General features: G+C 69.7%; 49 protein-coding genes (1 of these 49 running past the window's edge). 15 read left to right on the top strand and 34 right to left on the bottom strand.

Annotated elements, in window-relative coordinates; translation table 11 throughout:
• The 4 genes from ABZ027_RS24430 to ABZ027_RS24415 form a co-directional block, all read right to left on the bottom strand.
• Positions 1-315 carry the 5' portion of a DUF742 domain-containing protein gene (locus tag ABZ027_RS24430; RefSeq protein ID WP_356771755.1) on the bottom strand. Its footprint begins 174 nt before the window's first position, so the window shows 315 of its 489 coding nt (coding positions 1-315); its start codon is at positions 313-315; the stop codon falls past the left edge of the window.
• Positions 312-719, bottom strand: coding sequence for a roadblock/LC7 domain-containing protein (locus tag ABZ027_RS24425; RefSeq protein ID WP_356771753.1), 408 nt, complete (start codon positions 717-719; stop codon positions 312-314). Before ABZ027_RS24425 ends, ABZ027_RS24430 begins: the two co-directional genes overlap by 4 nt.
• Positions 716-2311: an ATP-binding protein gene (locus tag ABZ027_RS24420; RefSeq protein ID WP_356771751.1), complete on the bottom strand. Its 1596-nt coding sequence runs from the start codon at positions 2309-2311 to the stop codon at positions 716-718. The genes ABZ027_RS24425 and ABZ027_RS24420 overlap by 4 nt, the downstream gene beginning before the upstream one ends.
• A 318-nt stretch (positions 2312-2629) precedes the next feature.
• On the bottom strand, positions 2630-3265 hold the full coding sequence (locus tag ABZ027_RS24415; RefSeq protein ID WP_356771749.1) for a TetR/AcrR family transcriptional regulator: 636 nt from the start codon (positions 3263-3265) through the stop codon (positions 2630-2632).
• A gap of 163 nt (positions 3266-3428) precedes the next feature.
• Between ABZ027_RS24415 and ABZ027_RS24410 the strand changes: the two genes are divergently transcribed.
• From ABZ027_RS24410 to atzF, 4 genes are read left to right on the top strand one after another with little or no spacing between them, the layout of a single operon-like run.
• A complete protein-coding gene (locus ABZ027_RS24410) occupies positions 3429-4253 on the top strand; it encodes an urea amidolyase associated protein UAAP1 (RefSeq protein ID WP_356771747.1) in 825 nt (274 codons plus the stop codon).
• Positions 4250-4885, top strand: a complete 636-nt coding sequence (locus tag ABZ027_RS24405; RefSeq protein WP_356771745.1) for an urea amidolyase associated protein UAAP2 — start codon at positions 4250-4252, stop codon at positions 4883-4885. The genes ABZ027_RS24410 and ABZ027_RS24405 overlap by 4 nt, the downstream gene beginning before the upstream one ends.
• Positions 4882-8415, top strand: a complete 3534-nt coding sequence (locus ABZ027_RS24400) for a 5-oxoprolinase/urea amidolyase family protein (RefSeq protein ID WP_356771743.1) — start codon at positions 4882-4884, stop codon at positions 8413-8415. Before ABZ027_RS24405 ends, ABZ027_RS24400 begins: the two co-directional genes overlap by 4 nt.
• A gap of 14 nt (positions 8416-8429) precedes the next feature.
• Complete coding sequence (gene atzF / locus ABZ027_RS24395) at positions 8430-10082, top strand: allophanate hydrolase (RefSeq protein ID WP_356771741.1); 1653 nt, start codon at positions 8430-8432, stop codon at positions 10080-10082.
• A gap of 107 nt (positions 10083-10189) precedes the next feature.
• Here atzF and ABZ027_RS24390 read toward each other — a convergent pair whose 3' ends face one another.
• The 11 genes from ABZ027_RS24390 to ABZ027_RS24340 all read right to left on the bottom strand — a co-directional run bounded on the left by ABZ027_RS24390 (position 10190) and on the right by ABZ027_RS24340 (position 21788).
• Positions 10190-12997: a DEAD/DEAH box helicase gene (locus tag ABZ027_RS24390; RefSeq protein WP_356771739.1), complete on the bottom strand. Its 2808-nt coding sequence runs from the start codon at positions 12995-12997 to the stop codon at positions 10190-10192.
• A gap of 182 nt (positions 12998-13179) precedes the next feature.
• Positions 13180-14079: a twin-arginine translocase subunit TatC gene (tatC, locus tag ABZ027_RS24385; protein WP_356771860.1), complete on the bottom strand. Its 900-nt coding sequence runs from the start codon at positions 14077-14079 to the stop codon at positions 13180-13182.
• Positions 14080-14171: 92 nt separating this feature from the next.
• On the bottom strand, positions 14172-14459 hold the full coding sequence (tatA, locus tag ABZ027_RS24380; protein ID WP_356771737.1) for a Sec-independent protein translocase subunit TatA: 288 nt from the start codon (positions 14457-14459) through the stop codon (positions 14172-14174).
• A gap of 232 nt (positions 14460-14691) precedes the next feature.
• Positions 14692-14886, bottom strand: coding sequence for a hypothetical protein (locus tag ABZ027_RS24375; protein WP_356771735.1), 195 nt, complete (start codon positions 14884-14886; stop codon positions 14692-14694).
• 71 nt (positions 14887-14957) lie between these two features.
• On the bottom strand, positions 14958-15245 hold the full coding sequence (locus tag ABZ027_RS24370; protein ID WP_356771733.1) for a hypothetical protein: 288 nt from the start codon (positions 15243-15245) through the stop codon (positions 14958-14960).
• A gap of 154 nt (positions 15246-15399) precedes the next feature.
• Positions 15400-16395 carry a WYL domain-containing protein gene (locus tag ABZ027_RS24365; protein ID WP_356771731.1) on the bottom strand — a complete coding sequence of 332 codons (996 nt, stop codon included), beginning with the start codon at positions 16393-16395 and terminating at the stop codon, positions 15400-15402.
• Positions 16396-16409: 14 nt separating this feature from the next.
• Entirely contained in the window at positions 16410-17363 is a 954-nt protein-coding gene (locus ABZ027_RS24360) for a WYL domain-containing protein (protein ID WP_356771729.1), read from the bottom strand.
• Positions 17364-17492: 129 nt separating this feature from the next.
• Entirely contained in the window at positions 17493-17864 is a 372-nt protein-coding gene (locus ABZ027_RS24355) for an FKBP-type peptidyl-prolyl cis-trans isomerase (protein ID WP_356771727.1), read from the bottom strand.
• Between the two features lie 154 nt (positions 17865-18018).
• A complete protein-coding gene (locus ABZ027_RS24350) occupies positions 18019-19029 on the bottom strand; it encodes an FKBP-type peptidyl-prolyl cis-trans isomerase (RefSeq protein WP_356771725.1) in 1011 nt (336 codons plus the stop codon).
• 128 nt (positions 19030-19157) lie between these two features.
• The gene (gene pafA, locus ABZ027_RS24345; RefSeq protein ID WP_356771723.1) at positions 19158-20519 is read right to left on the bottom strand and encodes a Pup--protein ligase; all 1362 of its coding nucleotides are present in this window, start codon (positions 20517-20519) and stop codon (positions 19158-19160) included.
• A gap of 9 nt (positions 20520-20528) precedes the next feature.
• Positions 20529-21788 (bottom strand): MFS transporter, encoded by a 1260-nt coding sequence (locus ABZ027_RS24340; protein WP_356771721.1) that lies wholly within the window; start codon positions 21786-21788, stop codon positions 20529-20531.
• 74 nt (positions 21789-21862) lie between these two features.
• Here ABZ027_RS24340 and ABZ027_RS24335 point away from each other — a divergent pair, with 74 nt between their 5' ends.
• A complete protein-coding gene (locus tag ABZ027_RS24335) occupies positions 21863-22921 on the top strand; it encodes a LacI family DNA-binding transcriptional regulator (RefSeq protein WP_356771719.1) in 1059 nt (352 codons plus the stop codon).
• 72 nt (positions 22922-22993) lie between these two features.
• Here the strand turns inward: ABZ027_RS24335 and prcA are convergent, their stop codons facing one another.
• The 6 genes from prcA to arc form a co-directional block, all read right to left on the bottom strand.
• Complete coding sequence (gene prcA / locus ABZ027_RS24330; RefSeq protein WP_356771717.1) at positions 22994-23731, bottom strand: proteasome subunit alpha; 738 nt, start codon at positions 23729-23731, stop codon at positions 22994-22996.
• A 63-nt stretch (positions 23732-23794) separates the two neighbouring features.
• Entirely contained in the window at positions 23795-24640 is an 846-nt protein-coding gene (prcB, locus tag ABZ027_RS24325; RefSeq protein ID WP_356771715.1) for a proteasome subunit beta, read from the bottom strand.
• Complete coding sequence (locus ABZ027_RS24320; protein ID WP_356771713.1) at positions 24592-25185, bottom strand: endonuclease VII domain-containing protein; 594 nt, start codon at positions 25183-25185, stop codon at positions 24592-24594. Before ABZ027_RS24320 ends, prcB begins: the two co-directional genes overlap by 49 nt.
• A gap of 32 nt (positions 25186-25217) precedes the next feature.
• On the bottom strand, positions 25218-25433 hold the full coding sequence (locus ABZ027_RS24315) for a ubiquitin-like protein Pup (RefSeq protein WP_030932625.1): 216 nt from the start codon (positions 25431-25433) through the stop codon (positions 25218-25220).
• A gap of 156 nt (positions 25434-25589) precedes the next feature.
• Entirely contained in the window at positions 25590-27101 is a 1512-nt protein-coding gene (gene dop / locus ABZ027_RS24310; RefSeq protein WP_356771710.1) for a depupylase/deamidase Dop, read from the bottom strand.
• Between the two features lie 245 nt (positions 27102-27346).
• Complete coding sequence (gene arc, locus ABZ027_RS24305; RefSeq protein WP_356771709.1) at positions 27347-29113, bottom strand: proteasome ATPase; 1767 nt, start codon at positions 29111-29113, stop codon at positions 27347-27349.
• A gap of 244 nt (positions 29114-29357) precedes the next feature.
• Here arc and ABZ027_RS24300 point away from each other — a divergent pair, with 244 nt between their 5' ends.
• Positions 29358-29663: a ferredoxin gene (locus tag ABZ027_RS24300; protein ID WP_356771707.1), complete on the top strand. Its 306-nt coding sequence runs from the start codon at positions 29358-29360 to the stop codon at positions 29661-29663.
• Positions 29664-29721: 58 nt separating this feature from the next.
• On the opposite strand, the gene ABZ027_RS24295 is transcribed toward ABZ027_RS24300, so the two are convergent.
• The 3 genes from ABZ027_RS24295 to ABZ027_RS24285 form a co-directional block, all read right to left on the bottom strand.
• Complete coding sequence (locus ABZ027_RS24295; protein ID WP_356771705.1) at positions 29722-30300, bottom strand: hypothetical protein; 579 nt, start codon at positions 30298-30300, stop codon at positions 29722-29724.
• Between the two features lie 208 nt (positions 30301-30508).
• Positions 30509-31411, bottom strand: coding sequence for a tRNA (adenine-N1)-methyltransferase (locus ABZ027_RS24290; protein ID WP_356771703.1), 903 nt, complete (start codon positions 31409-31411; stop codon positions 30509-30511).
• Positions 31412-31460: 49 nt separating this feature from the next.
• Complete coding sequence (locus tag ABZ027_RS24285) at positions 31461-33131, bottom strand: site-2 protease family protein (RefSeq protein WP_356771701.1); 1671 nt, start codon at positions 33129-33131, stop codon at positions 31461-31463.
• Positions 33132-33305: 174 nt separating this feature from the next.
• Between ABZ027_RS24285 and ABZ027_RS24280 the strand changes: the two genes are divergently transcribed.
• Both ABZ027_RS24280 and ABZ027_RS24275 read left to right on the top strand, forming a co-directional pair.
• Positions 33306-34406, top strand: a complete 1101-nt coding sequence (locus ABZ027_RS24280) for a RecB family exonuclease (RefSeq protein WP_356771699.1) — start codon at positions 33306-33308, stop codon at positions 34404-34406.
• Positions 34407-34420: 14 nt separating this feature from the next.
• Positions 34421-35092, top strand: coding sequence for a response regulator transcription factor (locus ABZ027_RS24275; protein ID WP_030606450.1), 672 nt, complete (start codon positions 34421-34423; stop codon positions 35090-35092).
• 100 nt (positions 35093-35192) lie between these two features.
• Here the strand turns inward: ABZ027_RS24275 and ABZ027_RS24270 are convergent, their stop codons facing one another.
• The 4 genes from ABZ027_RS24270 to metH all read right to left on the bottom strand — a co-directional run bounded on the left by ABZ027_RS24270 (position 35193) and on the right by metH (position 43249).
• Positions 35193-36770, bottom strand: a complete 1578-nt coding sequence (locus ABZ027_RS24270) for an ABC transporter substrate-binding protein (protein ID WP_356771697.1) — start codon at positions 36768-36770, stop codon at positions 35193-35195.
• A 68-nt stretch (positions 36771-36838) separates the two neighbouring features.
• Positions 36839-38443 carry an ABC transporter substrate-binding protein gene (locus ABZ027_RS24265; protein WP_356771695.1) on the bottom strand — a complete coding sequence of 535 codons (1605 nt, stop codon included), beginning with the start codon at positions 38441-38443 and terminating at the stop codon, positions 36839-36841.
• Between the two features lie 447 nt (positions 38444-38890).
• Positions 38891-39586 carry an HAD family phosphatase gene (locus tag ABZ027_RS24260; RefSeq protein WP_356771693.1) on the bottom strand — a complete coding sequence of 232 codons (696 nt, stop codon included), beginning with the start codon at positions 39584-39586 and terminating at the stop codon, positions 38891-38893.
• 147 nt (positions 39587-39733) lie between these two features.
• Positions 39734-43249: a methionine synthase gene (gene metH, locus ABZ027_RS24255; protein WP_356771691.1), complete on the bottom strand. Its 3516-nt coding sequence runs from the start codon at positions 43247-43249 to the stop codon at positions 39734-39736.
• 285 nt (positions 43250-43534) lie between these two features.
• On the opposite strand from metH, the gene ABZ027_RS24250 reads away from it, so the two are divergent.
• The 6 genes from ABZ027_RS24250 to ABZ027_RS24225 all read left to right on the top strand — a co-directional run bounded on the left by ABZ027_RS24250 (position 43535) and on the right by ABZ027_RS24225 (position 50630).
• Positions 43535-44299: an IclR family transcriptional regulator gene (locus ABZ027_RS24250; RefSeq protein WP_356771689.1), complete on the top strand. Its 765-nt coding sequence runs from the start codon at positions 43535-43537 to the stop codon at positions 44297-44299.
• 280 nt (positions 44300-44579) lie between these two features.
• A complete protein-coding gene (locus tag ABZ027_RS24245) occupies positions 44580-45374 on the top strand; it encodes an MIP/aquaporin family protein (RefSeq protein ID WP_356771687.1) in 795 nt (264 codons plus the stop codon).
• Between the two features lie 70 nt (positions 45375-45444).
• Positions 45445-46983, top strand: a complete 1539-nt coding sequence (gene glpK, locus ABZ027_RS24240; RefSeq protein WP_356771685.1) for a glycerol kinase GlpK — start codon at positions 45445-45447, stop codon at positions 46981-46983.
• Between the two features lie 18 nt (positions 46984-47001).
• Positions 47002-48618, top strand: a complete 1617-nt coding sequence (locus ABZ027_RS24235) for a glycerol-3-phosphate dehydrogenase/oxidase (protein WP_356771683.1) — start codon at positions 47002-47004, stop codon at positions 48616-48618.
• A gap of 213 nt (positions 48619-48831) precedes the next feature.
• On the top strand, positions 48832-49503 hold the full coding sequence (locus ABZ027_RS24230; protein WP_356771681.1) for a FadR/GntR family transcriptional regulator: 672 nt from the start codon (positions 48832-48834) through the stop codon (positions 49501-49503).
• Between the two features lie 140 nt (positions 49504-49643).
• Entirely contained in the window at positions 49644-50630 is a 987-nt protein-coding gene (locus tag ABZ027_RS24225) for a PAC2 family protein (protein WP_356771679.1), read from the top strand.
• A 131-nt stretch (positions 50631-50761) separates the two neighbouring features.
• Here ABZ027_RS24225 and mshC read toward each other — a convergent pair whose 3' ends face one another.
• From mshC to ABZ027_RS24205, 4 genes are all read right to left on the bottom strand, one after another.
• Positions 50762-51991 carry a cysteine--1-D-myo-inosityl 2-amino-2-deoxy-alpha-D-glucopyranoside ligase gene (gene mshC / locus ABZ027_RS24220; RefSeq protein WP_356771677.1) on the bottom strand — a complete coding sequence of 410 codons (1230 nt, stop codon included), beginning with the start codon at positions 51989-51991 and terminating at the stop codon, positions 50762-50764.
• Between the two features lie 147 nt (positions 51992-52138).
• Positions 52139-52969 carry an SCO1664 family protein gene (locus ABZ027_RS24215; protein WP_356771675.1) on the bottom strand — a complete coding sequence of 277 codons (831 nt, stop codon included), beginning with the start codon at positions 52967-52969 and terminating at the stop codon, positions 52139-52141.
• Positions 52933-53523 (bottom strand): DUF3090 domain-containing protein, encoded by a 591-nt coding sequence (locus tag ABZ027_RS24210; protein ID WP_356771673.1) that lies wholly within the window; start codon positions 53521-53523, stop codon positions 52933-52935. The genes ABZ027_RS24215 and ABZ027_RS24210 overlap by 37 nt, the downstream gene beginning before the upstream one ends.
• A 139-nt stretch (positions 53524-53662) precedes the next feature.
• Positions 53663-54349, bottom strand: coding sequence for a histidine phosphatase family protein (locus tag ABZ027_RS24205; protein WP_356771671.1), 687 nt, complete (start codon positions 54347-54349; stop codon positions 53663-53665).
• A 62-nt stretch (positions 54350-54411) separates the two neighbouring features.
• On the opposite strand from ABZ027_RS24205, the gene corA reads away from it, so the two are divergent.
• Positions 54412-55407 carry a magnesium/cobalt transporter CorA gene (gene corA, locus ABZ027_RS24200; RefSeq protein WP_356771669.1) on the top strand — a complete coding sequence of 332 codons (996 nt, stop codon included), beginning with the start codon at positions 54412-54414 and terminating at the stop codon, positions 55405-55407.
• 35 nt (positions 55408-55442) lie between these two features.
• On the opposite strand, the gene ABZ027_RS24195 is transcribed toward corA, so the two are convergent.
• Together ABZ027_RS24195 and ABZ027_RS24190 are read right to left on the bottom strand one after the other, a co-directional pair.
• Positions 55443-56231 carry a ferritin-like domain-containing protein gene (locus ABZ027_RS24195; RefSeq protein ID WP_356771667.1) on the bottom strand — a complete coding sequence of 263 codons (789 nt, stop codon included), beginning with the start codon at positions 56229-56231 and terminating at the stop codon, positions 55443-55445.
• 157 nt (positions 56232-56388) lie between these two features.
• Positions 56389-57444, bottom strand: a complete 1056-nt coding sequence (locus ABZ027_RS24190; RefSeq protein WP_356771665.1) for an LLM class F420-dependent oxidoreductase — start codon at positions 57442-57444, stop codon at positions 56389-56391.
• Positions 57445-57671: the final 227 nt, after the last annotated feature.

The raw sequence follows: 57671 nt of genomic DNA, 5'->3' as shown, positions 1-57671 counted from the left end.
CGGGGCCGTGCACAGCCTCAGCAGCGCCGCCTGCTCCGGCGTGGCGGAGGGCGGTGGGTCGGCGCCGGCCACGATCAACGTGACCAGGTCGAGGTCGGTGCGGACGACGCCGTCCGGTCCGGTGATCACGTAGAGCCGCTCGGGGTTCTTCTTCTCCCCCTCGGGCGCCTGCTCCTCGTCCGGCGGGTGGGTCGGCTCGGGGTCCGGCCCGGCGTACGGCACGGGGTCCGGCCGGGAGTGCGGCTCGGGGCGCGGCCCGGCGTGCGGCTCGGGTTCCTGCGTGGGGTGTCGCCGTCGGCGTTGCGGAGGAATCATACGGTCTGCCCGTTGCGCCGCGGCGGGCTGGTGAGATGCGCGCCGATCCGGACGACCAGGTCACTCATGCGGGCACTCATGTAGCCGGGTTCGGCGCGTACGTCGGACAGCACGGCGAGATAGGCGTTGGGGCCCGCGGCCATCAGGTAGAAGTAGCCGCCGTTGATCTCGATGAGGACCATCTTCATCTCGCCCTCGCTGCCCGGGATCTCCTGGGCGACGGCGCCTGCCAGGCTCTGCAGGCCCGCGCAGGCCGCGGCGACGCGGTCGGCTGTGTCGGGGTCGCCGCCGTGGCGGGCGATGCGCAGGCCGTCGGCGGAGAGCACCACGATCATCTGGATGCCCGGCACGCCTTGGGCGAGGTCCTGGAGCATCCAGTCGAAGTTGCCTCGCTGCTGGATCACGTGAGATCCCCCTCGTCGTCGGCCTCGACGCGGGCCGGTTCATCGGTCGGCTGGGTGAATGCGGTGGAGGCCGGGCGCTTGAGTCCGTCGAAGAACGCCTGGACCCACAGGCCGGGCGGGGGCTCGGGCGCCTTCTCCTCGGGTTCGGGTTCGGGCTCACGCCCGGCGGTCGACCAGATGGTCGGCCGGCCCTCCCGTTCGGCCTGCTCGATGGCGGCCTGCTCGGCGTACCGCTGGGTGAGGGAGGTCTTGACCCGGCTGCGGCGCTGCGGCAGTCCGCCCGCGGTCCACTCGGTGACCTCGGGGACGTCGTCCTCCAGGGAGACCGGAGTGACGAACTTCGGACTGGTGGGACGGCGCGTCTTGACCGTGCGCTTGGGACCGGGGAGGGCGCCGAGTTCGGGCTGGGGTACGGCCGTGGCGCCGATGCCGTGGGCGAGTCCGACGCCGGGCTCGGTGGTGAGCATGTCGCTCGGCACGACGAGGATGGCCCGGACCCCGCCGTACGCGGAGGCGCGCAGCGAGACCTGCATGTCGTACGTCCGGCAGAGTCGGCCCACCACGGCGAGGCCCAGGCGGGGGGCCTCGCCGAGGTCCTGCAGGTCGACGCCCGCCATGGCCCGCTCCAGCATGCCCTCGGCACGGGCGCGGGCCTCCTCGCTCAGGCTGACGCCGGCGTCCTCGATCTCGATGCAGACTCCGGTCTGCACCTCGGTGGCGGTGACGTGCACCTTGGTCTGCGGCGGCGAGTAGCGGGTGGCGTTGTCGAGGAGTTCGGCCGCCGCGTGGATGACGGGTTCGACGGCGGTGCCCTTGACGTTGACCTTGGCGATGGAGGACAGGTCGATGCGCCCGTACTCCAGGATCCGGGACATGGCGCCGCGCAGCACGCTGTACAGCGCCACGGGTTCGGGCCACTGGCGTCCGGGGCGACCGCCGCCGAGGACCGAGATGGAGTCGGCGAGCCGGCCGATCAGCGCGGTGCCGTGGTCGAGGCGCAGCAGGTCGTTGAAGACCTCGGGGTTGCGGCCGTGGTCCTCCTCCATCTCGCGGAGTTCGTTGGCCTGCTGGTGGACGATCGCCTGGACGCGACGGGCGATGTTGACGAAGGAGCGCTGCGCGGCGTCGCGCATGACGTCCTCGGTGTCGATGACGTTGAGCAGCTTCTTGAGCAACAGCAGTTGCGCTTCGGGCAGTTCGCGCCACGCGGGTTCGTAGTCACCGAGGTGGCGAATCACCTCTGCGGGGGAATTCCCGCCGCGCAGCAGCTTGAGCGCGGTCGGCAGGACCTCCTTGCCGAGGCGGGTCATCTCCTCGTCGTGGGCGGCGACCCGTCCTTCCAGATACGCACTGTGACGGGCGTGGTCCGCGCGCTGGGCGCGCAGGTTGCGGCCACGGCGGGTCGCTTCGGCCGCCGTGGCGAGCACCAGCAGCGTGGCGACGGCACCGCACCAGCCGACCGCCGCCCTGGCCTGCGCCGTCACCAGTGCGACGGCGGCCCCGGTCGCCGCGGCCATCGCTATGGCGGGCAGCAACAACGCGCGCGTGTAGGGGAGTTCACGGCTTCCTGGAGGAGTTGGAACACTCACCATGTGGGCCCTCTGAAACAAGTCGGCGGGGTGTCGGGGGAGCTTGCGTGCGGGTACGGCACGGGCATGCCGGGATCTTCGATGCGTTTGGGAACAAGCGCACGATTACACCGCAACTCGGTGCGCTGCGAGCGAGCTTAGTCCGACCGGATCATCGTCGTGTCATATTCATCGAGCACCTGAAACGGGGCGCGCGAGGGGAGTACGCTCGAACCCATTTGCACGCTGAGCTTGCATTCACACACGGTGCGTCACGACGTACAGGCGTACGGAAACACTCACCGTGACGAGTGACGTGTCCGTGAGCCGCGGCTCGCCGACTCAGACCCCGACGATGCGCAGGGCCGCGTCCGCCGTCGCCTCCGCGAACACCGAGACGGGCCGCTCGGGGTCGGAGCGGTGGACCAGGATGACGCCCTCGATGAGCCCGAACACCAGGTCCGTGCGGAGGTCGAGCGCGTCCTCGGCGAGCGCGCCGCCGACCGCCGTCGCGGCGATCAACTGCCGGTAGGCGTCCTTGAGTTCGGCGCGCACGGCATGGAAACCGGCGAACCGCTCGGCGCGCACCTCGGGCAGCAGGTACAGGCCGCCGAGGTTGTGCGGCCCCCCGCAGAGCACGTCCACGTCCCCCCGGCACAGCTCCCACAGCCGGTCCTCGGCCGGGACGGAGGCGTCGGCGAGGAGCTCGCGGGCGTAGGCCAGCGAGGGCGCGACGGTGGACTCCAGGAGCCGGGCGAGCAGCTCCTCCTTGCCGGAGACGTAGTGGTACATGGACGCCTGACGCATGCCGGCGCGCTCGGCGACAGCCCGGGTGGAGGTGGCCCCGTAGCCGAGGGTGGTGAACAACTCCGCGGCGGCCGCGAGGAGTTCGGCACGCGGTTCCAGCCCGCTGTCCGGCCGCTGCGCGGCTCGCGGACGGCCGACCCGTCGGCCCCGGTGTGCACCCGCTGTCGCCATACGGTCGATCCTCGCACACCACCCTGCTCGGCGATCTTCGTGAGCGCCCGGTAACCGAGCGGCAACGCGGCGGCAACGCCGGTGACGCGCCTCACGCCTAATTTCTGTCGAGCGACAGAAATAGGGCCAGGCCCCACAAGCCCCCTCAGCCGGAGGTCCCGCGATGGCGACACAGACCACTTACGGAGCCCGAGCCCATGCGCGCGCCCAGGAGGGCACCCGCACCGAGGCGATGCCCGTCGTCCCGGCCGGGGACTGGCCGTCCCCGCCCTGCGAGGCCGGCCACCTGGTGTGGGCCGAGACCGTCGCGGGCGGCAACTACACGCACCGGGTCCTGGCCCGGGGCACCGAGCTGCGGCTGACCGACCTGCGCGGCGACGCCTGCGCCCACCTGCTCCTGTACGCCGCCGACCGGCCCTGGGAGCGGCTGAACGTCGCCGACACGGTGAAGGTCCAGTGGAACGCCTACCTGGGCGAAGGGCAGCTGCTGCTGTCCGACCAGGGCCGGGTCCTCGCCTCGGTTCTCGCCGACACCTCCGGCCGGCACGACACGCTGTGCGGTACCTCCACACTCGTCCGCAACACCGAGCGGTACGGCGACGGCACCCCGCAGGGCCCCTCCCCCGCGGGCCGCGAGCTGTTCAAGCTGGCGGCCGCCAAGAACGGCCTGGAGCCCCGCGACCTGCCACCGTCGCTCTCCTTCTTCCAGGGTGTGCGGGTACGCGAGGACGGCACCCTCGACTTCACCGGTTCGGCAGGTCCCGGCGCGAGCGTGACCCTGCGCGCCGAGCAGGACGTCACCGTACTGATCGCGAACGTGCCGCATCCGGCCGATCCGCGCCCCGAGTACGTCAGCACCCCGCTGGAGGTGCTGGCCTGGCGCGCCGAGCCGACCGGGCCGGGCGATCCCCTGTGGGACGCCGGTCCCGAGGGCCGTCGCGCGTTCCTCAACACCACCGATTTCCTCGCCGCGAGGGGGCTCGCATGAGCACGCAGACGCACCCGCAGTTGAAGACGCGCACCGCCGTGGTCGCCGCGCGTGCCGCGTGGTCGTCCGTCATCCGTGCCGGTGAGACGCTCACCATCACCGACCTGCACGGCAACCAGGCCGTCGACTTCCTCGTCTACGACGCGCACGACACCTCGGTCCGCTACAGCGCGCCCGACACCATCCACGCCCAGGGCGGCATCTTCCTGACCGCGGGCAGCGTGCTGATGTCCAACGAACACACCCCGCTGATGACGGTGGTCGCCGACGACGTGGGCCGCCACGACACGGTCGGCGGCGCCTGCTCCAAGGAGTCGAACACCCTGCGCTACGGCCACCACACCTGGTCGCAGCACGCCTGCGTGGACAACTTCCTCGCCGAGGGCGCCAGGTACGGGCTCGGCAAGCGCGACCTCGTCTCCAACATCAACTGGTACATGAACGTGCCGGTCGAGCCGGACGGCACGCTCGGCATCGTGGACGGCATCTCGGCGCCGGGACTGACCCTGACCCTGCGCGCCGAACGGGACGTCCTGGTGCTGGTGTCCAACTGCCCCCAGATCAACAACCCCTGCAACGGCTTCGATCCGACGGCGGTGCAGATGACGATCACCGAGGCGGGCGCGGCATGACCTTCGAGACGCTGCTGGTCGCCAACCGGGGAGAGATAGCGGTCCGCATCCTGCGCACGGCCCGCGAACTCGGCCTGCGCACGGTCGCCGTGTACTCCGACCCGGACCGCGGCGCGCCCCACGTCCGGCTCGCCGACGAGGCGGTGCGGCTCGGTCCGGCGCCCGCGAAGGAGTCGTACCTCGACGCCGACCTGGTGCTGCGGGCGGCCAAGGACACCGGGGCGGGCGCGATCCACCCGGGTTACGGGTTCCTGTCCGAGGACGCGTCCTTCGCGCGCCGCTGCGAGGACGCCGGGATCGTGTTCGTCGGCCCGACGCCGGAGCAGTTGGAACTGTTCGGCGCCAAGCACACGGCCCGGGCCGCCGCCGAGGCCGCCGGGGTGCCGCTCGCTCCCGGGACCGGGCTGCTGGGCTCACTCGACGAGGCCCTCGACCGGGCCGCGGTCATCGGCTACCCGGTGATGCTCAAGGCGACCGGCGGGGGCGGCGGCATCGGCATGTCGGCCTGTCGATCCGCCGAGGAACTCGCCGACGCCTGGGAGCGGGTGCAGCGCGTCGCCGCCGCCTCCTTCTCGTCCGCCGGGGTCTTCCTGGAACGCCTGGTCGAGCACGCCCGCCATGTCGAGGTGCAGGTCTTCGGCGACGGCAACGGCCGGGTGGTCACCTTCGGCGACCGCGACTGCTCCCTCCAGCGCCGCAACCAGAAGGTCCTGGAGGAGGCCCCGGCCCCAGGGCTGCCGTCGCACCTCCGTGAACGGCTCGCCGCATCCGCGCGCGACCTGTGCGCGTCGATCGGCTACCGCTCCGCCGGCACCGTCGAGTTCGTCTACGACGCCGCCCGCGAGGAGGCGTACTTCCTGGAGGTCAACACCCGCCTCCAGGTGGAACATCCGGTCACCGAGGAGATCTACGGCGTCGATCTGGTCGCCTGGATGCTCCGCCTGGCACGCGGCGAGAAGGACGTCGTGTGCGAGCCGGGCCCGCCCCGCGGCCACGCCGTCGAGGCCCGCCTGTACGCCGAGGACCCGTCCCGTGAACACCGTCCCGGGGCCGGTCTGCTGACCCGGGTGGAGTTCCCGCCGGGCGTCCGCGTCGACGGCTGGGTGGAGACGGGCACCGAGGTGACGACGTCGTACGATCCGATGCTCGCCAAGGTCATCGCGTACGGCCCCGACCGGGCGCACGCGGTGCGACGGCTGGACGAGGCACTGGCCCGCACCCGCGTGGACGGCATCGAGACGAACCTGGGCCTGGTCCGGGCGGCTCTCACGGACCCGGACTTCCGGGAGGCCACCCACTCCACGGCGACCCTGGCCCAGGTGAGCGACCCGACCCCGCGCATCGAGGTCGTCTCCGGCGGCACCCTGACCACCGTGCAGGACTGGCCGGGCCGCACCGGCTACTGGCAGGTCGGCGTTCCGCCGTGCGGTCCGATGGACGAGCGGTCCTTCCGGCTCGGCAACCGGGCCCTGGGCAACGACGAGGGGGCACCGGGACTCGAATGCACCCTCCAGGGGCCGGTGTTGAGGTTCACCCACCCCACCACCGTGTGTGTGACGGGCGCGCCCGCCACGGTCACCGTGGACGGTACGCCGGTCGCGCGCTGGGAGCCGCTGACGGTGCCCGCGGGGGCCGTACTCGAGGTCGGCGCGCCCCTCGAGCACGGCCTGCGGACGTATGTGCTGTTCGCCGGGGGTCTCGACGTACCCGCCTTCCTCGGCAGCGCGAGCACCTTCACCCTGGGCCGCTTCGGCGGACACGGCGGCCGGGCACTGCGCACGGGTGACGTCCTGCACGCCGGTGCGGTGACCACGGGCGCCGACCAGACGGCCGAGGCCGGCCCGGTGCCCCTCGAAGACCGCCCGGAGTTCACCGCCGTATGGCATGTGGGCGCCGTCGAGGGCCCGCACGCCGCGCCGGAGTTCTTCACCGAGGACGACATCCACGACTTCTACGCCGCCGACTGGAAGGTCCACTTCAACTCGGCCCGTACCGGTGTCCGCCTGGTCGGCCCGAAGCCGCGCTGGGCCCGCGCCGACGGCGGCGAGGCGGGCCTGCACCCGTCCAACATCCACGACACCCCCTACTCCGTCGGTGCCGTCGACTACACGGGCGACATGCCGGTGCTGCTCGGCCCGGACGGCCCGTCGCTCGGCGGCTTCGTCTGTCCGGCGACGGTGCTCAGCACCGAGCGCTGGAAGCTGGGCCAGCTGCGCCCGGGCGACACGGTGCGCTTCGTGCCGGTGGACGTGTCGGGCGGACCCCGCGCGGCCATCGTGGACGGCGGCATCCTGGCCCGGGACGGCGATGTGACCTACCGCCGCAGCGGCGACGACAACCTGCTCGTCGAGTTCGGCCCGATGCAGCTCGACCTGGCCCTGCGGATGCGGGTCCACGCGCTGATGGAGAGCGTGGCCGCGCAGGGCCCGGAGGGTATCACCGACCTCACTCCGGGCATCCGCTCACTCCAGATCCAGGCCGACCCACGGCGTCTGCCGCAGCACGAACTCCTCGCCGCGGTACGGGAGATCACCGCCTCCCTCCCCCCGAGCGACCAACTCGTCGTCCCGTCCCGCACCGTCCACCTCCCCCTGTCCTGGGACGACCCGGCGACCCGCGAGGCGATCGCCCGCTACATGGCGGGCGTCCGCGACGACGCGCCCTGGTGCCCCTGGAACATCGAGTTCATCCGCCGGGTGAACGGCCTGGAGTCGGTGGACGACGTGTACCGCACGGTCTTCGACGCCGAGTACCTCGTACTGGGCCTGGGCGACGTGTATCTGGGCGCCCCCGTGGCCACCCCGCTGGACCCCCGCCACCGCCTGGTGACGACCAAGTACAACCCGGCACGCACCTGGACGGCGGAGAACTCCGTCGGCATCGGCGGGGCGTATCTGTGCGTCTACGGCATGGAGGGCCCCGGCGGCTACCAGTTCGTGGGCCGGACCACCCAGGTCTGGTCGGGCTGGCAGCAGCGCGGCGCGTTCGAGCCGGGTTCGCCCTGGCTGCTGCGCTTCTTCGACCGCATCAAGTGGTATCCGGTCGACGCCGACGAACTGCTCGACCTGCGCGCCGACATCACCTCCGGCCGCTTCGTGCCCCGTGTCGAGGAGGGCACGTTCTCGCTGGCCGAGTACCAGGCGTTCCTGGCCGCCGACGCCGAATCCATCGCCGAGTTCAGGTCCCGGCAGCAGGCCGCGTTCGCCGCGGAGCGGGACGCGTGGCAGGCGGCGGGCGAGTTCACCCGGGCCGAGGCGGCTGCCGCACCGGCCGCTCCCCCGGCCGAGGTCACCGTCCCGCCCGGCGGGCGGCTCGTCGAGGCCGAGTTCGCGGCGTCCGTCTGGCAGCTGAACGTCGAGCCCGGCGACGAGGTGACGGCCGGTCAGCCACTGCTCGCGCTGGAGGCGATGAAGATGGAGTCCCGGGTGCACGCGCCGATGGACGGCGTGGTGGCCGAGGTCCTGGCCCGGCCCGGGGACCAGGTGGAGGCGGGGACGGCACTGGTCGTCCTGGTCTCGGCCGCGAACTGACGGAGGAACCAGGAATGTCCAGCACTCTCTCGCGCGTCCGCGCCGCCTACGCCCGCGTCGAGGCCGTGGACCGGCCCGAGATATGGATCGACCTGCGCCCGCGGGTCGAGGTCGAGGCGGAGGCCCGCAGGCTCGACGAGCTCGTCGCCACCGGCGAACCACGTCCCCTCGCCGGCCGCCTGTTCGCCGTCAAGGGGAACATCGACGTGGCGGGCCTGCCCACGACCGCGGGCTGCCCGTCGTACGCCTACCGGCCCGAGGCCGACGCGCCGGTCGTCGCCCGCCTGCGCGCGGCGGGCGCCATCGTCGTGGGCACCACGAACCTGGATCAGTTCGCGACCGGGCTGGTCGGTACCCGCTCCCCGCACGGCGCGGTACGGGCAGCGCACGATCCGACCAGGATCAGCGGCGGCTCCAGCTCCGGCTCGGCCGTCGCGGTGGCCCTCGGCATCGTCGACTTCGCGCTGGGCACCGACACCGCGGGCTCGGGCCGTGTCCCGGCCGCCTTCAACGGCATCGTCGGCCTCAAGCCCACCCGGGGCCTGGTCCCGACCACCGGCGTGGTCCCGGCCTGCGCCTCCCTGGACTGCGTGACGGTCTTCGCCCGCACCCTCCCCGAGGCCGAGCAGGCCCTGGCCCACATGGCGTCCCCGCCCGACCGTTACCTCCCCCCGCTCCCCCAGCGGACCTCGGGACCCTGGCGCGTGGCCGTCCCGGCGCGGGCACAGCTCGGCGAGCTGGACGAGGGCTGGGCGCAGGCCTACGAGGCGGCGGTGGACCAGCTCGTCGCCGCGGGCGCATCGGTGCGGGAGATCGACCTGAGCCCCTTCACCCAGGCCGCGGCGATGCTGTACGAGGGCGCGTTCGTCGCCGAGCGCTACGCGGCCGTAGGTGACTTTGTCGACAAAGCCCTGGCCGGGAACGACACGTGCCTGGACCCCACCGTCGCCGGCATCATCACCCGCGCCCGCGACATCCCGGCCCACCAGCTGTACGCCGACACCGACCGCCTGACCGCCCTGCGCGGCCGCGCCCTGGCCGCGCTCGCCGACGCGGACGCCCTGCTGCTGCCCACCGCCCCCGGCCACCCCACCCTCGCCGAGGTCGCCGCCGACCCCCTGGGCTCCAACGCCCGCCTGGGCCGCTTCACCAACTCCACCAACCTGTTCGACCTGGCCGCAGTGGCCGTACCGGCCGGCGAGGTGAACGGTCTGCCCTTCGGCGTGATGCTGATCGGCCCGGCGTTCACCGACGAACGCCTGGCGCGCATCGCGCGGCTGCTCCAGCCGGAGACCCGACTGGCGGTGGTGGGCGCCCACCTCACGGGCCAGCCCCTCAACCCCCAACTGCTCTCGCTGGGCGCCCGCCTCGACCGTACGACGACCACGGCCCCGGTCTACCGCCTGCACGCCCTGCGAACCGATCCGCCGAAGCCGGGCCTCGTTCACGTAGGCGAGGGTGGCGCGGCGATCGAGACGGAGGTGTGGCGGCTCCCGGCGGAGGGTCTGGGCCGCCTGCTGGCCGCACTCCCCCGCCCAATGACCCTGGGCAGCGTGGACCTGGCGGACGGCACCAGCGTGCCGGGTTTCCTGTGCGAACCGAGCGCCCTGACGGACGCCGAGGACATCACGCGGTACGGCAGCTGGCGCGCCTACCGGAACCGCTGAAGTGGCGTGCACCCCAACTCCCTCAGGGGCGCGGGGCTGCATCCATGTGCGGCTCCGCCGCGTGGGCGCGATCAACCACAGCGCACCCGCACCCGCCACAAAACCCGTCACCCGACCGACGAGTAGGCCACGACCCCCCGCAGCAACCCGTCAACCGCCTTCCGCGCGGCCTTCGCCACGGTCGACCCCTCCGCGGCGGACGCCGCCGAGATCTGCCCGAGCACGTCGATCACCTGCTTGCACCAGCGCACGAAGTCCCCCGCCGGCATCTCCGCCTCACGCAGCACCTCGTCGAGGCCCTTCCCGGACGCCCACATGTACGCGGCCCAGGCGAATCCGAGATCGGGCTCGCGCTGCCCCACGCCCTCGCTCTGGGTGATCCGGAACTCCTCCTCCATGGCGTCCAGGCGCCCCCAGATCCGCACCATCTCCCCGAGCGCGGCCTTGGCCTTGCCCGACGGCAGCTTCGGCGCCATCGCGTCGTCACCGGCCCGCGACTCGTACACCAGCGCCGAGACACACGCGGCGAGTTCGGCCGGGCCGAGCCCCTCCCACACGCCCGCGCGCAGGCATTCGCTGCACAGCAGGTCGAGTTCGCCGTACAGCCGGGCGAGGCGCTTGCCGTGCTCGGTGACCTCGTCACCGCGCAGGTAGTCCAGCTCGGTCAGCAACGCGACGATGCGGTCAAACGTACGGGCGATGGTGTTCGTCCGGCCCTCGATGCGCCGCTCCAGCTGCGAGGTGTCCCGCAGCAGCCGGTGGTAGCGCTCGGCCCAACGCGCGTGGTCCTCACGATCGCTGCAGCCATGGCAGGGGTGCGCCCGGATCTCCGTACGCAGCCGGGCGATCTGCCGGTCGTCGGCGGCCTGGGCGCGCTTCTTGCGGGCCCGCTCCGGCGGGATGTGCCCGGCCTTCGTGCGCAGCGCCGAGGCGAGGTCCCTACGGGACTGCGGTGAGCGCGGGTTGAACGACTTCGGGATGCGCATCCGCTCCAGCGGCTCCACGGGCACCGGGAAGTCCATCGACGCGAGCCGCTTGACCTGCCGCTCGGCGGTCAGCACCAGCGGGCGCGGGCCGTCGTGGTGCTCGAAACCCCGGTGGCCGTTGGACCGCCCGGCCGACAGCCCGGGGTCCAGCACCAGCGCGAGGCCCGCGTACTTGCCGGTCGGGACATGGATGACGTCACCCGGCTTGAGCTTCTCCAGCGCGACGGCGGCCTCGGCGCGCCGCTGACTGGCGCCCTGCTTCGCCAACTCGGTCTCGCGGTCCTTGAGTTCGCGACGCAGTCGCGCGTACTCCTCGAAGTCACCGAGGTGGCAGGTCATGGAGTCCTTGTAGCCCTCCAGCCCCTCCTCGTTGCGCTGCACCTGCCGGGAGATCCCGACGACCGACTTGTCGGCCTGGAACTGCGCGAAAGACGTCTCCAGGAGCTCACGCGAGCGGTGCCGGCCGAACTGCTCGACCAGGTTGACCGCCATGTTGTACGACGGCTTGAAGCTGGAGCGCAGCGGATAGGTGCGGGTGCCGGCCAGTCCCGCCAGGTGCTCGGGGCTCGACCCGCGCTGCCACAGCACCACCGCGTGACCCTCGATGTCGATGCCACGCCGGCCCGCACGCCCCGTCAACTGCGTGTACTCGCCCGGAGTGATGTCGGCGTGCTGCTCGCCGTTCCACTTGACGAGCTTCTCCAACACCACCGACCGCGCGGGCATGTTGATGCCCAGAGCGAGTGTCTCGGTCGCGAACACGGCCTTCACCAGGCCGCGCAGGAACAGTTCCTCCACGACTTCCTTGAAGGTCGGCAGCATGCCCGCGTGGTGGGCGGCGATACCGCGCTCCAGGCCTTCCAGCCACTCGTAGTACCCGAGGACGTGCAGGTCCTCGGTAGGAATGGAGGCCGTGCGTTCCTCGACCAGGGCACGCACCTTCCCCCGCGCCTCGTCGTCGTTGAGCCGAAGACCCGCGTACAGGCACTGCTGTACGGCGGCCTCGCAGGCGGCACGGCTGAAGATGAACGTGATGGCGGGCAGCAGGCCCTCCGCGTCCAGCCGTTCGATCACCTCGGGACGGCTCGGTGTCCAGACCCGCGAACGCTGTCGGCGTTCGCGCTCCCGGTCGGCCTCCCGCATGGCGCGGCCCCGCCTGCGGTCCTGGTACGACGGACGCTGCGCCTCCATGCGGGCCAGCCGCGTGAGGTCGGGGTTGACGGCCTTCTTCTGGCCCTCGCCCTCCTCGAACAGGTCGTACATCCGCCGCCCGGCGAGCACATGCTGGAACAGCGGCACGGGCCGGTGTTCGGAGACGATCACCTCGGTGTCGCCGCGGACCGTGTCGAGCCAGTCGCCGAACTCCTCCGCGTTCGACACGGTGGCCGACAGCGAGACCAGGGTGACCGATTCGGGGAGGTGGATGATCACTTCCTCCCATACGGCGCCACGGAAGCGGTCGGAGAGGTAGTGCACCTCGTCCATCACCACGTACCCGAGGCCGATCAGGGTCTGTGAGCCCGCGTACAGCATGTTGCGCAGTACCTCGGTGGTCATCACGACCACCGGGGCGTCGGAGTTGACGCTGTTGTCGCCGGTGAGCAGGCCGACCTTGTCCGCTCCGTACCGGCGGCAGAGGTCGGCGTACTTCTGGTTCGAGAGCGCCTTGATGGGGGTCGTGTAGAAGCACTTCTTGCCCTGCTGGAGGGCGAGGTGGACGGCGAACTCGCCGACGATCGTCTTGCCGGATCCGGTGGGTGCGGCCACCAGGACGCCCTTGCCGGCTTCGAGCGCCTGGCAGGCCTCGATCTGGAAGGGGTCGAGGCCGAAGTCGTACATCTCGCGGAAGTCGGCGAGCGCGGTGGCCTGCTCCACAGCACGCCTACGGGCTGCCGCGTACCGCTCGGCCGGTGAGAGGTCCTCTGTCATCGTGCTTTCGAGCGTACCGGGCGCCACTGACATCGGACGATCATTATCCGGATCCGAATCCGGCGGCCAACTGTGTGACTGCCACGTACTACCTCACCGACAACGCCGAGGGCATCCACAACGGCCCTTTGTTCTCCTGGGCCGCCCTGGTCCCATCCGTGGTCACGGCCCCGCGGTCCGGCTCAGGTGACGTCGTCGTAACCGTTGACCACGGAGGTACCCTCGGCGCTCCCGCTCGCCTGGTGGGGCAGGGCCTTGGAGGCGGACACGGATTCGACCTCGCCGACGGCCTCCGGCGTGAGGTCGAGAGGCGATGCCTCGTCGTCGTCCAGTTCGGCGTCGGGATCGGCGCGCCTGCGACGCCGGTCGTTCAGCAGGGAGATTCCGACCGCAATGAAGTAAAGGATCACGATCGGTCCGGCGAGCGCGATCATGCCGAAGGGGTCGGTGGTCGGGGTCGCCACGGCGCCGAAGATGAAGACGCCCATGACCACACCACGCCACCATCCGGCCATTCGGCGTCCGGTCACCATGCCGCTGAAGTTGAGCATGACGAGCAGCAGGGGCAGCTCGAAAGCGGCGCCGAAGACGAGGATCATCCTGACGATGAAGTCCAGGATCTTGTCCATCGGGAGGATGTTCGCCGAGCCGTCGGGCGTGATCCCGAGGAGCACGCGCATGCTGATCGGCAGGACGCTGTAGGCCAGCGCGGCTCCGCCCAGGAAGAGCGGCACGGCCGCGGTCACGAACCAGTACGTGTACTTGCGCTCATGCTTGTGCAGCCCCGGCGCGACGAACGCCCAGAGCTGGTAGAGCCAGACCGGACTCGAAATGATGATGCCCGCCATGAAGCACACCTTCACCGTGGTGGTGAAGGGTGACAGCAGGTCGGTGTACGCGATGACCGCGCACGTGCCGCCCGTGGACTCACCCAGTCCGCTGGTACAACGCGGGACGGGGTCCATCAGGAAGTTCATCAGCTCCTGGCTGTAGAAGGCGACCACCACGGACACGACCGTGATCGCCAACATGCCCTTCGCGAGCCGGTTGCGGAGCTCACGAAGGTGCTCCGCGAGGGGCATCCGCCCCTCGGGGTCCTTCTCCTTCTTGCGGGCAGGCTTCAGCAACCCACGTTCCCATCTCGTGCGGCGGGCCGGAGGTCACCGGCCCTGCGTCAGCGCTTGGCGGTGTCCGTCGGCTCGGTGACCGGGCGCGAGCTGGTCACGTCGCCGGGGGAGGCCTGGATGGTGCGCTGAACCGGGGGCTGCTGGTCGTCGTTCGGCGGGGCCGCGGCCGTGGACGCGTTGTCCTGGCCCTCGGACTTCATCGCCTTGGCCTCGCTCTTCAGGATGCGGGCGGACTTGCCGAGCGACCGAGCCATGTCCGGAAGCTTCTTCGCGCCGAACAGCAGAATGACGATGACGAGGATGAGAATGATCTCTGTGGGGCCGAGCCTACCCATAGCTTTTACCTTCTTCACCGAGGCGACAGGAAGTTCTTGTGTTCGCACAGTCGGACAGAGGTCCGACCAGTTGGCTTTGGGCGATCGTAACCCGCAGGAGTAAACGTCAGGCAATGTCTGTGCGTACTCCATTTTCGGCCCGCGCCTCGTCGTCAGGCCGTGTCAATGAGCGTACCTGGCCCGGGTGAGAAGTTGACAAGGCGAAGGGCCACAATCCCGCAGGAACCGCAACTCACAGGGCGTCCACAGAGCGGGCCGCGCTCACGGTCGCCCGCTCCAGGTCCTCGGCGGCGCGGTTGATACGCCGGGCGGAGTCCGTGACCTGCCTGCCCAGACGCTGCGCCTCCAGAAACACCCGGACCGCGAAAACTCCGAGAACAGCCAGACCCAGAAAACCCACCGCTACCGCGAACATCGGCCAGAACATGAGCCGAGCCTAGACCGTCCGGCCGGGCGGCTGGCGCCGAAGGGTGTGCAGCGGTCCGCGCCGGCGGGGGCCTACGGGGATTGCAGCCGCAGCGTGCTGACCCCTCCGCCGGTGAGGAGTTCCACGATCCGCTCGCCGGCGGGCTTGCGGACCGAGGCACCGCACTCGGGGCAGGTGAAGGAGTAGAACGTGGTGCGGCTGCTGGCGCCGATCGCGAGACGCAGGGCGCTCGCGGCGAGCTCGACGCGACCCCGGCAGTCCGGGCAGCCGGCCTTGAACGTCACCGGCGTCACGCTTCTCATCCCGGCGAACGCGGACGCCACCGTCATGTCCGCACCGGACGTCGACGACTCGCTCAAAGCCCCTGCTCCTCTTCTTGTGGGCGTCCGTCAGCCGCCGGGGCACCACCGCCGGTGGTGCGGGGAGACCGTGCTCAGCCCCTCGGGTCACCGAGCGGTCTCCCGCCACGGCCGGCACACCCCCGCGGCTCACTTCCGCCTGTCGTACTGCCCGTCACGCATGCGCCTCGACCCCGTCGTACCCCGCCAACGCCTCGCGGGCCGCCTCCCGGGCGCTGTCGGCGAGGTCCCGCGGCGACACGATCCGGCCATCCTGCCCGAGACGCAGCGCCAGCCGTCTCAGGGATGCCGGATCCGGGGTCCGCAAGGTGATACGCAGCCCACCGTCCGCAAGCTCATCCGCACTGTCGTGCGGGTAGTACTCGGCGACCCAGCGACCACCCGGGCCGACCTCGACGACGACCTCCGGATCCTCCGCGGCGGGCTGCACCAACGCCTCGGACAGGTCCCGCAGCTCGATCTCGGGCGGCGCGGACGGCTCGTCGAGGATCTTGATCTCGGCGACCCGGTCCAGCCGGAAGGTGCGGCGCGCCTCGGAACGCCGGCACCAGGCCTCCACGTAGGTGTGACCCACGCTGACCAGCCGGATCGGGTCGATCTCGCGCTCGGTGACCTCGTCCCGGGCGGGCGAGTAGTAGCGGATCCACAGGCGGCGCCGCTCGGAGATCGCCCGGTCGACGTCCGCGAAGACCCCGCCCTCGGACTCGAAGGTGACGGACAGCCGGGAACTGGCGCCCGCCTGCTCACCGGCCGCGGCCTCCACCTTGGCGGTCGCCCGCAGCAGTGCCTGCCGGTCGCTCTCCCGCAGGCCCGGCAGTGTGGACACCGCGCGGGCGGCGACCAACAACGCGGTCGCCTCGTCGGCGGCCAGCCGCAGCGGCTCGGCGGCCTCCGCCCCGAGGGCGGCTGGATTGTGCCACCAGATCCGCTCCCCGTCGGTGTCGATGTCGAGCAGGTCCCCGCCCCGGAAACTGGTGCCGCACATGGGCAGGATGTCGAGGTCGGAGACCAGTTCGTCCTCGGTGATCCCGAAGGCACGGGCCACATCCTCGACCCGGGCCCCGGGCCGCTCCCTCAGATACGTCACCAGGGACAGCATCCGCCGGGTCTGGTCGATGGCGTTGCCCGGCCTGGCCGGCTTTCCCACCACGTTCTCCGTCCCCCTCAGCCCTTCGCCACGGCACGCAGCCGGTCCACCACATCGGCCCGCAGCTCGGCGGGCTCCAGGACCAGCACGTCCGGCCCGAACTCCACCAGCCAGGCGTCCAGACCATGACCGTACGGGATCTCCAACTCGTCCCAGCCGTCCCCCAGCTCCCGCACCGAGGTGGCCCTCGCCCGCAACGGGTACCCGGCGCCGGTACGCAGCCGGATCAACGCGGAACGTTCGGCGTTCTCCCCCGCCCAGCTCGCGACGGTCTCACGCACGGTGACCACGTCCGGCACCGGCGCGGTGAAGTGCGTACCGCGCGAACGCACCCGGCCGGTGATCCGGGACAGCCTGAAGACCCGCTCGGCGCCCCGGTCACGGTCGAATCCAGCCAGGTACCAGTGGCCGCGCCAGCACTCCAGCGCCCACGGCTCGACATGGCGGGGTTCGGGATGGGCGGCGTTCGCCTTGCGGTAGTCGAACACGACCGGCCGCCGGTCGCGGCAGGCGAGCATCAGCGGTTCGAACGCGGCCTCGTGCACCGGGATCCGGGGCTCCAGCGCGCTGTGCGCCTCATAGGGGTCGACGTCCTCCGGGAGGCCCGCCGCGCGCAGCTTCTGCAGGGCACCGCTGGCCGCGCCGGCCAGCCGGGCCTGCTGCCACACCTTGGCGGCCAGGCCCAGGGCCGCGGCCTCCTCGGCGTCGAGGGTGATGGGCGGGAGGCGGTTGCTGTCACGACGGGCCAGGTAGCCGACCTCGCCGTCGAGGTTCTCGACCGTTTCGATGACCAGGCCGAGCTCGCGCAGATCGTCCTTGTCGCGCTCGAACATCCGGTTGAAGGAGTCGTCGGACCCCGCTTCGAGGTAGGCCTCGATGGACTCACGCAGCTCACGCTTGGTGAGCGGCCGCCGAGTCCCGAGCAGACACAGCGCGAGGTTCATCAGCCGCTCGGCCTTGGCAATGGCCATCGACGCCCTTCGCCTCCCTGAGGTGCTTACGGACGATGACCGTACCGCCCCGCAGCGGCGCGGCAAAAGCCGAGGGCCCATGCCCGGGCAGGCATGGGCCCCAGGTGGTCGAGACCGGTCCTGCGACGATCAGACCCCGAGGAGGTCGACCACGAAGATCAGCGTCTCGCCCGGCTTGATCGCCGGGGTCGGGCTCTGGTTGCCGTAGGCGAGGTGCGCGGGGACGGTCAGCTGGCGACGGCCGCCGACCTTCATGCCCTGCACGCCCTGGTCCCAGCCCTTGATGACCCGTCCGCCGCCCAGCGGGAAACGGAACGGCGCGCCACGGTTCCAGCTGGCGTCGAACTCCTCGCCGGTGCTGAAGGCGACACCCACGTAGTGGACGGTGACGGTCTGGCCCGCCTGCGCCACCGCGCCGTCGCCCTCCCAGATGTCCTTGATCTCCAGGTCCGCCGGGGGCTCGCCGCCGGGGAAGTCGATCTCGGGCTTGTCGATGCTCACGTCTCTAGCTCCTGCTTGTGTACGGAAAGGCAACAGACACAGTCTCGCATCTCGGCACGGTCACGGCCCGGCCAGGACGCACGGTCACGGCCCGGCCAGGACGCACGGTCACGGCCAGGCCGGGATGCCGACTACATCCTGGCCAGGACGCCGACTACATCTTGGCCAGGATGTCGACCGAGAAGACCATCGTGGAGTCTTTCTTGATACCGCTGCCGGGCTGCGGGCTGTCGCCGTAGCCCAGCTTCGGCGGGATGACGATCAGGACGCGACTGCCGACCTTCTTGCCGGTCAGGCCCTGCCCCCACCCCTTGACGACCTGCTGGAGCGAGAACGACGTCAGCTTGCCGCTGCTGTACGTCGAGTCGAACTCCTTGCCGGTGTCCCAGATCACGCCCTTGTACTGCACCAGCACGGTGCTGTCCGCCTTGAGCTCCTCACCGTCGCCCTCGATGACGTAGTTCGCCACCAGCTTCGTCGGCGCGTCGGCCTTCGGAATGTCGATGGAGGGCGCCTTGCCGTCGGTGTTCGTCCCCACCTTCGGCAGATCGGCGTCGTCCTGAGCCACGTCCTTGCCCTTGGCCGAGCTCTTGGCGGAGAACGTGTCCTCGATGTCGAACACGAACAGCAGCGTGTCGGTGCCCTTGACACCCACCTGCGCGTTGCCCGCCTTGCCGAACCCCCAGGTCGGCGGCACCGAGAACTCCACCCGGCTGCCGGCCTTCTTGCCCGTCAGCGCGTACCGCCAGCCCTCCATGGTGGAGCCCTGGGCGATCTGGGTCAGCAACGGCGCCTTACGGTCGTAGGAGTTGTCCAGGACCTTCGCGGTGTCCCACAGCTGCCCAAGGTAGTTCGCCAGGATGAAGTCGCCCTCCGCGACGACCTTCCCACCGCCCGCGATGACCGTCTTCACGGCCAACTGCTTCGACGGGTCACCGCTGCCCTTGGCGACGGTCGGCTTCTCACCGAACTTGGTGCCCGCGGTGATCGCCGGAAGCGGCCCGTCGACGATCTTCGGCGGAGGCGCGGCCGAAGCCGAGGCCGACTCCGACGCCGCGGGCGACGCGCTGTCTCCCGCCTTGCTCGTGTCGGACTCGTCGTCGCCGCATCCGGCGAGAGTGACCAGTCCAGTGGGTACGGCGATGAGCAGCGAGCGTCGGCGCACAGCGAGAGCCTCATAATCGGTCGATCTTGTGGATGGAGTGCGCGCAACTCTACGGCGTGAGAAGGGCGCCGTACGGGAAACGTACGGCGCCCGTGTTGCGTTCCACGTGCTCCTGTGAAACGCGCTGCTCACATTCCGGCGATGAGCTTCTCCACCCTGTCGTCCACCGAACGGAACGGGTCCTTGCACAAGACGGTGCGTTGTGCCTGGTCATTGAGCTTGAGGTGAACCCAGTCGACCGTGAAGTCACGGCGCTGTTCCTGCGCCCGCCGGATGAAGTCACCGCGCAGCCGCGCCCGAGTGGTCTGCGGCGGAACCGACTTGCCCTCGAAGATCTTCAAGTCGTTGCAGATCCTGGCGGCTTGGCCCTTCTTCTCCAACAGGTAGTACAGACCACGACGACGATGGATGTCGTGGTACGCGAGGTCTATCTGCGCGACCCGCGGGTGCGACATGGTCATGTTGTGCTTGGCCCGGTACCGCTCGATGAGCTTGTACTTCATGACCCAGTCGATCTCGGTGCCGATCCGGTCGAGGTCCTCGGCCTCGATCGCGTCCAGCGTGCGGCCCCACAACTCCAGGACCTGCTCGACGGTGCCCGTGCGGATACCGCGGCGCTCACAGAAGTCCACGGCCTTCTCGTAGTACTCGCGCTGCACGTCCAGCGCGGAGGCCTCCCGGCCGCTCGCCAGACGCACCTTGCGCCGCCCGGTGATGTCGTGGCTGACCTCGCGGATCGCCCGGATCGGGTTCTCCAGGGTCAGGTCCCGCATCACGGTGCCCGCCTCGATCATGCGCAGCACCAGGTCGGTGGCGCCGACCTTGAGCAGCATCGTCGTCTCGGACATGTTCGAGTCGCCCACGATCACATGCAGACGGCGGTAACGCTCCGCGTCCGCGTGCGGTTCGTCGCGGGTGTTGATGATCGGCCGGGAACGGGTCGTCGCCGAGGAGACACCCTCCCAGATGTGCTCGGCCCGCTGACTGACGCAGTACACCGCGCCACGCGGGGTCTGCAGCACCTTGCCCGCCCCGCACAGAAGCTGACGGGTGACGAGGAACGGAATGAGAATGTCCGCGAGCCGGGAGAACTCGCCGTGCCGCGCCACGAGATAGTTCTCGTGGCATCCGTACGAGTTGCCCGCCGAGTCTGTGTTGTTCTTGAAGAGGTAGACGTCGCCCGCGATTCCCTCCTCGTGCAGGCGTCGTTCGGCGTCCACCAGGAGTCCTTCGAGAATGCGCTCGCCCGCTTTGTCGTGCGTGACCAGTTCGGTCACGTTGTCACATTCCGGTGTCGCGTATTCCGGATGTGACCCGACATCGAGATAGAGGCGAGCGCCGTTTCGCAGAAAGACATTGCTGCTACGGCCCCATGACACGACACGGCGGAAGAGGTACCGCGCCACCTCGTCGGGAGACAGGCGGCGCTGTCCCCTGAACGTACACGTGACGCCGTACTCGTTCTCCAGCCCGAAAATGCGGCGGTCCATGAGTGAACATTACGCCCGATCCCCCGAGCTGAAACGGGGTTCGGCAGCACGGTTTGGATCATTTTCCGATGAAGACGCAACCACCGCACCCGAACCAACAGCCGCGAGTACCCTCCCCGTGGCCAGCAGAACCACCAACGACACCGCCCCCGCCGCACCTGGCACCGCGAAACCCCACAGCGCCCCACCCGCCTCGACCACCGGCCCCGCCAGCCCCGTCCCCACGGACGTCCCCACGGTGAACGTCGTCACAAGCCAGGAGAACGCCTCGGTGACCGTCCCGCGCGGGGCGTGCCGGTCGACCAGCACGAAAGCGCACGCAAGAACAGGCGCCAGGAAGACACCGGCGACAACCGTCAGCAGCGTCATCGCCACCGCCCCCGGCATCAGGGTCAACGGCAGGTAACACACCGCCAGCAACCCCACCAGGACCTGCAGTCGCCGCGCCGGCTCACCCGTCCACTGCCGCGCCCCGTAGAACAGACCGCCGATCAGCGCCCCCAGCCCGATGCCCGCCATCATCCAGCCGTACACCGCGTCACCACCGTGATCGTCCGCGTACGACACCGCCGCCACCGTGATGGAGCCGAGCGCGATGCCGACGAACACGAACGCGCCGAGCAGGGCGAGCAGACCCTTCGAACGCAGTGCGCCGAGCCAGTGCGCCTCGCGCGGCGCCGAACGCCACGCACGCGAGGGCGGTGACACGACCACGGACAGCGCACCCAGCACCCCCACGACGTTCAGGACGAGCAGCGCCGCCATCTCCGACCACAGCGACACACACAAGGTGACCAGCAGCGGCCCGACGGTGAACATCACCTCCTGCGCTATGGCGTCCATGGCGTACGCCGTGTGCACCTCGTCCTCCTCGCCGAGGACGGAGGGCCACAGCGCCCGCAGACCGCCCTCCAGCGGCGGCGTAAGGAGCCCGGCAGCGGCCACCGCCGCATAGGCCGGCGGCAGTGGCTCGACACCCGTGAACGCGAAGACGGCCATCGCGAGACCCGACAGGATCGCCGCCGAGAGCTGGACACGCGGCTGGCCGTACAGGTCCACCAGCCGCCCCAGCACCGGCTGCCCCACCGCGTTGGCCACGCCGTACCCGGCCACCAGTCCACCGGCCAGCGTGTACGACCCGCCCTCCGCACGCACGAACAGCATGATCGCGATCGCGGCGGTGGCGTTCGGCAACCGCCCCACCAGCGTCCCGACAAGCAACCGGACGGCATGCCTCGCCCTGAGAATGTCCAGGTATCCCGCGGCCACGTCCCACCCCTTGATCGCCCGGTGCGCCGGCGGCGCCTGAAGTTTTACGTATAACGTCCGCCGTCATACGTACCATGTGCGCTGTTCACCCGTCCACACGAAAGCGCAGGCAACCGGTGGCCCCAGGCACCCGCCCCACCAGCCGAGACGTCGCCCACGCCGCCGGCGTCTCCCAGGCCGCCGTCTCCCTGGTCCTCGGCGACAAATGGCGCGGACGCGTATCGGAGACCACCGCCCGACGCGTCCGGGAAACCGCACGCGAACTCGGCTACCGACCCAACCTGGCAGCCCGCAACCTCCGCCTCGGCCACACCCGCACCGTGCTGCTCGTCGTCCCGGCCCTGACGACGGAGTTCTTCGCCGGCGTCTACACCGGCGCCGCCCGCGTCGCCGCCGAACACGGCTTCGGCGTGGTCCTCTACCCCTCCCCCGAAGGCATCGGCCCCGCCCGCGACCCCTTCGCCTCCGCCCAGGCCGCCCTCGACGGCGTCATCGCCTCCTCCATGGCCGCCGACGCCCTCACCACCATCCGCGGCGACCAACTCCCCCTCGTGATGCTCGACAGCGACCCCACCGGAAGCCCCGGCGCCGCCGCCACCGTCAACCTCGACATCACCGACGGCGTACGACAGGTCACCGAACACCTCCTGGACCTCGGCCACCGCCACTTCCTCCACCTCGCGGCGGATGTACCCTCCTGGACCTTCGAGATCCGCGCCCGCGAACTCGCCGCCCGCACCGCCACCGTCCCCGGCACCACCGTCCGTACGGTCCGCGCACCGATCACCATCGAAGACGCCACGGCCGCCGCCCAGACCGCCCTCTCCGCCCCCGGCCCCCGGCCCACCGCACTGGTCTGCGACGACGACAAACTCGCCGCCGGCGCCTACAAGGCCCTGCGCCGCCTAGGCCTGCGCATCCCCGACGACGTCTCCGTCACCGGCCTCGACGACCTCGCCCTCGCCACCGCCATCGACCCCGAACTGACGACCGTACGCCTCGACTCCGAACGGTTCGGCGAACACGGGATGCGAGCCCTCCTAGCGGTCCTGGAAGGCCACACACCGGACGCCGGGGACATCCCCGTGGAACTCATCGTCCGGGGCTCCACAGCACCCCCCAGAGCCTCCTGAAACGCCCTGTGCCCCGGCCGACAGATCGACCGGGGCACACACATCGGCGTCCAACAGACAAGGCGCGCGACGTCACTCCTCCTCGGAGCTCTCCGCCTCCGTGGTCGCCCCGCCCGCCTCCAGCAGCCGACCGAGCTGACGACCCACGATCCGCTTGAACTTACGCTTCTGCGGCCGCGTACGATCCAGCACCGCGACCTCCAGACGCTCCGCGGGAATCTCCCGCTCACTGCCATTCGTGTCACGGGACAACGCCTGCACCGCGAGCTCCAGCGCCCCCGCCAGACTCATACCGTCCTGATGACGCTGATCCAGATAACCGCTGATCTGCTCGGCATTACCACCCACCGCGACCGAACCGTGCTCATCCACGATCGAACCGTCATGCGGCAACCGATAGATCTGGTCACCCTCCGGCGTCTCCCCGACCTCGGCGACCACCAACTCCACCTCGTACGGCTTCTCCGCCGCACTCGAGAAGATCGTGCCCAGCGTCTGCGCATACACATTCGCCAGACCCCGAGCGGTCACATCATCCCGGTCATAGGTGTAACCACGCAGATCCGCGTACCGCACACCACCGATCCGCAGATTCTCGTACTCGTTGTACTTACCGGCGGCCGCGAAACCGATCCGGTCATAGATCTCACTGAACTTGTGCAACGCACGGGACGGATTCTCGCCGACGAACACAATGCCGTCGGCATACTGCAGCACAACGAGGCTGCGACCACGAGCGATGCCCTTACGGGCGTACTCCGCCCGGTCGGCCATCGCCTGCTGGGGGGAGACATAGAACGGCGTCGACACCGGTTATCCGTCCCTTTCATTCGAAGTCACTGGACCACCTGGCAAGAAAAACCAACCCGCCGACTACAGAAGCGCGGCCCGCGGACCGTCGGGCTGCTCCAGCCGCCGCTGCAGGATCGAACGGGCGATCTCGGAGGACTCGTCCTCAGTGAGCCGACGGAAACCGTCCTCGGTGATCACAGTGACGATCGGATAGATCCGGCGCGCGACATCGGGACCACCGGTCGCCGAGTCGTCATCTGCCGCGTCATACAGAGCCTGCACCACAAGAGTCGTGGCCTCGTCCTCGCTCAGGTCGTCACGGTAGAGCTTCTTCATCGCACCCCGCGCGAAGATCGACCCCGAACCGGTCGCCGCGAAGTTGTGCTCCTCCGAACGACCACCGGTCACGTCATAGGAGAAGATCCGCCCCTTCGCCCGGTCCACGTCGAATCCGGCGAACAACGGAACCACCGCCAGACCCTGCATCGCCATGCCCAGGTTGGAACGGATCATGGTCGACAGCCGGTTCGCCTTGCCTTCCAGGGACAGCTGCGCCCCCTCGACCTTCTCGAAGTGCTCCAGCTCCAGCTGGAACAGCTTCACCATCTCGACGGCCAGGCCCGCGGTACCGGCGATACCGACCGCCGAGTACTCGTCGGCCGGGAACACCTTCTCGATGTCGCGCTGAGCGATGACGTTGCCCATCGTGGCGCGACGGTCACCGGCGAGCACGACACCACCCGGGAACGTCACGCCCACGATCGTGGTGCCGTGCGGCGCCTCGATCACACCCTGGGTGGGCGGCAGCTGCCGGTTGCCGGGCAGGATCTCCGGCTGGTGCTCCGACAGGAAGTCCATGAAGGAGGACGACCCAGGCGTCAGGAAGGCAGCTGGTAGACGCCCGGTGCTACGAGTGTTGGCTTCCACGCGATTCCTTCCAAGTAAGCGGCGGCCCGACGGACGGCGTCGGGGTCGTCTCCCAACTTGCCGATGGCCGAATTGCAGTTGAAGCACAGTACGCCTCGGACCCTACCCGTCTTGTGGCAGTGATCCACATGGACAGCCGGAGCTTTCAGGCAGATCACGCAGAGCCCCATTTGGGAGGCGATCATCTCGTCGCGTTCGGCCTCGGTGATGCCGTAGTGACGCTTCAGATGCCCCTGTCTCCCTCGTACGGCCTTGCATCCCTTGCAGCAGGTAGCTAGGCCATCCGAGGCTGTTGCATTCCGGTGCCATTCGCTGTGCGGCTTGATCTCCCCACAACCACGACAGAACTTGTGCCCCTCAGGTGCCTCCACCCTGGGTCGGACATTCTTCCCCTTGGCCAGTTGCCGAGCCTGGTGATAAGCCGACCAGCACTCCCGGCAATAGGCCTGCAAGCCGTCACGGGCGGACGCGTTGCTGGCGAACGTTGCTCGCGGCTTGACTTTTTCACACCGCGAGCAACGCTTCGCATCACCTTCGCTTGCCAAGCTTCAATCCCCCGTCACCTTCGATTCGAAGGTTACTCGCCACCCTTCTGAACGAAGCTTCGAACGAAGTCCTCGGCGTTCTCCTCGAGGACGTCGTCAATCTCATCCAGGACGGAGTCCACGTCGTCGCTCAGCTTCTCCTGGCGCTCCTTGAGGTCTTCGGATGCCTGCGCCTCGGGCGCCTCCTCGACCTCCTCGGTGTTGCGCGTCGCCTTCTGCTGTCCGCCGCCGGTGTCCTTGGTCGCCATAACCCTCACCCCGCTCGGTTCGACGTTCTTGATCAGACCCTACAAGCAGGGTCCGACATTGGCCCCGCTGTTCCGTCAACGTCCGGGGACCACCTCGATGATTCCCGGACACGGACCTTTCCACCCTGTGGGGCCGTGCCGGCCCCGAGTACCCCCTCAGTTGCCGGACAGCACCCTGACCAGGTCTTCCGCCGTGCGACAGCGGTCCAGCAGCTCCTTGACGTGATTACGCGTTCCGCGAAGCGGTTCCAGGGTTGGGACCCGTTGGAGCGAGTCGCGCCCGGGCAGGTCGAAGATGACCGAGTCCCAGGAGGCGGCCGCGACGTCGTCCGCGTACTGCTCCAGGCAGCGGCCGCGGAAGTACGCACGGGTGTCCTCAGGCGGCTTCGTGCGGGCCCGCTCGACCTCGTTGTCGTCCAGCAGCCGCTTGATCCGGCCGCGGGCCGCCAGCCGGTTGTAGAGCCCCTTGTCGGGGCGTACGTCGGCGTACTGGAGATCGACCAGGTGCAGCCGGGCGGCGTCCCAGTCGAGGTCGTCCCGGCGCCGGTAGCCCTCCATGAGCTCCCGCTTGGCGACCCAGTCCAGTTCGCCGGCCAGGCTCATCGGGTCGTTCTCCAGCCGGTTGAGGGTGTCCTCCCAGCGGGAGAGGACGTCCTTGGTCTGGTCGTCGGCGTCCGCGCCGAACCGGTCCTCCACGTACTTGCGTGACAGCTCGTAGTACTCCATCTGCAGCTGGACCGCGGTGAGTGTCCGGCCGCTGCGGAGGGTGACCAGGCGCTGGAGGCTCGGGTCGTGGGAGACCTGGTGGAGGGTGCGGACGGGCTGGTCCACGGCCAGGTCGACGGCGATGAAGCCGTCCTCGATCATGGACAGGACGAGCGCTGTGGTGCCGAGTTTCAGGTAGGTCGAGATCTCCGAGAGGTTCGCGTCGCCGATGATGACGTGCAGGCGGCGGTGTTTCTCGGCGTCGGCGTGCGGTTCGTCCCGGGTGTTGATGATGGGGCGCTTGAGGGTGGTTTCGAGGCCGACCTCGACCTCGAAGTAGTCGGCGCGCTGGCTGAGCTGGAAGCCGTGCTCGTGTCCGTCCTGGCCGATGCCGACGCGGCCCGCTCCGGCGAAGACCTGGCGGGAGACGAAGAACGGCGTGAGGTGGCGCACGATGTCCGAGAAGGGGGTTTCCCGCTTCATCAGGTAGTTCTCGTGCGTGCCGTAGGAGGCGCCCTTGTTGTCGGTGTTGTTCTTGTAGAGGTGGATCGGCTGGGCGCCGGGGAGCTGGGCGGCGCGTTCCGCGGCTTCGGCCATGATGCGTTCGCCGGCCTTGTCCCAGAGGACGGCGTCCCGGGGGTTGGTGACCTCGGGTGCGCTGTATTCGGGGTGTGCGTGGTCGACGTAGAGCCGCGCGCCGTTGGTGAGGATCACGTTGGCGAGGCCGATGTCCTCGTCGGTGAGCTGGCTGGAGTCGGCGGCCTCGCGGGCGAGGTCGAAGCCTCGCGCGTCCCGTAGCGGGTTCTCCTCCTCGAAGTCCCAGCGGGCCCGTCGGGCCCGGTGCATCGCCGCCGCGTAGGCGTTGACGATCTGGGATGAGGTGAGCATGGCATTGGCGTTGGGGTGGCCGGGGACGGAGATCCCGTACTCCGTCTCGATGCCCATTACTCGCCGTACGGTCATGCGGCCCTCCTTGCCCGGCGGCGTCCTCGGTCGGGAACGCCGCTCAAGTACCGCTGGCGCTCCGGTGCGTGTGCGGTGCCCGTCCCCGCACTGCGCGACTCGGCGGTATGGAAGAGCCTAGAACGCCTCTGCGCTGGTGGGGAGATCATTTGCGTCATTGCCTTGCACGCCTCTTGTTAAGGCCGTGGCCTGGAAAACAGTCGGCTGCGGGTACCCGGTGTGGGCACCCGCAGCCGCCCTGTGTTTTACAGGTACTGACCCGTGTTTGCCACCGTGTCGATGGAGCGTCCGGTGTCTGCGCCCTGCTTTCCGGTGATGAGGGTGCGGATGTAGACGATCCGTTCGCCCTTCTTGCCGGAGATGCGGGCCCAGTCGTCGGGGTTGGTGGTGTTCGGCAGGTCCTCGTTCTCCTTGAACTCGTCCACGCAGGCCTGGAGGAGGTGGGAGACGCGGAGGCCCTTCTGGCTGTGCTCCAGGAAGTCCTTGATCGCCATCTTCTTGGCGCGGCCCACGATGTTCTCGATCATGGCGCCGGAGTTGAAGTCCTTGAAGTAGAGGACTTCCTTGTCGCCGTTGGCGTAGGTGACTTCCAGGAAGCGGTTTTCCTCGGATTCGGCGTACATGTGTTCCACGGCCGTCTGGATCATGCTTCCGACGGTGGTGGCCTTGCTGCCGCCGTGTTCTCCGAGGTCGTCGGAGTGCAGTGGGAGGCGCTCGGTGAGGTACTTGCCGAAGATGTCCTTGGCCGCTTCGGCGTCCGGACGTTCGATTTTGATCTTCACGTCGAGTCGGCCGGGCCGCAGGATGGCGGGGTCGATCATGTCCTCCCGGTTGGAGGCGCCGATCACGACCACGTTCTGCAGGCCCTCCACGCCGTCGATCTCGGCGAGCAGCTGCGGGACGATGGTGTTCTCCACGTCCGAGCTGACACCCGAGCCTCGGGTGCGGAAGAGGGATTCCATCTCGTCGAAGAAGACGATGACGGGGGTGCCCTCGCTGGCTTTCTCACGAGCACGCTGGAAGACGAGGCGGATCTGCCGCTCGGTCTCGCCGACGTACTTGTTCAGGAGTTCGGGGCCCTTGATGTTGAGGAAGAAGCTCTTGCCCTGGGCCTGGCCGGTGACCTCGGCGACCTTCTTGGCCAGCGAGTTGGCGACGGCCTTGGCGATGAGCGTCTTGCCGCATCCGGGCGGTCCGTACAGGAGGACGCCCTTGGGTGGGCGCAGTTCGTGCTCCTTGAACAGGTCCGGGTAGAGGTACGGGAGCTCGACCGCGTCGCGGATGGCCTCGATCTGGCCGCCGAGGCCGCCGATCTGCTCGTAGCCGATGTCCGGTACCTCTTCGAGGACGAGTTCTTCGACCTCGCTCTTCGGGACGACCTCGTAGACGTAGCCGGAGCGGGGTTCGAGCAGCAGGGCGTCGCCGGGGCGGATGGTGATGTCCAGCAGCGGCTCGGCGAGCCGCACCACCCGTTCCTCGTCGGTGTGCCCCACTACGAGGGCGCGCTCGCCGTCCTCGAGGATCTCCTTGAGGGTGACGATGTCGCCGACGCTCTCGTATTCCATGGCCTCGACCACGTTGAGAGCTTCGTTGAGCATTACTTCCTGGCCGCGCCGGAGCTCGTCGAGTTCCACGCTCGGGCTGACGTTCACCCGCAGCTTGCGGCCGCCGGTGAAGATGTCCGCCGTGCCGTCCTCGTTCGCCGTGAGGAAGACACCGAAGCCGGCCGGTGGCTGTGCGAGCCGGTCGACCTCCTCCTTGAGGGCCACGATCTGGTCTCGGGCCTCACGGAGCGTGTTGGCGAGTCGCTCGTTCTGGGCGGACACGCCGGCCAGATTGGTCTGCAGCTCGACGATCCGCTCTTCGAGAATCCTCGTGTGTCGCGGAGAGTCGGCGAGCTTGCGTCGCAGGACGGCGATCTCCTGCTCAAGGTAGGCAATCTGCCCGGCGGGGTCTTCGGACCCTCGTCCCGGGCGGATGCCGCGGTTCATGTCGTCGTCGTGGGCTGCCACGGTCCTCACCTCCTCCAAGGGGAGCTGGACGCTTCCAGACCCTACCTGGGTGGGTGTCGATTGAAACCCCTAGATCACAAAGACGGTCGGGGTGTGTCCGATCTTCACCCTTGCGCTCTCCCTCACGCCAGGGGAATACCCACCGAACATGATTGGAAAGCCGCCGGAGGTAGGGTCGAAGTGTTCAACACCCGTCAGAGCTGGCCGGATTCCCGGCCGGGTCGGCGCAGAAACGTTGGGAGAGATGGACGTGCAGCAGGAGGCCGGGTCCGGTGGCGAGGGGCTGGAGGTCTGGATCGATCAGGATCTCTGTACCGGTGACGGGATCTGTGTCCAGTACGCGCCGGAGGTGTTCGAGCTGGACATCGACGGGCTCGCCTATGTCAAGGGTACGGGCGAGGAGCTGCTCCAGGACAAGGGCGCCACAACGCCCGTACCGCTGCCGCTTCTCACGGATGTCGTGGAGTCCGTGAAGGACTGTCCTGGCGAGTGCATCCATGTTCGTCGGGTTTCGGACCTGGTCGAGGTGTACGGACCCGACGCGGAGTGACCGTACTGACACCTGTTGTGATCACTGTCTGATTTCTCACACGCGCTGGTGATGTGGGTCAGACGGTGTGTGAGTCGGCGGGTGTCGAGCGGACGAACGCGCCGTTCTTCCACTGCCACTTCGCGCTGTCCTTGACGTCGGGGCAGCAACTGGGCACGTCGGCGGTGGAGTAGCCGAGGAGTGTGGCGAGGACGGCGTGGTCCCGTAGGGCGAAGTCGGTGACGCTCTGGCGGTCCTTGGGGTTGACCAGGGTGGCGACCACTCTTGGCTTGCCGGTGTCCGCGGACCGGGTGAGGACGTACACGCCGTCGGGTGGGGTGCCCATGGGTGCGTCGCAGTGCACGACGGCGACGGTTTCGGGCCTGCCGTCGCCGTCGAGGTCTCCGGCGGCCTTCTTGACCACGATGGCCTTGACCGGTCCGCACTCGATCGGGAAGTCGACGTCCGCGGGGTCGGGGGCCGTGATGCCGGTCGGCGCGGACTTCGTCCGGGGTGCGGCCGCCTGAGCGGCGGTGGCCGGGTTCGGTTGCAGGACCGAGGAGAGGGCCACCACGCCGGCGACCGCCGTCGCGGTGGCGACCCAGTGGATGGGTCGGGTGTGGGTGTGTGCCAGTTCCGGGACGGCGGATTGCTGCACTAGGAGCGTCTCCTGGGGCTGTGCCGGTGGGGGTGGCCTGCATGGTGCCACACGTCACAGTGCGGGGGGAACGGCGGGGTGGGGTTCGGCCGGACGGGGGCGTTACGGATTCTGGCGCGGTGTCAACGCGGGTGTGGCGTGGCCCAGTTCCCGGGGTTGGCGGGGAACTGGGCCAGGGTGGTCGTGTGTTGAGATGGCGCCGGTCGCGTCAGCGGGTGGCGCCGCCGTCGGCGTTGGGGCCGGAGTAGTCCTCGCCGTAGGCGCCCTTGGCGGGGCGGCGGCGGCGCATGGGGGGTTCGACGCCGTCGGCGAGGCGGCGGGCGGTGAGCAGGAAGCCGGTGTGGCCGATCATCCGGTGGTCGGGGCGGACGGCGAGGCCCTCGACGTGCCAGTTGCGGATCATCGACTCCCAGGAGGTCGGCTCGTTGAAGCTGCCGATCTCCCGGATGGACTCGACGGTGCGGGCGAGCTGCGTGGTGGTGGCCACGTAGCAGCAGAGGATGCCGCCGGGCACGAGGGCCTTGGAGACGGCTTCCAGGCATTCCCAGGGGGCGAGCATGTCGAGGATGACGCGGTCGACGTCGGTGTCGGACAGGTTGTCCTGGAGGTCACCGACGGTGAGCTGCCAGGCGGGGTGGGGGCCGCCGAAGTAGCGTTCCACGTTCTGCCGGGCGATGTCGGCGAAGTCCTCGCGGCGCTCGTAGGAGTGCAGCATGCCCTGGTCGCCGATGGCGCGCAGCAGGAAGCTGCTGAGGGAGCCGGAGCCGACGCCGGCTTCGACGACGCGGGCGCCGGGGAAGATGTCGGCGAAGGCGAGGATCTGCCCCGCGTCCTTGGGGTAGACCACGGCGGCGCCGCGGGGCATGGACAGGACGTAGTCGGGGAGCAGGGGGCGCAGCGCGAGGTAGGCGACGTTCCCGGTGGTGCGGACAACGCTGCCCTCGGGAGCACCGATCAGTTCGTCGTGCGGGAAGGAACCCTTGTGGGTGTGGAAGTTCTTCCCGGCTTCGAGCGTGAACGTGTAGTGGCGGCCCTTGGGGTCGGTCAGCTGAACCTGGTCCCCGACCTTGAAGGGCCCGCGTCGGCGGGCGGCACCGGTCGGTTCGGACATGTGAACAGACTACCGGTCTCCGCGGGGGCCGCGGACCATGGGGCGGGCGCTAGGAGGGCCTGGCCATGGCCTTGACGAAGGCGCGTTCCACGTCGGCGGCGGAGAGGACTCCGTAGATCTCGCCGGTCTCCTCGACGACGAGGTACTCGGTGGCGGGGGTGGTGCGCAGGGCGTCCAGGAGGTCTTCTCCGGCGAGTTCCGCGGAGACGCGCATGCCGTCGGTGAGGTCCTGGGCGAGGCCGCTGACGGCGACCCAGGGCCGGCGGTGTTCGGGTACGCCGACGATGGCGGCCTCGCGGACGAGGGAGAGGGGGTGTCCGTCGTTGTCGACGACGACGAGGGCGCGGGCTCCGGCGGCGTTGGCGCGGCGCAGGGCCTCGGAGAGGGGGGTGTGGGTCTCCACGGGGACGGCGCGGCGGGTGAGGGTGCGGGCGCGCAGTTCGGGCAGGTGTTCGCGCAGTCGGGCGACGCGCAGGCTGTTACCGGCGCCGGTCCAGATGATCGCGGCGAGGATGGCGGCGAGCAGGGCGTCCATGACGGTGTCCATGCCGACGTTGTCCTCGGCGTTGGTGCCGAGTGCCCCGGACTGGGTGAGCAGGGGCAGGCCGATGAGGACGGAGACGGCGAGGACGCGGCCGACCCAGGCGGCGGCGACGGTGCCGGTCATGGGCCTGCCGGTGATCTTCCAGACGATCGCGCGGAGCATGCGGCCGCCGTCGAGGGGCAGGCCGGGCAGCAGGTTGAAGGCGGCGACGATCAGGTTGGAGATCATCAGGCCGGCCAGCAGGACGCCGGGGACGGTGCCGGGTTCGACGGGCTGCATGGCGAGGTAGAACAGGGCGGCGAGGACGAGGGAGAGCAGGGGGCCGACGAAGGCCAGGACGAACTCGCGGCCGGGGGTCTCGGCCTCCTTCTCGATTTCGGAGACGCCGCCGAAGAACTGGAGCTGGATGCGGCGGACCGGGAGTTTGAAGCGGAGGGCCGCGACGGTGTGGGCGAGTTCGTGGACCAGGACGGAGGCGTAGAAGGCGATCGCGAAGAAGAGGGAGACGAGGTAGCGGAGGGCGCCGAGTTCGGGCAGTACGCGGTCGAGTTGTCCGCCGAACACCCAGGTGATGAGGGCGGCGACGAGGAACCAGCTGGGCGCGACGTACACGGGTACGCCGAACGGGCGCCCCATCAGCAGTCCGCCTCCGGGGCCCCGTTCACGGCGGGGCGGGCGGCCCTTGGTGACACCGGCGTGGGCGGGGGTCCGGTCGTCGTCGGGGTGGCTGTGGGGGTGCTCGGGAGTGCCGGGGGGTGCTTCGGGGTGGGGGGGTTCGGGGTGCTGGGGGTGGCGGGCGGTGGATTCGTTCGCGGGGGTCTTTTCGGGGGCCTTGTCAGTGGCCTCGCCCCTGTTCGCGTCCGCGTTCTCGGTCTTGTTCGCGGCGTCCTGGGCGGCTTGGTTCTCGGGGGCCTGGTTCTGGGTGGCCTCGGGCTCGGGGACGTCGTCCTCGGTGGTCCGGTCGGTGGGGCCGTCGTGGTGCGGGGGCTGCTGCGGGGGGTCCGATCGGCGTACGACCATGGTGGGTTCGTCGGGCGGTGCCTCGCCGGTGTCGGTGCCCGGGGTGGGCTGGCCGGGGTGTGCGGGGCCGGTGGCCGGGGTCGCAGGTGCTGCGGGGTGCTGGGTCGGCTCGTCGTTGCCGGACCGCGGCTGCCCGCTCCCGCCGCTCTCGTCCACGGTGTCCCCTCGTTCGAAGCGTCTCCCGCGCCTGCCGGACGGGATGGTCTCGGGTCGATGGTATGCGGCCGTCGCGATGCGTTCCGCCCGGCACCCCCTGTGTCTCCCCGGTCGTCGTGCCGGTCACGGCCGGGGCTGGGTCACTGTCAGTGGCGGGCCGTATGGTCTGTGGTCATGGAGACGAGCACGGAGGGCGTGGCGGAGACCGCCGACGGGAGTGACGCGCAGGAGGGCTTGCCGGTCCCGGCTGGGTCGGCGACGACCGCGAGGGTGGCCGGGCCTGGCGAGGACGCGGCGGCGGAGCAGGCGGGTGCGGTGGCGGGGCCCGATGTGGTCATCGCGGCGGACCCGGCGACGGCGGTGATCACGGTGACCGCGGACGCAGCGACGGGGGCGGATCAGGCGGCACCGGTCGGGCGGACCGTGACAGCGCCGTCCTCTCTCTCCCCCTCACGGGCCGGCGACTTCATGCAGTGCCCCCTGCTGTACCGGTTCCGGGTGATCGACCGGCTGCCCGAGAAGCCGAGCGAGGCGGCGACGCGCGGCACGCTGGTGCACGCGGTGCTGGAGCGGCTCTTCGACGCCCCGGCGGCCGAACGGACGGTGCCCCGTGCCACGTCGCTGGTCCCCGGTCAGTGGGACCGGCTGCGGGAGACCCGGCCGGAGGTCGACGAGCTGTTCGCCGACGATCCGGAGGGCGAGCGGCTGACGCGCTGGCTGGGCGAGGCGGAGCGGCTCGTGGAGCGGTGGTTCACGCTGGAGGACCCGACCCGGCTCGAACCGGTCGAGCGTGAGCTGTTCGTGGAGACGGAGCTGGATTCGGGGCTGACGCTGCGCGGGATCATCGACCGGGTCGATGTGGCGCCCACCGGGGAGGTGCGGATCGTCGACTACAAGACGGGAAAGGCGCCCCGCCCCGAGTACGCCGAGGGCGCGCTGTTCCAGATGAAGTTCTACGCCCTTGTGGTGTGGCGGCTGAAGAACGTCGTCCCGCGTCGGCTGCAGCTGGTCTATCTGGGCAGCGGCGACGTCCTGACGTACGACCCCGTCGTCGCCGACCTGGAGCGGGTCGAGCGCAAGCTGCACGCGTTGTGGGAGGCGATCCGGCAGGCCACGGACTCCGGTGACTGGCGGCCGCGGCGGACCAAGTTGTGCGGCTGGTGCGACCACCAGGCGCATTGTCCGGAGTTCGGCGGTACTCCCCCGCCGTATCCGCTGCCGGTGAGGGTGGCGGAGTCCGAGGCTGGGGCGCAGGGCAGAATGGGGCCGGACTAGCGAAGGAGACTTACGTGGCCATCCGTGTCCTACTGGTCGACGACCAGCCCCTGCTGCGCACCGGCTTCCGGATGATCCTGGAGGCCGAGCAGGACCTCGCGGTCGTCGGCGAGGCCGGAGACGGCCTCCAGGCGCTGGACCAGGTGCGGGCGTTGCAGCCCGACGTGGTCCTGATGGACATCCGCATGCCCCGGATGGACGGTGTGGAGGCGACCCGGCAGATCACCGGCCCTGGCCGGGACGGCCCGGCCAAGGTGCTGGTGCTGACCACCTTCGACCTCGACGAGTACGTGGTGGAGGCTCTGCGGGCGGGGGCCAGTGGCTTCCTGTTGAAGGACGCCCCGGCCAACGAGCTGGTGCAGGCCATCCGGGTGGTGGCGGCGGGTGAGGCGATGCTCGCGCCGAGCATCACGCGTCGCCTGCTGGACAAGTACGCCACTCATCTGCCGTCCGGGGACGAGCCGGTTCCGGACACCCTGCACACGCTCACGGATCGTGAGGTGGAGGTGCTGAAGCTGGTGGCGCGGGGGCTGTCGAACGCCGAGATCGCGGCGGATCTGTTCGTCAGCGAGACCACCGTGAAGACGCACGTCGGCCATGTCCTCACCAAGCTGGGGCTGCGCGACCGGGTGCAGGCCGCGGTGTACGCGTACGAGAGCGGGCTGGTGCGCCCCGGCGCACAGTAGGTGAGGTGCGGCCGCGGTCTGCGGTCCTACGGCGTGGCGGGCGCCCCCTGCGAACAGGGGGCGCCCGCCTCGTGTGTGCGGCCGTGGGTGTGCGGGCGGGTCAGCCCTTGCTGAGTTCCCAGAAGCGGAACACGGTCGAGGCGTCGAGGCAGTACTCCAGGCCGTAGACGCCCTCGCGTTTGACGGCGTACTGCTTGCCCTGCCAGATCGGGAGGACGGGCAGTTCGTCGGCGACGATGTCCTGGAGCTTGCCGTAGTCCGAGTCGGTGGCGGCGCGGTCGCTCTGGGCGGCGGTCTGCGGGATGAGCGTGCCGGTGATGGTGCTGTTGCCGTAGTTGTTGTCCAGCACGTTGCCCTTGCCGAAGAAGGGGGCGGTGAAGTTGTCGGCGTCCGGGTAGTCGGGAATCCAGCCCTTCACGTAGACGCCGTACTTGCCGGCCTTGATGTCCTTCTCGTACTGCTCGAAGGCGACGGACTTGACGTCGGCCTCGAACAGGCCGCTGGCGTTGAGCTGGGCGGCGATCGCCTTCAGCAGGGAGTCGGTGGCCGGGCCGTAGCGGGACGGGGTCGACCACAGGGTCAGCTTCACCTTGCCGGCGATGCCGTCGGCCTTCAGCGCGGCGGCGGCGTCGGCCTTGGAGGGGTGGTCGCCGTAGGTGTCGAAGAAGGCCGTGTTGTGGCCGGCGACACCGGCCGGGATGATCGAGTACAGCGGGGTGGCGGTGCCCTGGTACACGTCGTTGATGAGGGAGTCGCGGTCGATCAGGTGGGCCATCGCCTTGCGTACGCCGAGTTGTCCGGCGACCGGGTCGTTCATGTTGAAGACCAGGTGCTGGACCTCCGCGCTGGTGCCTTCGACGAGTTCGACTCCCGCGTCGTCGCCCTGCTCGATGTCCGCGATGTCGCTCGCGCCGAGGCCTCGGTAGGCGATGTCGATCTTGTTGTCGAGCAGGGCCTTCTTGAGCGCGGTCTGGTCGCCGTGGAAGAGCCTCAGCGTGACGCCTTCGTTCTGGACGTCGGCGGTGCCCTGGTAGTTCTCGTTGACCGAGAAGACGGCCTCGTCCTTGCTGAAGGAGTCCAGCTTGTAGGGGCCGGAGCCGACCGCCTCACCGTCCTCGCGCAGTCCGTCGGCGTCGTACTGGGTGTGGTCGACGAGGGAACCGGCGCCCGATGCGATCTTGCTGGGGAAGGTGGCGTCGGGTGTGTTGAGGCGGAAGACCACCGTCTTCTCGTCCGGCGTCTCGACCTCGGAGAGCATGGGGAACATGATCGCCGGGCCCGCGTCGTCGTTGATCTTCAGCATGCGGTCGAAGGAGAACTTCACGTCCTTCGAGGTGAGCGCGTCGCCGTTGCTGAACTTGAGGCCGTCCTTCAGCGTGCACTCGTAGACCTTGGTCTCGGCGTCCGTGAAGCCGCAGCTCTTGGCTGCCTCCGGCTGCGGTTCGGTGCTCCCCTTGGGGAAGCTGAGCAGCGACTGGAAAACGTTGTTGAACAACAGCCAGGAGCCGGGGTCGTAGCCGGAGGCGGGGTCGGTGGCCAGGACGTCGTCGGACGTTCCCATGACCACGGACGAGTCGCTGCCCCCCGAGCCGCCGGTCTCCGTTCCACATCCGGTCAACAGGCCGGAGGCCAGCCCTGCCACGATGGGCAGGACCGGCCACTGGTTGCGCAGGTTCACGTAGTGCCTTGTCGTTGATGTCGGGCCCGGGGCCGCCCTCCCGGGCCCCGGACAGTGCTGGCTGTGTGTCAGCCGCTCACGCCCCGGCCGAGCTCCCACAGCTGGAGCGTCGAGGAGGAGTTCAGCACGTACGCGGTCCCTGTGACGTCGTCGCGGGCGGCGACGTACTGCTTGCCCTGCCACAGCGGCAGGACGGGGACGTCGTCGGCGACGATGTCCTGGATGTCGGTCAGGCTGGTGGCGGCGGCGAGCCGGTCGGACTCGCGGCGCGACTCCGGGATCAGCGTGTTACGGATGACGCTGTTCGCGTAGGGCGAGCCGATGGTGTTGTCCTTGTCGAGGAACGGCGCCAGGTAGTTGTCCGCGTCCGGGAAGTCGGGGAACCAGCCCATGCCGTAGACGTCGTACTGGCCCTCCTGCTCGGCCGGGCGGTAGGTGTCCCAGGGGGTGCCCTTGATGTCGACGTCGAACAGGCCGGTGTCGTTGAGCTGCTTCTGCAGCACCTCGAACTCCTGCTTGGTGGCCGGACCGTAGTGGTCGGTCGTGTAGTGCAGGGTCAGCTTCACCGGGGTGGTGATGTTCGCCTGGCTCAGCGCGGCCTTCGCCTTGGTGGTGTTCGGTTCGCCGTAGGTGTTGAAGAACGAGTTGGAGTGGCCGGTGATGCTGGCCGGGACCATCGAGAACAGCGGCTCCGCCTGTGAGCCGTACACCTTGGCGACGAGTTCGCTGCGGTTGATGACCTGGGCCATCGCCTCGCGGACCGCCTTCGACTTCACGGACGGCGCGTTGGTGTTGAAGCCGAGGTAGCGGATCTCCAGGCCGGGCAGCTCGACCAGGTCGACGTTGCTGTCCGAGCCGTCGGCGAGCTTGGTGATCTGTTCCGGCGACATGGTGCGGGTCATCAGGTCGAGATCGCCCTTGTCGAGCGCGGCGCCCATGGCGTCGGCATCCGCGTAGGAGCGCATCTCCACCTTGTCGTTGTTCACCTTCAGCGTCCCCTTGTAGTTGGGGTTCTTGGTGAACACGGCGTTGACGAGCACGTTGTCCTTGACGTCGGCCTGCAGCGTGTACGGGCCGGAGCCGTCCACGTCGAAGCCGTCGCGCAGCTTGCTCTCCGCGTAGTCGGCGGGGTTGACGATGCCGGCGACCGGGGTGGACAGCTTGTACGGGAAGGTGGCGTCGGCCGTCTTGAGGTGGAAGATCACCTCGCGGTCGCCCTGGGTCTCGACGGTGTCGACCGTGGACAGCAGGGCGAAGACACCGCTGTCGGCCTTCAGCGAGCGGGCGCGGTCGATGGAGAACTTCACGTCCTTCGCGGTGATGGCGTCGCCGTTGGCGAACTTGAGGCCGTCGCGGAGGGTGCACGCGTAACGTTCGTTGCCGCTGTCGGTGAAGCCGCACTGCTGGGCCGCCTCGGGCACCGGGTCGCCGTCGCCCTTCGGCATGATCATCAGGGTCTGCACGGTCTGGCGCAGGATGTTCCAGGTGCCGACGTCGTAGGCGTAGGCGGGGTCGAGCGGCGCCGGGGCCTTCTTCGTGGCGGTGAACCGGTCCGTGGTGCCGACGGCGATCGCGCTGTCACTGTCGCTCCCGCTGCCTGAGCCACCGCAGGCTGCGAGCACCGGCGCCAGCAGGCCGATCACGGCCGGCAGCGCCAAAGTCTTGCGGTTCATGCTCGAAGTTCTCCAGAGCTGTCGAGTCCGTGTACCCGGCATGCAGGGGTGTCGATGCGGATCACGGGGTAAGGGCGATGTTCTCGTGAGGAGGTTAGTCCGCACCGGCACGAGGGTTCGCGGCGACCGGAGTTGAGGGCCCATCACGCTGCGAAACCGGCTGTGGACGGACCGAAAACCCGAGGGGGGAAGGATTCGTGCAGGCTCTCATCAATCGGGACACAAAGGCGCGCCCACCCCCCTCGACCGGGGGTGAGCTGCATACCTCTATCACCCTGTCGAGCCCCGGCGGCGTGGGGAACGTCACATACCCAGCGGTGTGAAGTAGTGCCGGAATTCAGCCATCCGGCGCGGTTCGAATTCCCTCGGACACCGCCCGTGGAATTCCCCCGCTATCGGCACCGCACGCTGCGTGTACACCCGGCGCATTTTCCGTCATGAAGGCCGTCAGAGCGGCATCAGGCCGCGCAGAAATGCCAGGTCCACCTCTTCGAGGGAGGTCACGACGGTACGCCGGGCGGCCGGGGCGATGGGCGCGACGGAGGGCACCGCCACGACCTGGCAGCCGGCCGCCTCGGCCGCGGCGACGCCGGTCGCGGTGTCCTCGACGACCGCGCACCTGGCGGGTTCCGCGCCGAGTCCGGCGGCGGCGAACAGGTACGGGTCGGGGTGCGGCTTGGTGCGCCCCACCTCGTCGCCGGCGACGGTGAGCGCGAAGTGCTGGGGGCCGAGCGAGGTGAGGACCCGGTCGATGATGCGCCGGTGCGAGGCGGAGACCAGCGCCGTGGGGATCTCGTGCGCGGCCAGTTCGGCCAGCAGCCGGGCGGCTCCCGGCATGATCGGCAGTGCCCGGTCGATGCGGTCCTCGAAGCCCTGGTTGAGCAGCACCGTGAGTTCGGCGAGGGTGATGTCGGCGCCGGTGGCTTCGATCAGGAAGCCGGCGCTGCGGGTCATGGGGCCGCCGACGACGACATGGCGCCAGGATTCGTCGAGGGTGTGTCCCAGACGCGCGAAGACCTCGGCCTCGACGTCCCACCAGAAACCCTCGGTGTCCACCAGGGTGCCGTCCATGTCGAGGAGCACGGCCTGCAGGGCGGAGCCTTCGGCCGTACGGGTCACTGGTGCGGGAACCGTGCTGGTCATCCACGACCTCCTTCGAGGGACGAGCAGGCCGGTTCCCCCGGGGGAACCGGCCTGCAGTGGACCGACCAGTGTACGACTAATCCGATCAGCGCGCCGGGTGAGACGCACCGCACGGGACGAAGAAGCTGGGGCGAGGCGGCTCGCGCCTCACCGGGCGTTGAAGTACTTCGCCTCCGGGTGGTGGATCACGATGGCGTCGGTGGACTGTTCCGGGTGCAGCTGGAACTCCTCGGACAGCTGGACGCCGATGCGCTCGGGCTGGAGCAGGTCGGCGATCTTGGCGCGGTCCTCGAGGTTCGGGCAGGCGCCGTAGCCGAGGGAGAAGCGGGCGCCCCGGTACTTCAGGGCGAACATGTCCTCGATGTCGCCGGGGTCCTCGCCGGCGTAGCCCAGCTCCGAACGCACGCGTGCGTGCCAGTACTCGGCGAGCGCCTCCGCCAACTGGACGGACAGGCCGTGCAGTTCGAGGTAGTCGCGGTAGGAGTTGGCCTCGAAGAGCTTCGCGGTCTCCTCGCCGATCCGGGAGCCGACGGTGACGACCTGGAGGCCGACCACGTCCGTCTCGCCGGACTCCTCGGGCCGGAAGAAGTCGGCCAGACACAGCCGACGGCCGCGGCGCTGGCGCGGGAAGGTGAAGCGGGTGCGCTCGTTGCCCTGCTCGTCCAGGATGATCAGGTCGTCGTCCTTGGACACGCACGGGAAGTAGCCGTAGACGACGGCCGCCTCCAGCAGGTTCTCGGTCTGCAGCCGGTCCAGCAGTCCGCGCAGCCGGGGCCGGCCGTCGGTCTCGACCAGTTCCTCGTACGACGGTCCCTCGCCGGTGCGGGCCTGCTTGAGGCCCCACTGGCCCTTGAACAGGGCGCCCTCGTCGAGCCAGGAGGCGTACTCCTTGAGCTGGATGCCCTTGATGACGCGGGTGTCCCAGAAGGGCGGGGTGGGGATCGGGTTGTCGACGGCGACGTCGGAGCGGACGTGGCCCTCCTCCGGGCGCTCCTCGACCTCCACGGAGGCCGCGGCCCGCACCCGGCGCTGCTTGAGCTCCGGCAGTTTCGCGCCCGGCACGCCCCGCTTGACCCCGATCAGCGCGTCCATCAGGCGCAGGCCCTCGAACGCGTCGCGGGCGTAGCGGACCTCGCCCTGGTAGATCTCGTGCAGGTCCTGCTCGACGTAGGCCCGGGTCAGGGCCGCGCCGCCGAGGATGACCGGGTAGTCGGTGGCCAGGCCGCGCTGGTTGAGCTCCTCCAGGTTCTCCTTCATGATCACGGTGGACTTGACCAGGAGGCCGGACATGCCGATGACGTCGGCGCGGTGCTCGGCGGCGGCGTCCAGGATCGCGGAGACCGGCTGCTTGATGCCGAGGTTGACGACGTTGTAGCCGTTGTTGGACAGGATGATGTCGACGAGGTTCTTGCCGATGTCGTGCACGTCGCCGCGGACGGTGGCCAGCACGATGGTGCCCTTGCCGTCGTCGTCGCTCTTCTCCATGTGCGGTTCGAGGTAGGCGACGGCGGACTTCATGACCTCGGCGGACTGCAGGACGAACGGCAGTTGCATCTGGCCGGAGCCGAACAGTTCGCCGACGACCTTCATGCCGTCCAGGAGGGTCTCGTTGACGATGTCGAGGGCGGGGCGTTCTTCCAGCGCCGTGGCCAGGTCGTCCTCCAGGCCGTTCTTCTCGCCGTCGATGATGCGGCGCTTGAGGCGCTCGTCCAGAGGCAGTGCGGCCAGTTCCTCGGCCTTGCCGGCCTTCAGGGACTTGGCGGTGGCGCCCTCGAACAGCTGCATGAGCTTCTGCAGCGGGTCGTAGCCCTCGGCCCGACGGTCGTACACGAGGTCGAGGGCGGTCTGGACCTCCTCCTCGGTGAAGCGGGCGATCGGCAGGATCTTCGACGCGTGCACGATCGCCGAGTCGAGGCCCGCCTTCACGCACTCGTCCAGGAAGACGGAGTTGAGCAGGATACGGGCGGCCGGGTTGAGGCCGAAGGAGATGTTCGACAGGCCCAGCGTGGTCTGTACGTCGGGGTGGCGGCGCTTGAGTTCGCGGATCGCCTCGATGGTGGCGATGCCGTCCCCCCGGGACTCCTCCTGGCCGGTGCAGATGGTGAAGGTCAGGGTGTCGATGAGGATGTCCGACTCGTGGATGCCCCAGTTGCCGGTCAGGTCGTCGATGAGCCGTTCGGCGATCTCGACCTTCTTCTCGGGGGTGCGGGCCTGGCCCTCCTCGTCGATGGTCAGCGCGATCAGCGCGGCGCCGTGCTCCCGCGCCAGCTTGGTGACCTTCGCGAACCGGGACTCGGGGCCGTCGCCGTCCTCGTAGTTGACGGAGTTGATGACCGCGCGGCCGCCGAGCTTCTCCAGGCCGGCCTCGATGACGTCGACCTCGGTGGAGTCCAGGACGATCGGCAGGGTGGAGGCGGTGGCGAAGCGTCCGGCGAGCTCCTTCATGTCGGCGACGCCGTCACGGCCGACGTAGTCCACGCAGAGGTCCAGCATGTGGGCGCCCTCGCGGATCTGGTCGCGGGCCATCTCCACGCAGTCGTCCCAGCGGCCCTCCAGCATGGCCTCACGGAACTTCTTCGAACCGTTGGCGTTGGTGCGCTCACCGATGGCGAGGTACGAGGTGTCCTGGCGGAACGGGACCGTCTGGTAGAGGGAGGCCGCGCCCGGCTCGGGGCGGGGGTCGCGCTCGCCGGGGGTGAGGTCACGGACGCGGTCGACGACCTGACGCAGGTGCTCGGGGGTGGTGCCGCAGCAGCCGCCGATCAGGGAGAGGCCGTAGTCGCGGACGAAGTTCTCCTGCGCGTCGGCCAGGCCCTCGGGGTCGAGCGGGAAGTGCGCGCCGTCCTTGGTGAGGATCGGCAGGCCCGCGTTCGGCATGCACAGCAGCGGGATGCGGGAGTGCCGGGTGAGGTAGCGCAGGTGCTCGCTCATCTCGGCCGGGCCGGTGGAGCAGTTCAGGCCGATCATGTCGACGCCGAGGGGCTCCAGCGCGGTCAGGGCGGCGCCGATCTCGGAACCCAGGAGCATCGTGCCGGTCGTCTCGAACGCCATCGAGACCACCAGCGGCACGTCGACGCCGGTCGCCTCCATGGCGCGGCGGGCGCCCAGGACGGAGGCCTTCGTCTGCAGCAGGTCCTGGGTGGTCTCGACGATCAGGGTGTCGGCGCCGCCGGCCAGCAGTCCCTCGGCGTTGGCCTGGTAGCCGTCGCGGATGGTGACGAAGTCGATGTGGCCGAGGGTGGGCAGCTTGGTGCCGGGGCCGACGGAGCCGAGGACCCAGCGGGTGCGGCCGTCGCGGGCCGCGTACTCGTCCGCCACCTCTCGGGCGAGGCGCGCGCCGGCCTCGGACAGTTCGTGCACGCGGTCGGCGATGTCGTACTCCGTCGCGGCCGTGTAGTTGGCCCCGAAGGTGTTGGTCTCCACGCAGTCGACGCCGACGGCGAAGTACGCGTCGTGGACGGAGCGGACGATGTCGGGGCGGGTCAGGTTGAGGATCTCGTTGCAGCCTTCGAGGTTCTCGAAGTCCTCCAGGGTCGGATCCTGAGCCTGGAGCATCGTGCCCATCGCTCCGTCGGCCACCACCACACGGGTGGCGAGCGCCTCGCGGAGCGCGGACACACGGGCCCGGCTGTCGGCGGAAGGGGTCGGTGGCAACGAGGCCATGTAGGGGCTCCCTTAGGTGCGACGGCTGTCGGCTTTGTGCGGCGCCCACGCGACGGTCCGCGCTCGGCGCACCACGCCAGAGTAACCGGGACCCGCCGCCGATGGTCAGGACGTCCACGGGGCGGACCTCGATGGCGGACACATCTCCCCCGGGACACGAGTGGGGCAACAGATGTGGGCTGAGTATTGGCGGGAGGTCGGCATGGACCGGTAGTGTTCGACATTGCCGAACGGTGGCAGCGGCCTCGCGGGTCGACGGTCGTAGGGGACGGAGGCAGGACGGCGATGGCACGGAACATCCAGTCGCTGGAACGCGCGGCCGCGATGCTGCGGCTCCTCGCGGGCGGCGAGCGGAGACTCGGCCTGTCCGACATCGCCTCGTCCCTGGGCCTCGCCAAGGGCACCGCGCACGGCATCCTGCGCACCCTCCAGCAGGAGGGCTTCGTCGAGCAGGACGACGCCTCCGGGCGTTATCAGCTGGGTGCCGAACTGCTGCGCCTGGGCACCACCTATCTCGACGTGCACGAGCTCAGGGCGCGCGCCCTGGTGTGGACCGACGACCTGGCCCGCTCCAGCGGGGAGAGCGTCCACCTGGGTGTCCTGCACCAGCAGGGCGTGCTGATCGTGCACCACGTCTTCCGGCCCGACGACAGCCGGCAGGTCCTGGAGATCGGGGCCATGCAGCCGCTGCACTCCACGGCACTGGGCAAGGTGCTGTCGGCGTACGACCCGGTGGCGCACAGCGAGGCCCTGGAGAGCGACCGCAAGGCGTTCACCGACCGGACCGTCTGCGACCTCGACGCTTTCGAGCACGTCCTCGACATCACCCGTGCGCGTGGGTACGCCGCCGATGTCGAGGAGACCTGGGAGGGCGTGGCGTCCATCGCCGCGCCCATCCACGACCGGCGTCGCATGCCGGTGGGCGCGGTCGGCGTCACCGGGGCCGTGGAGCGGCTGGGCCGGGACGGCGAGCTGCGCCCCGAACTGATCGCGGCGGTGCGGGACTGCGCCCGCGCGGTGTCGCGGGACCTGGGCGCGGGACGCTTCTGAGGGACGCGGGACACGAGGTGACCGGTGCGGCGCGGGGCCGTTCCGGTGGTCGCCATGTGCGGACGTGACCGGTTCTCGGCCGGGCGCAAGATCGGTAGCACACAGCAACCAGTAACGATCCTGTTTTCGAGAACAGAACCCTTGACGTGCCCGTGACCCCGGAGCAAGACTCCCGTCCATCGGTCGACATTGTCGAACACCGACCGGCAATAGGCGTTACAGTGATACGACGCCAAGGGCCGGCAGCTCTCCCCCTGGACGAAGGACAAAGGAGTCGCGGGTGTCCAGCTCCGACATCTTCATCGGCGAGACCATCGGTACCGCCATACTCATCCTGCTCGGCGGCGGCGTGTGCGCCGCCGTCACGCTGAAGGCCTCCAAGGCCCGCAACGCCGGCTGGCTCGCCATCACCTTCGGGTGGGGTTTCGCCGTTCTGACGGCCGTCTACACCTCGGCGCCGCTCTCCGGCGCCCACCTCAACCCGGCGGTGACGCTCGCGCTCGCCATCAAGGACGGTGACTGGAGCAACGTCCCGGTCTACTGGGGCGGCCAGATGCTGGGCGCCGCGATCGGCGCGGCGCTGGTCTGGGTGGCCTACTACGGCCAGTTCCACGCGCACCTCACCGACCGGGAGATCGTCGGCGGCCCGGGCGCCCAGGACACCAAGGTCAAGGCCGTGGAGGCCCAGGAGAAGGGCGCCGGCCCGGTCCTGGGCATCTTCTCCACCGGCCCGGAGATCCGGGTCGTGTGGCAGAACCTCGCCACGGAGATCATCGGCACGACCGTGCTGGTGCTGGCCATCCTCACGCAGGGCCTGAACGACAGCGGCAAGGGCCTCGGCACCCTCGGTGCCCTGATCACCGCGCTCGTGGTGGTCTCGATCGGTCTGTCCCTCGGCGGCCCGACCGGCTACGCGATCAACCCGGCCCGTGACCTCGGCCCGCGCATCGTCCACGCCCTCCTGCCCCTGCCCAACAAGGGCGGCTCCGACTGGGGCTACGCCTGGATCCCGGTGGTGGGTCCGCTTGTCGGCGGCGCCATCGCGGCCGGCATCTACAACGTCGCCTTTGCTTAGAAACAGCACTTCGAAGCACTGAGCAGCAGTAGACCAGTCCCACACCCACGGAACCTCCCAGGAGCACACAGTGACCGACGCCCACACCGCCGGCCCGTTCATCGCCGCGATCGACCAGGGCACCACCTCCAGCCGCTGCATCGTCTTCGACCGGGACGGCCGTATCGTCTCCGTCGACCAGAAGGAACACGAGCAGATCTTCCCCAAGCCGGGCTGGGTCGAGCACAACGCCACCGAGATCTGGACCAACGTCGAGGAAGTCGTCGCCGGCGCCATCAAGAAGGCCGGCATCACCCGCGACGACATCAAGGCCATCGGCATCACCAACCAGCGCGAGACGACGCTGCTGTGGGACCGGCACACCGGTGAGCCCGTCCACAACGCCATCGTCTGGCAGGACACCCGCACCGACTCCCTCTGCAAGGAACTCGGCCGCAACGTCGGCCAGGACCGCTTCCGCCGCGAGACCGGCCTGCCGCTGGCGAGCTACTTCGCCGGCCCCAAGGCCCGCTGGCTGCTGGACAACGTCGAGGGCCTGCGCGAGCGCGCCGAGGCCGGCGACATCCTCTTCGGCACCATGGACAGCTGGGTCATCTGGAACCTGACCGGCGGGGTCAACGGCGGCAAGCACGTCACCGACGTCACCAACGCCTCCCGGACCCTCCTGATGAACCTGCACACCATGGAGTGGGACGCGAAGATCGCCGAGTCGATCGGCGTGCCGCTGGCGATGCTGCCGGAGATCCGCTCCTCCGCCGAGGTGTACGGCGCGGTCACCGGCGGCAAGCTCGGTGACGTCCTCGGCGGCATTCCGGTCGCGTCCGCGCTCGGCGACCAGCAGGCGGCCCTGTTCGGCCAGACCTGTTTCGCGGAGGGCGAGGCCAAGTCGACCTACGGCACCGGCACCTTCCTGCTGATGAACACCGGTGAGAAGCCGGTCAACTCCTACAACGGCCTGCTGACCACGGTCGGCTACCGCATCGGCGACGACAAGCCGGTGTACGCCCTGGAAGGCTCGATCGCCGTCACCGGTTCGCTGGTGCAGTGGATGCGCGACCAGATGGGCCTGGTCTCCACGGCCGCCGAGATCGAGACGCTCGCGCTCACGGTCGAGGACAACGGCGGCGCGTACTTCGTGCCGGCCTTCTCCGGCCTGTTCGCCCCGTACTGGCGCTCGGACGCCCGGGGTGTCATCGCCGGTCTGACCCGGTACGTCACCAAGGCGCACCTCGCGCGCGCCGTCCTGGAGGCCACGGCCTGGCAGACCCGTGAGATCACCGACGCCATGACCAAGGACTCCGGCGTCGAGCTCGCGGCGATCAAGGTCGACGGCGGTATGACCTCCAACAACCTGCTGATGCAGACGCTGTCGAACTTCGTGGACGCCCCCGTGGTGCGCCCGATGGTCGCCGAGACGACCTGCCTCGGTGCCGCCTACGCCGCCGGCCTCGCCGTCGGCTTCTGGACCAGCACCGACGACCTGCGCGCCAACTGGCGCCGGGCCGCCGAGTGGACCCCCCGCATGGACGCGGACGCCCGCGACCGTGAGTACAAGAGCTGGCTCAAGGCCGTGGAGCGGACCATGGGCTGGATCGAAGACGAGAACTGACGAGGAGCACGACCCCACATGACCAGCCAGCCCACCCTGCAGTCCGTACCTGCCCTGGGGACGCGCCCGGCGTCCGGCTCGAACCCGAGCCGAGCCGAGACCCGGGAGCAGCTCTCCAAGGCGTCGTACGACCTTCTCGTGATCGGCGGTGGCATCCTGGGCATCTCCACCGCCTGGCATGCCGCGCAGTCCGGCCTGAGGGTGGCCCTGGTCGACGCCGGCGACTTCGCCGGTGCCACCTCTTCCGCCTCCTCCAAGCTGCTCCACGGCGGTCTGCGCTACCTGCAGACCGGCGCGGTGAAGCTGGTGGCGGAGAACCACTTCGAGCGCCGTGCGGTCTCCCGCCAGGTGGCTCCGCACCTGGCGAACCCGCTCACGTTCTACCTCCCCGTGTACAAGGGCGGGCCGCACGGCGCGGCGAAACTCGGAGCCGGTGTCTTCGCGTACTCGATGCTGTCGGCGTTCGGCGACGGGGTGGGGCACCTGCTGTCCCCGGCGAAGGCGCAGCGGGACGTGCCCGAACTGCGCACCGACAACCTCAAGGCCGTGGCCGTGTACGGCGACGACCAGATGAACGACGCGCGGATGGCGCTGATGACGGTCCGCGGGGCCGTCGAGGCGGGCGCGGTGGTCCTGAACCACGCCGAGGTCACCGGCCTGCGCTTCACCAAGGGCCGGGTGACGGGCGCGGACCTGCGTGACCGGACCTCGGGTGACGAGTTCGGCGTGAACGCCCGGCTGGTGCTGAACGCGACCGGCCCGTGGGTCGACCACCTGCGCAGGATGGAGGACCCGAACGCGGCTCCGTCCATCCGGCTGTCCAAGGGCGCGCACCTGGTCCTCAAGCGCACCGCTCCCTGGAAGGCCGCGCTGGCCACGCCCATCGACAAGTACCGCATCACCTTCGCCCTCCCGTGGGAGGACATGCTGCTGCTCGGGACGACCGACGAGGAGTTCGAGGGCGACCCGGCGGACGTCTCGGTCACCGAGAAGGACACCGCCCAGATACTCGACGAGGCCGCGTTCTCCATCCGCGACCAGCAGCTCGACCGTGACCTGATCACCTACTCGTTCGCGGGTCTGCGGGTGCTGCCGGGCGGGCCCGGAAGCACCGCGAAGGCCAAGCGCGAGACGGTGGTGACCGAGGGCAGGGGCGGCATGCTGTCCGTCGCGGGCGGCAAGTGGACGACGTTCCGGCACATCGGCCGTACGGTCATGGAGAAGCTGGAGTCGCTGCCGGGGCACCCGCTGGGCGACGGCTTCGAGCCGATCTCCGCGCTGCCGAAGAAGCTGCCGCTGCCCGGTGTCGCGAACCCGCGCGCGGTCGCGCACCGCCTGCTGGTCGACCACTCGGCGTCCGGCCCGCAGATGACCGCCGACACCGCCAGGCACCTGGCCACGCACTACGGTTCGCTGGCCTTCGACATCGCCCGGCTGGCCAACGAGAACCCGCAGCTCGGTGAGCGGGTCCACCCGGACGCCCCGGAGATCTGGGCGCAGGTGGTCTACGCCCGGGACAACGAGTGGGCCCAGACGCCGGACGACGTGCTGCGCCGCCGTACGACGCTGACGATCCGGGGCCTGGCCACGGACGACGTCCGCGCGAAGGTCCGGGACCTGCTCGACGAGAAGTAGCGCCCACGGTCCCGTCCCCGGCCTCCCCCGGCCCTCCCCGGCCGTCCCCGGGGGCGGGACCGTCGCCGCTCGTCGACACGCGCGGCCACCTGCTGACATCTCGATGAGTCAAAGGTGATCGCCGATCTGGAAACGTTCGTCTGAACTGGCCCCATAATGTGCTGAGACATCCGATGTCTCGGCACTGTATGAGTACGACAGGGAGGCCAGGTCATGGCAGTCACCGACGAGGCGATCGAGAAGATCAAGGGCATGATCGTCTCCGGCGCGCTGCGCCCCGGCGACCGGCTCCCCAAGGAGAGCGAACTCGCCGCCGAGCTGGGTCTGTCCCGCAATTCGCTGCGGGAGGCCGTGCGCGCCCTGTCCCTCATCCGGATCCTGGACGTACGCCAGGGCGACGGCACGTACGTCACCAGCCTGGACCCCCAGCTGCTACTGGAGGCGCTCAGCTTCGTCGTGGACTTCCACCGCGACGACACGGTCCTGGAGTTCCTCGCGGTGCGTCGCATACTGGAGCCGGCCGCGACCGCGATGGCGGCCCTGCGCATCAGCGAGCAACAGCTGAACGCGCTCTCCGCCCAGTTGGACAAGCTCGGTGACAGCCCGTCGGTGGAGGAGCTCGTCGCCTGCGATCTGGACTTCCACCGCGGCATCGTGCAGAGCTCCGGCAACGGTGTGCTGTGTTCCCTCCTCGACGGCCTGTCCGGCCCCACCACCCGGGCCCGGATCTGGCGCGGACTGACCCAGGAGGACGCGGTCGTCGGCACCCTGCGCGAGCACCGGGCGATCCTGGCGGCGCTGCGCGACCGGGACGCGGAGGCGGCCCGGTCCTGGGCGACCGTGCACATCGCGAGCGTGGAGCAGTGGCTGCGGTCGAGCCTGTGAGGACGGCGGGGCGGGGTGTCCGGGGGCGGCGAACGGGGCAGTGATCCGTTCACTCCCCCGCGCAAGGGGGCTGCGGGCGCCCCCGCATCACGCCGTAAGGTTGGGTCGTTAAGCGAGGGCACGTCGGAAGGAGGCGCTGGGTGATCGAGCTCGAGGGGGTTCCCGAGCTGATCGACCCGGTCATGGTGGCCGCGTTCGAGGGCTGGAACGACGCCGGCGACGCCGCCTCCACCGCGGTCGCGCACCTGGACAGGGAGTGGAAGGGCGAGGTGTTCGCGGCGCTGGACGCCGAGGACTACTACGACTTCCAGGTGAACCGACCCACGGTGTGGCTGGACGGTGGCGTACGGAAGATCACGTGGCCGACGACCCGATTGTCGGTGGTCCGGGTCGGTGGTGACAAGCCCCGCGACCTGGTTCTCGTCCGGGGTATCGAACCGTCGATGCGGTGGCGTTCGTTCTGCAACGAGTTGCTGGGCTTCGCCCACGAGCTGGGCGTGGAGCTGGTGGTGGTCCTGGGCGCCCTGCTGGGCGACACCCCGCACACCCGTCCGGTGCCGGTCAGCGGGGTCACGTCCGACCCGGACCTGGCCCAGCGCATGGATCTGGAGGAGACCAAGTACGAGGGCCCCACGGGCATCGTCGGCATCCTCCAGGAGGCGTGCACGCACGCGGGTGTCCCGGCGGTGTCGCTGTGGGCGGCCGTACCGCACTACGTGTCGCAGCCGCCGAACCCGAAGGCGACGCTGGCCCTCCTGAACCGTCTGGAGGACCTCATCGACGTCCGCATCCCGCTGGGCGAGCTGCCGGAGGACGCGCGGGCCTGGCAGGTGGGCGTGGACCAGCTGGCCGCCGAGGACAGCGAGGTCGCCGAGTACGTCCAGACGCTGGAGGAGGCCCGGGACACCGCTGAGCTGCCGGAGGCGTCGGGCGAGGCGATCGCCCGCGAGTTCGAGCGGTATCTGCGGCGCCGGGACGGATCCGGGCCGGGCGGCTCCGGCGGACACGCCACGGCGGACGGCAGCGACAGTACGCCGTATCTGCGGGACAATCCCGGGGGTCGTACGAAGCCGCCGAAGCCGCCGAAACCTGAGGCGGGCGACGAGGATTCGTCCTCGGAGGACTGATCGCGGGCCGGGTGGCGGTGCGGTTCGCGGTTCGGCGTGGTGGTTCCATGTTTGTCGTTCGCCGTCCGGCCCAGGAAAACAAAAGGGGCGCTTCCCTTAGGAAGCGCCCCTTTTCCATGGACTCCGGTGGGTTACAGCGCCACGCCCAGGAGCGCGTCCACCGCCCGCGAGACGACACCGGGCGCGCCCTCGTCCGTACCGCCCCGCTCTTCCTGGAGCGCCGCCCACCGGTCCACGGCGGTCAGCGCGGCCGGGGCGTCCAGGTCGGCCGCGAGGGCCTCGCGCATCTCCTCGACGAGCGCCTCGGCGGGCGGGCCGTCGGGGCGGGAGACGGCGGCACGCCAGCGGCCGAGCCGGTCGACGGCGTCCTGGAGGACCTGGTCGGTCCACTCCCAGTCGGCCCGGTAGTGGTGGGCGAGCAGCGCCAGCCGTATGGCGGCCGGGTCGACGTCGTCGCGCCGCAGCGCCGACACGAAGACCAGGTTGCCCTTGGACTTGGACATCTTCTCGCCGTCGAGAGCGACCATGCCGGCGTGCACGTACGCCTTGGCCATGGGGAACTCGCCGGTGAGGGCCTGGGCGTGCGAGGCGCCCATCTCGTGGTGCGGGAAGGCGAGGTCGGAGCCGCCGCCCTGCACGTCGAAGCCCATCCCCAGGTGGTCCAGAGCGATGGCCACGCACTCGATGTGCCAGCCGGGGCGACCACGTCCGAGCGAGCCGCCGTCCCAGCTGGGCTCGCCCTCACGGGCGGCCATCCACAGCATCGGGTCGAGAGGGTTCTTCTTGCCCGGCCGGTCCGGGTCACCGCCGCGCTCGGCGGACAGCAGCCGCATGGCGGCGGAGTCCAGGTTGGACACCTTGCCGAAGTTCGGGTCGGACTCGACCGAGAAGTACACGTCGCCCTCGAGTTCGTAGGCGGCGCCGGCGTCCCGCAGCCGTTCGACGAGCGGCACGATGCCGGGTATCGCCTCGACCGCGCCAATGAAGTCCCGCGGCGGCAGCATGCGCAGGGCGGTCATGTCCTCGCGGAAGAGGGTGGTCTCCTTCTCGGCCAGGGCGGCCCAGTCGATGTCGTCGCGGTGTGCGCGTTCCAGCAGCGGGTCGTCGACATCGGTGACGTTCTGGACGTAGTGGACCTGCCGCTTGGTGTCGAGCCACACGCGCTGGACGAGGTCGAACGCGTTGTAGGTCGCCGCGTGTCCGATGTGGGTGGCGTCGTACGGCGTGATGCCACAGACGTAGAGACGGGCGACGGGACCGGGGGCGAGGGTGACCAGGCCGCCGGTCGCGGTGTCGTGGATCCTCAGGTCGCGGCCCTGACCAGGCAGGGCGGGGACCTCGGAAGCGGGCCAGGCATGCATGTCATGAGCCTAACCGGACGGATGTTCCGCATACGAACCGGACCGGGCGGATGGCCGGTAAGGCGTCCTTGCGCGTCACCGGCCGTTGTGCTGTGCCCGCGGCGACGGGTCGACCAACGCGCCGTTCCGGGGCAGGTGAGGGGATATTCAGACAGGGGGCCAGGGGATCGCCGGCCACTCCCCGCTCGGCTCCGGGTGCTTCCCGGACGTCAGCAGGGCGTCGACCCGTGCGCGGACGGCGTCGATCTCGGCGGCGGTGATCAGTGCGGTCAGTCTCCCGGTCAGCGCGCCGGACTCCCCGAGGGACTCCTTGAGCCCCTTGAGGACGTCGACCGCCTCGCCCGTCAGGGGCTCGCCCGCCCAACCCCACAGCAGCGTCCGCAGTTTGTTCTCGGCGTTGAAGGTGACCCCGTGGTCGATGCCGTACAGACGCCCCTCGGCGGTCGGCAGCAGGTGCCCGCCCTTGCGGTCGGCGTTGTTGATCACGGCGTCGAGTACGGCCAGCCGACGCAACCGCTCGTCGTCGGCGTGGACGAGCAGCGCGGTCCGTCCCTCACCGACCTCGGCGAAGCCGATCGCCTTCCAGCCGGGCTCCGGTTCCTCCGCGTCGACGAGCGCGAGCAGTTCGCTCTCGGAGGTCACCTCGATCCACAGCTGGCACATGCCCTCGCCGTACGGCCCGTCGCGCAGCACGGTGGGCGGCACGAGCCCCCAGCCGGTCGCCTCGGAGACCGCGTACGCGGCGACCTCACGTTGGGCGAGGGTCCCGTCGGGGAAGTCCCACAGGGGCCGCTCCCCGGCCACCGGCTTGTAAATGCAGTCGGCCTCCCGGCCCTGGTGCGAGACCGTGCAGTGGAGCGCCGCGTTGGACGCCTCCCGGATGCGGCCGCGCACGGTCAGCTCGCCCTCGGCGAGCAGTTCGGCCGACATCGCCCCGGTGGTCACGCGTCGCGTCGGTATCCGTTCTGGCGCGGACATACGTGTCCTTCCGGATCGAGCGGGAGGCTGCACAGCGGACAGGGCGGCCGCCCGGCGTTGACGACGTCCAGGGCACGCTTGGCGAAGGCTCTCGCCTGCGAGCCGGTGAGCCTGACCCGCAGCATCGGGGGACCGTTCTCCTCGTCCTGGAGCAACCGCTCCTCGGCCTCGGCGAGGTCCTCCTCGGAGTCGGCGTCGAGCTCCACGAGGGCCTGCGCCTCGACGATCATGCGCTGCTCGTCGCCGTCCCAGGCGAGGGCCATGGTGCCGACCCGGAACTCCTCCTCGACGGGGGTGTCCAGGGGGCCGGTGTCGGCGACTTCGGTGGGCGGCACGGCCGGGACGGCGGCGCTGCCACCGCTACGGCGTACGACCTCGTCCAGCAGCTCGTCCATCCGCTCGGCGAGCGCGGCGACCTGGGTCTTCTCCAGAGCCACGCTGGTCACCCGGGGGCCGGCCGTGGCCTGGAGGAAGAACGTACGGCGTCCGGGCAGTCCGACCGTACCGGCCACGAAGCGGTCCGGGGGGTCGTAGAGGAACACCTGACGGGACACGTCCTGTCTCCATTGAAATCGTGAGTACGTGGTCGTGAATGCGGTTTCGTGAGTGCGGGGTCGTGAGTGTGGGGCCGTGAGTGTGGCGTGTGCGGAACGTCCGTGTGCGTGGACCGCTTCACCCTACTGCGCCCGACGATCACGGTGCGCCCGCACCACCCCCCACCGGGGCGTCCCCGGCCGGAGGTTCCTCGCGCGGCGCCAGCGACGCGAAGTCGCCGGTGTCGCCGAGGCGGAGGAGAAAAGGCCTCAGACGGGTGTAACGGATCGCGGTGATGGAACACGGTTCAACAGAGATCCGCTGGAAGAGGTCGAGATGAAGTCCGAGTGCGTCCGCCACGAGCGATTTGATGACGTCACCGTGAGAGCACATCAGATAGACGGCGTCGGCTCCGTGGTCGCGCTCCACGCGCGCGTTCCACTCGCGCACCGCCTCGGCGGCGCGGGTCTGCATCGCCCGCATCGACTCACCCCCGGGGAAGGCGGCGGCCGACGGGTGCGCCTGCACGACCTCCATCAGCGGCTCCCCGCTGAGTTCGGCGAGCTTGCGTCCGGACCAGTCGCCGTAGTGGCACTCCCCGATCCGTTCGTCGGTGTGCGCCGTGAGACCGGGCCTGGCCTCCAGCAGCGGCCGGATCGTCTCCTGGCAGCGCTGCAGCGGGCTGGTGACGACCTCGGAGAGCGGCAGCTCGGCGAGCCGGCCGGGCAGCGCGGCGGCCTGCGTGGCACCCCGCTCGTCCAGGGCGACACCGGGCGTCCAGCCGGCGAGCAGGCCCTCGGTGTTGGCGGTGGATCGTCCGTGCCGGACGAGGATAAGCGTGGGCATGCCGCCCAGCGTAGGCATACGCCCGCCTGCGGCGGACCACGGACGACGGGAGAATACGCTCAGTGATCGTCGACTGCGCCATCTACCGGGACGGGCACCGGACAGAAGGGCCCGAGGACCTGTCCGACGCCCTCGCCGAGGCCCGGTCCGCGCACGGGTTCGTCTGGATCGGCCTGCACGAACCCTCCGAGAAGGAGTTCGAGCACGTCACCCAGGAGTTCGGACTGCACCCGCTGGCGGTCGAGGACGCCCTGAAGGCCCACCAGCGGCCCAAGTTGGAGGTCTACGACGACTCGCTCTTCGTGGTCCTCAAGCCCGTGGTGTACGAACCTGAGAGCGACGCCGTCTCGACCGGCGAGGTGATGCTCTTCCTCGGCGACTCCTTCGTGGTGACCGTCCGGCACGGTGAGGGCTCCCCGCTGGGCGTCGTCCGGCGGCGGCTGGAGCAGGAGCCCGAGCTGCTCGGCAAGGGGCCCACGGCTGCGCTGTACGCGGTCGCCGACGCCGTCGTCGACCACTACCTCGAGGTGGCCACCGAGTTGCAGACCGACCTGGAGGAGCTGGAGACGGAGGTGTTCTCGCCGGACGGCGGGGGGTCGCGGCACACCGCCTCCCGGATCTACACCTTCAAGCGGCAGGTCCTGGAGTTCCGCCGGGCCTGCGGCCCACTGGCGGTACCGCTGACCCGGCTCGCGGGGGTCGGGCAGTTCGGCGGCGCGGTGCCCTTCGTCAACGAGAAGGCGCGGCCCTTCTTCCGCGACGTCAACGACCACCTCACACGCGTGAACGAGTCCGTGGAGGGCCTCGACCGGCTGGTCTCCGACATCCTGTCCGCGCATCTCGCGCAGATGAGCGTCCGGCAGAACGACGACATGCGGAAGATCTCCGCGTGGGCGGCCATGGCCGCGATCCCCACAATGATCGCGGGGATCTACGGCATGAACTTCGAGCACATGCCGGAGTTGCGGTGGGTGTGGTCGTATCCGGCGGTGATCGCGGTGATGGCGGGTCTGGAGGTGCTGCTGTACCGGCTGTTCAAACGCCGGGGGTGGTTGTAGGGGTTTTGGGGCGGTGGGGCGCCTGGTCGTCACCTTCAGGCGAACTCGGCGGCAGAGGTCGCCGGGCCGCCGAGTGTGTCTCGGCGTTCCGGCATTGTCAGGGACACCATGCGCCGCCAGCCGATCAGCCGCTCGTACGCGTACATCGCGTGGATGCCCAGGGCCAGGAGCGCCGACTTGGCCTTCGACCAGCCGAGGATGCGGCCCATGTGGGCCATGACCGCCAGGCTGACGTCCCGGTAGACGCGGATCTCGGCGAGGGCGCACTCGCGCAGCGTGCGCTGGATGAACCGGCCGTGCCCCGCGGCGGCGAAGCGCAGCAGTTCCTCGTGGGTGTAGGCGAGATGGTTGTCCTCGTCGTTGGAGATCATCCGGACCGCCTTGCCGACCTCGGGGTGATCCCCGAAGTACTTCCGCAGCATCACCATCTGGTCGGCGGCGCGCTGTTCGGTGACCCGGCTGTGCGACAGGTACGTGATGACGTCGGCCACCGTGAGCGACTGGTCGGCGCTGAGCCTCTCGTGGGCCAGACCGATGCCCTGCTTCTCCAGGAGCATCGTGTAGTCGGTCTCGGACGGGACGACGACGGGCTGCAGGCCGCGCTTGCTCAGCAGCGCGTTGAAGATGCGCCCGTGTTTGTCCTCGTCCGCTCCGTGCCGGGTGATCTTGGGAGCGAGAGCGCGTTCGCTCTCCGGCACGAGCGCCGCGATGCGACTGTTCTCCCAACCTCCCTGTGACTCCCCGCTGGCCGCGATGGAGCAGAAGAGCTGGAACGACTCGTCGTTGTCGACGATCTCCTGGAACAGACTCTTGGCCGAAAGCATCGAAGGCACCTCTCTGCAGGGTTCCCGCAGAGAACGAGTCAAGTGCGGTACGAGAGGTGCGGCAACAGCTGTGTCCTGCGACTGCGCCAAAAGGGGGACCCGGGCGCCGTGTCACCGCGGGGGTTGCGGTGCGGTGCCCGGGTTCCGTGGGGTGGTCTTATGCGAGTCCGGCCTGCTCCAGGGCCTCGGTGCCGGCGCGGAGCGAGGCGAGCCGCTCGTCGAGTGAGAAGCCCGCGGGAGCCAGAGTGAGGGTGGTGACCCCGGCCTCGGCGTAGGCCATCATTCGGTCCGCTATGCGGTCTACGGAGCCCAGCAGGGTCGTCTTGTCGATCAGGTCGTGCGGAATCGCGGCCGCGGCGCCCTGCTTGTCGCCGGCCAGGTACTTGTCCTGGATCTCGGCGGCCTCCTTCTCGTAGCCCATGCGCTGGGCGAGCTGGTTGTAGAAGTTCTGCTTACGGCTGCCCATGCCGCCCACGTACAGCGCGGTGTACGGGCGGAAGGTGTCGGCGAGCGTGCTGACGTCCTTGTCGTCGCCGACGGCAAGCGGCAGGGTCGGGCACACGTCGAAGCCGTCGAGGGTCTTCCCGGCCTTCTCCCGGCCGGCCCGCAGGTACTTGATCGCCGTATCCTCGATGTGGTCGGCGGAGGGGAAAATGAGCAGGGCGCCGTCGGCGATCTCGCCGGTCTGTTCGAGGTTCTTCGGGCCGATGGCGGCGATGTACAGCGGGATGTGCTCGCGCTCCGGGTGCACGGTGAGCTTGATGGGCTTGCCGGGGCCGTCGGGCAGGGGGAGGGTCCAGTGGGCGCCCTCGTAGGAGAGGCGCTCGCGGGTCATCGCCTTGCGGACGATCTCCACGTACTCGCGGGTGCGGGAGAGCGGCTTGTCGAACTTGACGCCGTACCAGCCTTCGGAGACCTGCGGGCCGGAGACACCGAGGCCCAGGCGGAAGCGGCCGCCGGAGAGGGAGTCGAGGGTGGCGGCGGTCATCGCGGTCATCGCGGGCTGGCGGGCCGGGATCTGGAAGATGGCCGAGCCGACGTCGATACGGTCGGTCTGGGCGGCGACCCAGGTGAGGACGGTGGCCGCGTCGGAGCCGTAGGCCTCGGCGGCCCAGCAGACGGCGTATCCGAGGCGGTCGGCCTCCTTGGCCACCGCGAGGTTGTCCGCGTCCATGCCGGCACCCCAGTAGCCGAGGTTGATACCTAGCTGCATGCCGAATCCCCTTACCGATCAGTAACGTGCTTTGGGGAGACCATAGCGTGTGGCTTCGGTGGGTGGGTGGGGTGCCTGCGGCGGCCTGTGGGGGTGGGTGGGGGTGGCTGTAGCGCCTGCGGTTCGGGGGGGGTGGCGGGGCCGGGTCGGGGGTGTCCGTCCTCGGAACGTCGCGGAATCGGTTTCTTGGGAAACTGGCGGTGTCCGCCCGCGCGGGTCATGCCGGT

Source organism: Streptomyces sp. NPDC006332 (assembly GCF_040612855.1).
Taxonomy (GTDB): Bacteria; Actinomycetota; Actinomycetes; order Streptomycetales; family Streptomycetaceae; genus Streptomyces.
This window is presented reverse-complemented; position numbering and strand designations above follow the sequence as displayed.

What these genes read in the sequence shown, in the direction of transcription:
- ABZ027_RS24420 (WP_356771751.1), bottom strand. Translation starts at nt 2,311, where the DNA reads ATGGTGAGTGTTCCAACTCCTCCAGGAAGCCGTGAACTCCCCTACACG.
- ABZ027_RS24415 (WP_356771749.1), bottom strand. Translation starts at nt 3,265, where the DNA reads ATGGCGACAGCGGGTGCACACCGGGGCCGACGGGTCGGCCGTCCGCGA.
- ABZ027_RS24410 (WP_356771747.1), top strand. Translation starts at nt 3,429, where the DNA reads ATGGCGACACAGACCACTTACGGAGCCCGAGCCCATGCGCGCGCCCAG.
- ABZ027_RS24405 (WP_356771745.1), top strand. Translation starts at nt 4,250, where the DNA reads ATGAGCACGCAGACGCACCCGCAGTTGAAGACGCGCACCGCCGTGGTC.
- ABZ027_RS24400 (WP_356771743.1), top strand. Translation starts at nt 4,882, where the DNA reads ATGACCTTCGAGACGCTGCTGGTCGCCAACCGGGGAGAGATAGCGGTC.
- atzF (WP_356771741.1), top strand. Translation starts at nt 8,430, where the DNA reads ATGTCCAGCACTCTCTCGCGCGTCCGCGCCGCCTACGCCCGCGTCGAG.
- ABZ027_RS24390 (WP_356771739.1), bottom strand. Translation starts at nt 12,997, where the DNA reads ATGACAGAGGACCTCTCACCGGCCGAGCGGTACGCGGCAGCCCGTAGG.
- tatC (WP_356771860.1), bottom strand. Translation starts at nt 14,079, where the DNA reads ATGCCCCTCGCGGAGCACCTTCGTGAGCTCCGCAACCGGCTCGCGAAG.
- tatA (WP_356771737.1), bottom strand. Translation starts at nt 14,459, where the DNA reads ATGGGTAGGCTCGGCCCCACAGAGATCATTCTCATCCTCGTCATCGTC.
- ABZ027_RS24375 (WP_356771735.1), bottom strand. Translation starts at nt 14,886, where the DNA reads ATGTTCTGGCCGATGTTCGCGGTAGCGGTGGGTTTTCTGGGTCTGGCT.
- ABZ027_RS24360 (WP_356771729.1), bottom strand. Translation starts at nt 17,363, where the DNA reads ATGGCCATTGCCAAGGCCGAGCGGCTGATGAACCTCGCGCTGTGTCTG.
- pafA (WP_356771723.1), bottom strand. Translation starts at nt 20,519, where the DNA reads ATGGACCGCCGCATTTTCGGGCTGGAGAACGAGTACGGCGTCACGTGT.
- ABZ027_RS24335 (WP_356771719.1), top strand. Translation starts at nt 21,863, where the DNA reads ATGTGCGCTGTTCACCCGTCCACACGAAAGCGCAGGCAACCGGTGGCC.
- ABZ027_RS24315 (WP_030932625.1), bottom strand. Translation starts at nt 25,433, where the DNA reads ATGGCGACCAAGGACACCGGCGGCGGACAGCAGAAGGCGACGCGCAAC.
- dop (WP_356771710.1), bottom strand. Translation starts at nt 27,101, where the DNA reads ATGACCGTACGGCGAGTAATGGGCATCGAGACGGAGTACGGGATCTCC.
- ABZ027_RS24300 (WP_356771707.1), top strand. Translation starts at nt 29,358, where the DNA reads ATGGACGTGCAGCAGGAGGCCGGGTCCGGTGGCGAGGGGCTGGAGGTC.
- ABZ027_RS24290 (WP_356771703.1), bottom strand. Translation starts at nt 31,411, where the DNA reads ATGTCCGAACCGACCGGTGCCGCCCGCCGACGCGGGCCCTTCAAGGTC.
- ABZ027_RS24280 (WP_356771699.1), top strand. Translation starts at nt 33,306, where the DNA reads ATGGAGACGAGCACGGAGGGCGTGGCGGAGACCGCCGACGGGAGTGAC.
- ABZ027_RS24265 (WP_356771695.1), bottom strand. Translation starts at nt 38,443, where the DNA reads ATGAACCGCAAGACTTTGGCGCTGCCGGCCGTGATCGGCCTGCTGGCG.
- ABZ027_RS24260 (WP_356771693.1), bottom strand. Translation starts at nt 39,586, where the DNA reads ATGACCAGCACGGTTCCCGCACCAGTGACCCGTACGGCCGAAGGCTCC.
- metH (WP_356771691.1), bottom strand. Translation starts at nt 43,249, where the DNA reads ATGGCCTCGTTGCCACCGACCCCTTCCGCCGACAGCCGGGCCCGTGTG.
- ABZ027_RS24250 (WP_356771689.1), top strand. Translation starts at nt 43,535, where the DNA reads ATGGCACGGAACATCCAGTCGCTGGAACGCGCGGCCGCGATGCTGCGG.
- ABZ027_RS24235 (WP_356771683.1), top strand. Translation starts at nt 47,002, where the DNA reads ATGACCAGCCAGCCCACCCTGCAGTCCGTACCTGCCCTGGGGACGCGC.
- ABZ027_RS24230 (WP_356771681.1), top strand. Translation starts at nt 48,832, where the DNA reads ATGGCAGTCACCGACGAGGCGATCGAGAAGATCAAGGGCATGATCGTC.
- mshC (WP_356771677.1), bottom strand. Translation starts at nt 51,991, where the DNA reads ATGCATGCCTGGCCCGCTTCCGAGGTCCCCGCCCTGCCTGGTCAGGGC.
- ABZ027_RS24215 (WP_356771675.1), bottom strand. Translation starts at nt 52,969, where the DNA reads ATGTCCGCGCCAGAACGGATACCGACGCGACGCGTGACCACCGGGGCG.
- ABZ027_RS24205 (WP_356771671.1), bottom strand. Translation starts at nt 54,349, where the DNA reads ATGCCCACGCTTATCCTCGTCCGGCACGGACGATCCACCGCCAACACC.
- ABZ027_RS24195 (WP_356771667.1), bottom strand. Translation starts at nt 56,231, where the DNA reads ATGCTTTCGGCCAAGAGTCTGTTCCAGGAGATCGTCGACAACGACGAG.
- ABZ027_RS24190 (WP_356771665.1), bottom strand. Translation starts at nt 57,444, where the DNA reads ATGCAGCTAGGTATCAACCTCGGCTACTGGGGTGCCGGCATGGACGCG.